We start from the raw sequence: 57,671 nt of genomic DNA, 5'->3' as shown, positions 1-57,671 counted from the left end.
AGTCTAGCGCGGGACGCACGTGCAATACCCCCGCATCGACGTGGCCGAACATGCCGTAGTCGAGGCCGTGGCCGTCGAGCAGGGCACGAAACTCCATGATGAAATCGGCGAGCGACTCAGGGGGAACGGCCGTGTCTTCGGTGAAGGCCACCGGTTTTTTACGCCCCTCGGCGTTGCCAAGCAGCCCCACCGACTTCTTGCGCATGGCGTAGATGGTTTCGATGCTCGGCAGGTGACTGCACACCTGATAGCCGATGACACCCGCCTCCCCTTGCGCCAGCAGCCCGTCGATGCGCCGGCACAATTCAGCCACCTTGGCCTGATGCTCTTGCTCGTCGGTGTCGGCAAACTCGACGATATTGAGCCCTTGCAGATCCTTGCCAGGCACGTCCTCAATGAACGCCTTGACCGAGTGCCAGATGATGTCGGCACGGGCCAGTCCCAGCACGCGGGAATCCACCGTCTCCACCGACAGGGCCTGCGCCTGCACCATAAAGGGGGCATTGCGCAGGGCCGAGGGGAAGCTGTCGTATTTGACGTTGACCAGGGTCCGGTAACGGGGGATAGGTGTGATATTGAGCCTGGCTTCGGTGATGAACCCCAGGGAGCCTTCCGAGCCGCACAGTACCCTGCTCACATCCAGGGTGTCGGTGTCGGGGGCATAGAGGTGCTTGAGATCGTAACCGGTCAGAAAACGGTTGAGCTTGGGGAAAGTGGCTTCGATGTCGGCGCGTCGCTCGCGGCCGATGCGATACAGGGTGCGGTAGATCTCCCCTTCCCGACTCTCGAGGGCCAGCTTGTCTTCAAGACGGGAGCCATTGACCGGCTCTGTGACCATGATGTCACCGTTTTCCAGCACGGCTTTCAAGCCCAGCACGTGATCCGAGGTTTTGCCGTAGACGAGCGACCCCTGCCCGGAGGCATCGGTGTTGACCATGCCGCCCAGAGTGGCGCGATTGGAGGTGGAGAGATCCGGCGAGAAGAAATAACCGTGGGGTTTCAAGTAGGCGTTGAGCTGATCCTTGACCACCCCGGCCTGAGCGCGCACCCAGCCCTCCTCCAGATTAATTTCCATGACCTGGTTCATATGGCGGGAGAGATCGACGATAATGCCGCCGCCCAGGGATTGGCCATTGGTGCCGGTACCGCCGCCGCGAGGGAAGAAACTCAAGGCTGCGTACTCGGGCCCCTGTGCCAACTTGAGCATCACTGCAATGTCATCCGCACTGCGCGGATAGAGCACCGCCTGAGGTACGACCTGATAGACGCTGTTATCCGTCGCCATCGCCAACCGGCTTGCATAAGACTTTTCGATATCACCACGAAATGCTGATCGCGCCAGCAACTCAAGAAACTGCAGGGTTGTAGGTGACAAACTGTCCTGGTAATCGAGTCTCGGGATCATGAATCCTTGTTCCCATCCTTTGCTTGATGCCGGCACTCCGGCGACAAAGACTGCCCTGGCTGCCTCTTTGCGGGTATCAGGGCCAGTCTGCTCACATGTGAGCGGGCAGTATATCAGCTAGAAAACCGCTTGCGCTTGGCAATATTCACCATTTGAAAGGAGGATTGTTATGGCTCACCACAGCCATGTTATCAGTACGTTTATTACCACAGAGAAACAGGCCTTGACCCTGTCACTGTTCGGCAGCATCGCCTTTGCCATCTTCGGGATTGGCTATGGTCTGCTGGTTGGCTCCCACGCCATCATGCTCGATGGCATCTTCAGCCTGTTCAGCATGGGCATGACAGGCCTTGGTCTGGTTACCGCCTACCTGGTTACCCGCCCCTCAGATGACCGCTTTCAGTATGGCTACGCTCACTTCGAGCCCATTGCCAACGTCATCAACGGGATCATCATTTTGCTGCTCTGTCTCGGTGCCCTCTACAGCAGCATCACCTCCCTGCTGGCCGGTGGTCGCGAGATAGATCTCGGTCACGCCCTCATCTGCGCCGCCATCTCCACCTTCTTGTGTGCACTTATCTATGTTGTCGAGGCGCGAATGGCCAAGCGGTTCAACTCGGAGCTGGTGCGCGTCGATTCCGAAGAGTGGCTGGTCGACACCATTTTAAGCGCCACCCTGCTGGTCGGTTTTCTGGTCGCCATGGGCCTCGATGCCATGGGCCATGGTCAATACAACCGCTACATAGACCCCATGCTGGTCTCTCTGCTGGCCCTGTGCGCCACCCTCATTCCCATCAAGGTGCTGAGCCGCAATCTGCGAGAAGTGTTGAAGATTGCCCCCAAGGGGGACGTATCCCAGCGGGTTGCCAGCGAAATTGAAGCCCTGCGCCAGCGCCATGGCATCGAGTGCTACAGCCATCTGGCCAAGAGCGGTCGTCGCTTCGATCTGGAGTTGAACATACTGGTGGCACCGGGGCAGGAGTGGCCTGTCGAGCGCCAGGATGCCCTGCGCCAGGAGCTCTGGTCACGCCTCGGCGATACCCTGGGGGATGCCTGGCTCTCGGTCTGCTTCACCCGCGAAAAACGCTGGTTGTAACGATCCACAGGGGGAGTGCGGCCAGGCTGCCTCCCCTGCGTCATCACATCTTCATCGCCCTGCTCTTGCCAAAGCGCCGATTCTCGCTATCATCAGGGCTCATTTTTAACCCGAGGTTTTATTGCCCATCATGGACAACCCCCGAAGTTACCTTTCGTTTCTTCCTGTCAAACTCTGTCTTTACCTGCTTCATCAGCGCCTCTGAATAACGCCATTGCCTTGCACTGCCGCGGCCACCGTTGCCGTGACTGATACCCGCTCTGTCTGTATTTATTGAGGTCATTACATGGAATTGCTGCTGGATCCCCACATCTGGGTTGGTCTGTTTACCCTGATCATTCTGGAAATCGTGCTCGGGATAGACAACCTGGTCTTCATCGCCATCCTGGTGAAAAAACTGCCCCCCGCCCAGCGGGATCGTGCCCGTATCATAGGCCTGTCACTGGCGCTGCTGATGCGCCTGGCCCTGCTCAGCGTGATGTCATGGCTGGTCACCTTGACCACCCCCATCCTTCACCTCGGTGATTTTGCCTTCTCCGGTCGGGATCTCATCCTGATGGGCGGCGGCCTGTTCCTGCTGTTCAAGGCCACCACCGAGCTCCATGAGCGGCTGGAAGCCAAACCGCCAGAAGATGGCCCTGTCGGCGTCTATGCCAGCTTTGGCGTGGTGATCACCCAGATCCTGGTGCTGGATGCCATCTTCTCGCTGGACTCCATCATCACGGCTGTGGGCATGGTGGAACATCTCTGGGTCATGATGGCGGCCGTCACCATCGCCATGGCTGTGATGGTGCTCGCGTCAAAGCCGCTGACCCGCTTCGTCAACGCCCACCCCACAGTGGTGGTGCTCTGCCTGAGCTTCCTGCTGATGATAGGCTTCAGCCTGGTAGCGGAAGGGTTCGGTTTCCATATTCCCAAGGGCTACCTCTACGCGGCCATCGGTTTCTCCGTGCTTATCGAGTTCTTCAACCAGTTGTCCCAGCGCAGCGCAGAGCGTCATGAGGCCAAGTTGCCCCTGCGCGAGCGCACCACGGCCGCCATCTTCAAACTGATGGGCAGCAAGGCGTATCAGGACAGGCCGGATGATGATCTGGATGCACCGACACCCGAGCCGCTGAGCTTCGGGGAAGAGGAGCGCTACATGGTGACCGGGGTACTGTCCCTTGCCGATCGATCCATCCGCACCATCATGACCCCTCGCTCCGACATGGCCTGGATCGACGTCAATGACTCGGTCGAAGAGATCCGTGCCGTGTTGCAGCGGGAGCCCCACAGCCTGTTCCCGGTTTGTGACGGCGATCTGGACGAAGTCATAGGCGTGCTCAAGGCACGGGATCTGCTGTTTGCTCTCAACGAGGGGCAGTCCCTGACAGAGCTGGCCAAACAGAATGACCCCATTATCGTGCCCCAGACCATCAACGTGATCCGCTTGCTGGCAGAGCTGCGCAAGGCCAAAGGCAGCCTCATTCTGGTCGCCGACGAGTTTGGCGTCATCCAGGGTCTGGTGACCACCCACGATCTGCTGGAAGCCATCGTCGGCGAGCTGCCTGATGAAGACGAGACCCCGGACATGGTGCGCGATGGCGAGAGCTGGCTCATCAATGGCAGCACCAACATCCACCATGTGGAGCAGGTGCTGGAATACGAGGGGCTGGTGAGTGACAGCGATGAATACGTGACGCTCGCGGGCATGCTGCTCTCCCACTTCGGCACACTGCCGACTCCGGGCCAGCAGCTGCAATTGCAGCAGTTGCATTTCGAGGTGATCGAAGTCAGCGAGCGTCGCATCGAACGGGTGCGCGTCACGCCGTTGATCCCCTGATCACACGAACCGCACCACCTACCAAAAAGAGGGCCAAGCGGCCCTCTTTTTTATGGCTGTTTGCCGCTTGACGCTTGATTGCTGCATCAAGTGCAATTCTTTTCTGCAATTATCCCTCTTTTTCACAAATAAAAGCAGGACTAGAGTGACCTCAATCCCACCATGAGGAACACAAAATGAGCCACGACAACCTGTTCTGCCCGCTGCGTCTGGGCCAGTTGCACCTTAACAATCGCATCGTCATGCCCCCCATGACCCGCTCCCGTGCCAGCCAGCCCGGTGACGTGGCCAACGCCATCATGGCCACTTATTACGCCCAGCGCGCCGAGGCCGGCCTCATCATCAGCGAAGGCACCCAGATAGACCCGCTGGGCAAGGGTTACGCCTGGACCCCCGGGATCCACAGCGCCGAGCAGGTAGCGGGCTGGAAGGGGGTCACCGATGCTGTCCATGCCAAGGGGGGCACCATGTTTGCCCAGCTCTGGCATGTGGGCCGGGTCACCCATCCCGACAACCTGGGTGGCGCCCAGCCCATCTCCTCGTCGGCCATCAAGGCCGTGGGCGTCAAGGTGTTCGTCGATAACGGCAGCGATGCTCCCGGTTTTGTCGAGACCACAACCCCGCGCGCCATGACCCAGAGCGACATAGATGCGGTAGTGGGCCAGTTCCGCCAGGCGGCTCGCAATGCCCTGAACGCCGGCTTTGACGGCATAGAGCTGCACGCTGCCAACGGTTACCTCATCAACCAGTTCCTCGACTCCGAGTCCAATACCCGCACCGACAACTACGGTGGCTCGCTGGAAAATCGCCTGCGTTTCCTCAAAGAGGTGACACAAGCGGTCAGTGCCGAAATCGGGGCGGACAGGGTTGGGGTGCGCCTTGCGCCGCTCACTACCCTCAACGGCACCGTTGATGCCAACCCGCAAGAGACCTATCTGGCCGCCGCTCGCTTGCTGGGTGAACTGGACGTCACCTATCTGCATATCGCCGAAGCGGACTGGGACGATGCGCCCCTGATGGCGGAAAACTTCAAGCAGGGGTTGCGGGATGCCTTCCCCAACACCCTCATCTATGCGGGCAAGTATGACGGTGAGCGGGCGCGTGCCGCCCTCAAGGCGGGCTGGGCCGACATGATTGGCTTTGGTCGTCCCTTCGTTGCCAACCCGGATCTGCCGAACCGGTTGCGCCACGGCTACCCCCTCGCCCCCCACGATCCGGCGACCCTGTTTGGCGGCGATGAGAAGGGACTGACCGACTACCCGACCTATCAGGCGCTAGCCGAGACGCAGTCAGCCTGAGACGGGCAAGCCGCCCACCTCGGTCACAAAGCCGCACAGTAAAACACGCCCGCTATTGATGCGGGCGCGTTTTTTGGGGTGTGGCGCCAGCGAGCCAGACGTCAGTAGAGAGCAACGCCGTAACAGGCGGCGTAGCTTCTTATCTCCCGGGTCAGCCGCGCCTTGTCCGCCAGGCTGAGCCAGCTCGCCTCGACGGCATTGAGCGACAAGCGGCAAAGCTGGTTCATGCTGGCGCCAAGATCATGGGCCAGGGCGTGGAAGTTGGCTGCCATGTAGCCGCCAAAATAGGCGGGATCGTCGGAGTTGATGGTGACGCACAGCCCCTGCTCCAGCAGGGTCAGCACATTGTGATGGGCCATTCGCTCAAACACCCTAAGACGGGTATTGGAAAGGGGGCAGACGGTGAGCGGCAACCGGGTATCGGCCAGATAACGCAGCAGGTCGGGGTCATCGACGCAGCGCACCCCGTGATCGATGCGGCGTACCTGCAGCTCATGGATGGCCTGCCAGATATACTCGGCCGGCCCTTCTTCGCCTGCGTGGGCCACCACCGGCAACCCCAGCTCGCGACAACGGGCAAAGACCCGGGCAAACTTGGCGGGGGGATTGCCCTTCTCCCCCGAATCGAGACCAATGCCGTGAATGCGGGTGAGAAAAGGCATGGCGTCGTCCAGGGTGGCGAACGCCGCCTCTTCACTCAGATGACGCAGAAAACTCATGATAAGCCGCCAGCTGATACCCAGCTCCCGCTCCCCCGCCTGCAGCGCCCGTTCTATGCCCCCCAGCACGGTGGCAAAGGGGATACCTCGGGCGGTGTGGGTTTGCGGGTCGAAGAAGATCTCCACATGCACCACCTTGTCGGCGGCGCAGCGCTTGAGATAGGCCCAGGTGAGATCGAAAAAATCCTGCTCTGTGATGAGTACGCTGGCGCCAAGGTAGTAGAGATCGAGGAAGGATTGCAGACAGTCAAAGTCATAGGCGGCACGCACGCTCCCCACATCGGACCAGGGTAGCGCCACCCCGTTGCGGGCGGCCAGCATACACATCAGCTCCGGCTCGAGTGACCCCTCTATATGCAGGTGCAACTCCAGCTTGGGCAAACCGGCAATAAAGTTATCCATGATGACGGCTCCATCAGCACACAGACAGCGAGACCTGCCACTTGCAGAGCGGATCCCTTCCCTCTCCCTTTTCATTGTGTACCTATCTCGCCTGGTAGGGGGAGACTTGTCATCAAACCGACTTATAATGGCGTCACAAAAACAACATAACTGATTGAAGATATTAAGAGTTGGCGTCCGCCCCGCGTTCACTCTTGTGCCCTATACAAAGGAGTTCCCATGAAAAAAAGCGTCATCTGTGACATCGACGGCGTCATTCTGCACAACAACGATCTCATCCCCGGTGCCGACCGCTTCGTCCACCGTCTGCTGGAACAGGGTACCAAGCTGTTGTTCCTCACCAACTACCCGGCACAGACCCAGAAAGATCTGCAAAACCGCTTCCGCTCCGCCGGGATCGAAGTACCGGAGGAGTGCTTCTACACCTCCGCCATGGGCACAGCCGATTTTCTCAAACGCCAGGATGGCAAGAAGGCCTATGTGATTGGTGAGGGGGCTCTGACCCACGAGCTCTACAAGGCCGGTTTCACCATCACCGACATAGACCCCGACTTCGTGGTCGTGGGCGAGACCCGCAACTACAACTGGACCATGATGCAGCTGGGGGCCAAGTTCGTGGATCAGGGGGCCCGCTTCATCGCTACCAACCCCGATACCCATGGCCCCATGATGCATCCTGCCTGCGGCGCCCTCTGCGCTCCCATAGAGCGGATGACGGGCAAGAAGCCATTTTATGTGGGCAAGCCGAGCGCCTGGATCATTCGCGCGGCATTGAACCGGATGGAGGCCCACTCCGACGACACCATCATCATCGGCGACAACCTGCGCACCGATATTCTGGCGGGCTTCCAGGCCGGTCTTGAAACCGTGCTGGTGCTGTCAGGGGTGAGCAAGGTCGCGGATATCGATCGCATGCCGTTTCGCCCGAACCACATCTTCGACTCAGTCGTGGATATCGATATCGTCTGATGTGATCACAGGAGTCATCCATGGAACCGCTCTTCATTGCCGTCGCCTTCGCCTGCGGCATGCTGGTCAACCTGGTGGGGCTGCCGCCCCTGATCGGCTTTCTCGCCGCCGGTTTTGTGCTCAACGGCCTCGGCTATCAAAGCTCCGAAGTACTGACCACGGTGGCCGAGCTGGGGGTGACCCTGATGCTGTTCACCATAGGCCTCAAGCTCAACATCAAGACCTTGCTGCGCCGGGACGTGTGGGGCACTGCCACCGTCCATATCCTGCTCTCCAGCGGCCTGTTCTGGGTGATCCTGCTCGCCTGCAAGGGGGTCGGCATGACCTTGATGCTGGATCTGGAGTGGCCCCACGCCATCATGCTGGGGTTTGCCCTCTCTTTTTCCAGTACCGTCTTTGCGGTCAAGGTGCTGGAAGATCGCAGCGACATGAATGCCCTCTATGCCAAGCTGGCCATAGGGGTGCTGATCATGCAGGACATCTTCGCGGTAGGTTTTCTGACCGCCTCCACCGGCAAATTGCCCAGTATCTGGGCGCTCTGGATACTGGCGCTGCCCTTCCTGCGGCCCCTGCTGTTCAAGCTGCTGGAGCGGGCCGGTCACGGTGAATTGCAGATGCTGATGGGGATCACCCTGGCCCTGGTGCTGGGGGCCGCCGCCTTTGAGGCTGTCGGCTTGAAGCCGGACCTGGGGGCCCTGGTGATCGGCATGTTGCTGGCTTCCCACCCGGCGGCAGCGGGGATGGCAAAATCCCTGTTCAGCCTCAAGGATCTGTTCCTCATCTGCTTTTTCCTCTCCATCGGCCTCAACGGCATGCCGACCCAGGAAACCATGTGGATGGCACTGGTGCTGATGCTGGCACTGCCGCTCAAAAGCGCCCTCTACTATCTGGTCTACAGCGGTGCCCGGCTGCGGGTGCGAACCGCGTTGCTCTCGACGCTGGCTCTCACCAACTACTCTGAGTTCGGCCTGATCGTGGCCGCCATCGCCGCCAAGGCGGGCTGGCTCTCCCACGAATGGCTGGTTGCCCTCTCGCTGGCGCTGGCGGGCAGCTTCATGCTGTCGGCCCCGCTCAATAGCTACAGTGAGTGGATCTATCAGCACATAGGCCCCTGGTTGCGCCGCCTGCAATCGGACACCCTGCACCTGGATGACAGGCCCATCGAACTGGGGGATGCAGAGGTGATCATCCTCGGCATGGGGCGTATCGGACAGGGCGCCTATCATGAGCTGGAGCGCAAATACGGCAACGTCATACTGGGGGTCGAGAACAACGGGGACAAGGCGCCCCTGCTGCGCGAACAGGGGATGAACGTGCTGGAAGGGGATGCCACCGATACCGACTTCTGGGACAAGGTGATCCTCTCCCATCAGGTTCAGCTGGTGATCCTCGCCATGCCCCACCACTCGGGCAACCTCTACGCCATCGACAAGCTGCGCAGCCACGGTTTTCACGGCAAGATAGCGGCCATAGTCCGCTTCGAGGATGACATCGCCTCCCTGCGTGAACAGGGCGTCGATGCGGTGTTCAACGTCTACGACGAGGCAGGCAGCGGCTTCGCTCGCCACGTCATCAGGCAGTTGCAGCCACTCGGCACCGAGGCCCCCCTTGTCAACGAGGGGCCTCCTCGTTTAACTTAACGTCAACATTGTTAAACAAACTAAACGAGTGCGGGGCCAGGATGGCCCCGCACCCTCAATCTCTCACTCACCATTGGCAAGGATGCACCATGAAAACCCTCAACGACTGGGTATTGCTCCACCAGCACGCCGTCTCCCCCACCCCGCTCACGCCCCCAGCCGAGCGTATCAAGGCCGGCAGCCCTGAACAAACCCTCTGGAACCACTACTCGGATCCCAGCCAGCAGTTTCATGTGGGCTTCTGGGCCTGCGAGCCGGGGCGCTGGGCCATCCACTACACGGAGCACGAGTATTGCCAGCTGCTGGAAGGGGATGTGGTGATCCACGACAGCCTGGGGGGTCAACTTGCCCTCAAACCGGGGGATCAGTTCGTTATTCCGGCCGGCTTTGTCGGGGAGTGGGAGACACTCACCCCCTGTCGCAAGGTCTATGTGATCTTCGAGCCCGCCACCACTTGACGTTGGCGTCAACTCGCCCTGTTTTTCCACTCGGCCCCTCCGCCCGTCTGCTTGACGTTTACGGCATGATTTTCTGCGGTTTTCCCGCTTGCAAAAGGTTTTTGCGCTAGGCATTGTGATTGACGAGGAATGTAAATGGAATTTCGAGCCCGTATGTGGGGGGCTCCTATAAAAATCAAGAGGATTACCGCCAATGTGTTCTATTTTCGGCATTCTGGACATCAAATCCGATGCAGCAGCCTTGCGCAAATCGGCCCTGGAGATGTCCAAGCGATTGCGTCACCGCGGTCCTGACTGGTCCGGCATCTACAGCTCAGACAAAGCCATACTGGTGCACGAGCGACTGGCCATCGTCGATCCGGGCAATGGCGCCCAGCCGCTCTACAACCCGGAGCGCACTCACGTATTGGCCGTCAACGGCGAGATCTACAACCACAAGGAACTCGAAAAGAACCTCAAGGTCGACTTCCAGTTCCAGACCCACTCCGACTGCGAGGTGCTGCTGGCACTCTACAAGGAGAAGGGCCCCGCCTTTTTGGACGATCTCAACGGCATCTTCGCCTTCATCCTCTATGACGCCGAACAGGATGCCTACCTGATTGGTCGTGATCACATGGGGATCATCCCCCTCTATACCGGTCGCGACGAGCACGGCAACTTCTATGTCGCCTCCGAGATGAAAGCCCTGGTGCCGGTTTGCAAGAGCGTCGAAACCTTCCCGCCCGGACATTACCTCTGGAGCAAGGATGGCGAGCTCAAGCAGTGGTACAAGCGCGACTGGATGGAATACGACGCGGTCGAGCACAAGGTCAGCGACAGAGCGGAACTGAAAGCCGCGCTGGAAGCGGCCGTCAAGCGTCAGCTGATGTGCGACGTGCCCTATGGTGTGCTGCTCTCCGGCGGACTGGATTCGTCCGTCATCTCCGCCATTGCCAAGATCTACGCCGCCCGCCGGGTGGAGGACGATGGCAACAGTGCTGCCTGGTGGCCGCAGCTGCACTCCTTTGCCGTGGGGCTGGAAGGCTCGCCGGATCTCGCCGCCGCCCGCAAGGTGGCCGACCATCTGGGCACGGTTCACCATCAGATCCACTTCTCGGTACAAGAGGGGCTGGATGCCCTGCGGGACGTCATCTATCACCTCGAGACCTATGACGTCACCACTATCCGCGCTTCTACCCCCATGTACCTTATGGCCCGTTATATCAAGGCGATGGGCATCAAGATGGTGCTCTCCGGTGAAGGTTCCGACGAGCTGTTCGGTGGTTACCTCTACTTCCACAAGGCGCCCAACGCCAAAGAGTTCCACGAGGAGAACGTGCGCAAGCTCGCCTCCCTGCACCTGTATGACTGCCTGCGGGCCAACAAGTCCATGGCCGCCTGGGGTGTGGAAGGCCGCGTGCCCTTCCTCGACAAGGAGTTCATGGACGTGGCGATGCGCCTCAATCCTGCCGACAAGATGTGTGGCAACGGCAAGATAGAGAAGCACATACTGCGCGAAGCCTTCGAGGAGCTGTTGCCCCACGAAGTGGCCTGGCGCCAGAAGGAGCAGTTCTCCGACGGCGTGGGTTACTCCTGGATTGACAGCCTGAAAGCCATGGTCAAGGTCGAAGTGACGGATCAGATGTTCGAGGCAGCGGCGTTCCGCTTCCCCGTCAACACACCGCTCACCAAGGAGGCCTATTTTTATCGCGCCATCTTCGACGAGCACTTCCCGCTGGAGTCCGCCGCCCGTACCGTGCCCTACGGCAAGTCGGTCGCCTGCTCCACTCCGACCGCCTTGGAGTGGGATGCCAAGTTCAAGGAGATGGCCGACCCGTCCGGTCGCGCCGTGATGGACGTCCACCAGCAGGGGTATTAACAAGTAACAGTTGGACTTTATAAACGCAGCCGAACCTACCTAATTTGTAGGTTCGGCTGAATCAGTGAAGGCCAATATACGAAAGAAGTAATCACAGACTTCATATAGTTTGTGATAATTTAAATCCAAAACATCAGAGAGTTCTCTATGACGAAAAGTTTTATGATTCAGGAGCAAAAATGATAGAGTTTGGACAACAATATGCTAAAGAGATTTTTGCATTTTTTGTTCCCTTATTCACATGGATACTAAACAACCATTTCAAAGCAAAAGCAAAACTTAATGTTGCAAGTCCTCATGGCTTTATGTTTTTAGTGCAAGAGCCAATAAAAGGCGAAGATGGCGCTATATTAAGCCAAAGTCAGACGGTTAGAACCATGTCTCATATTGTGACCAATCCTGGTCAAGACACAGCTACAAAAGTTGAGCTGGTATTTAACTGGAAACCACCCTGTATTAATATCTGGCCATCAAGACATTTCACGGAGCATGTGGAAACTGACAATCGTTACATCATGATTTTTGACTCACTTGCACCACGAGAACAGATTGCATGTGAGCTGCTCTCTGTGAATAACGAACTACCTGCATTAATCAATGTTAGAAGTGATCAGTGTACAGCAACTAATATTGCCTTATTCCCTCAACCTGTTGTTGCACCATGGAAGCAAAGGATTGCCGCGACATTAATGTTTCTAGGACTATCTCTTTCTATTTACTTAACAACTTTATTTCTTCAACTTTTACTTACTGTGACACAGTGAGCACATCTTAACCCGGTAGATTGGACTGGTTTTTCTGAGCCCAACCTACCAAGGTTATAATATCAGTCGCCCGATTTGTGTTTATGAGGCTTTAATGCAGGATGTTCTTTCTTCTTTTCCGGTGTAACTCTTTGCCGTTTATCGGGTGAACCATCTTCATTTTTTCTTTTTGGACCGGGTTTGATTCCCATCATTAACTCCTTCTAACGTTGGTTTGTGTGAAAGACGATGCTTACCCCTGCGCATCCGGCTGCTGCTCCGGGGCGGCCTTGATAAAGGCCTGCAGCTGCTCGCAGTTGGCGACGATGCGGGCAATGGTGGGGTACTCATCCAGCGTCATGTCGTAGCGGCGGGCGTTGTAGACCTGAGGCACCAGCATGCAATCGGCCAGGGTCACCTCGTTGCCGACGCAATAAACGCCGGCCGTGGTCATCAGCAAGGGTTCGAGCACCCTGAAGGTTTCGTCAATCCAGTGGCGATACCAGGCATCACGCTGCGCCTTGCCCAGCCCCAGATCCTGCTCCAGATAGGTGAGCACTCGCAGGTTGTCGAGGGGGTGCGTGTCGCAGGCGATCATGTTGACTATCTGGCGCACCCTGGCCCGCGCCTGGGCGGCCGAGGGCATCAGCGGATAGGCAGGATAGGTTTCGTCAAGGTACTCCATAATGGCAACCGACTGACCGAACTGCACATCCCCGTCGATAAGAAAGGGCACCAGCCCCTGGGGATTGACACGATGATAGGCCTTCTCGCGCTGCTCGCCCTGCCTCAAGTTGACCGGGTGATACTCATAATCGAGCCCCTTGAGCTGCATGACTATCCGTACCCGATAACTTGCCGATGAACGCCAATATCCAAACAACTGCAACATAATCTGTCCCTGTGTTGGCAGGTGCACGGGCACCTGCCGTTCACCAGTCGGCCCTGTGTCCGCACTGGCTCCTTCACGTCATCTGGCTGACATCCTGTTGCGTGACTTTTTGCAAAATGGTGCCAAACAGACTCATCCCGTTGCGATCCTGCATCGCGATGGACACTGTATCACCAAAGCACAGAAAGGGTGTAGTGGCTTGACCTGACTCGATAATTTCCAACATCCGCCGCTCGGCGAGGCAGGAGGAACCGGCACTGCGGTCATAGTTGGAGACGGTCCCCGAGCCTATGATGCAGCCAGCCCCGAGCGGCCGGGTTTTGGCGGCATGGGCAATCAGCTCGAAGAAGTTGAAGGTCATGTCCACCCCGGCATTGGGCGCGCCAAACAGCGCGCCGTTGAGGTGCGTTTCCAGCGGCAGATGCACCTTGCCATCCTGCCAGTCACTGCCCAGCTCGTCCGGCGTGATGGCCACCGGCGAGAAGGCGCTGGAGGGTTTGGACTGGAAGAAGCCAAAGCCCTTGGCCAGCTCGCCCGGGATCAGGTTGCGCAGGCTCACGTCGTTCACCAGCATCAACAGTTTGACGTGGGCGGCGGCCGCCTGCGGGCTGGTTCCCATGGGCACGTCGTCGGTAATGATGGCCACTTCCGACTCAAAATCGATACCCCAGGCCTCCGATCCCATGACGATGGGACCACGGGGGGCCAGAAAGCAGTCCGAGCCGCCCTGGTAAATCAGGGGATCGTGCCAGAAGCTTTCCGGCATCTCGGCGCCGCGGGCCTTGCGCACCAGCTCGACGTGGTTGACGTAGGCGCTGCCATCCGCCCACTGGTAGGCGCGGGGCAAGGGCGAGAGACACTCACTCTCATCAAACGGGAAGGCATCGGCACAGGTGCCATCGTTGAGGGTCTGATAGACGGCGGCAAGGTGCGGGGCCGTTTGTGCCCACTCATCCAGCGCCGCCTGCAGGGTGGGGGCGATGGATGGCACCCGCACCGCACGGCTCAAGTCGCGGCTGACCACCACCAGGGCGCCATCGCGCTTGCCATTGTTCAAGGTTGCAAGTTTCATAAAAATCCTTATTTGCCAGTGGCAGTCGAAAGTTCAGGGCGCTGCCAGCTGCTGACATAGCGCGGGTTTTCTATCCCCTCACACAGGCTGCCGACGTTCAGCGCATCACGGGTATCCAGCATCACGGCCACCTCGTCGGTGAACTTCTTGGCATAGGCCTGCCCTGCCGCAAACGCCTTGGGATGGGGGCCGTGGGTAAAGCCGGCGGGATGGAAGGTAACCATGCCCCGCTCGATATTGTCCCGGCTGAAGAAGTCCCCGGCATGGTAGAAGAGCACTTCGTCGTAGTCGTCGTTGCTGTGGTAGAAGGGCACCTTGAGGGCGCCGGGGTCACTCTCTATGGGGCGCGGCACGAAGGTACAGATGACGAACCGGCTCGCCACGAAGGTGGAGTGGGCCGAGGGCGGCAAGTGGTAGCGGTGGCTCATCAGCGGGCGAATGTCGCGCCAGTTGAGGCGCACCACGCACAAGTCCCCGTGCCAGCCCTGGGCATCCAGCGGATTGAAGGGCCAGGTGATGACCGACACCTGATTGTGGCGCTTGACCTGCAACGACCATGGATTTTCATCCTGCTGGGCCAGAAAGCGTTCATTGATGGCGGGCACATCCAGCGCCGCCGGGTCAAAGATGGCGTGATTGCCCACCAGCCCCTTGTCCGGCAGCTGATAGCTGTCATTGGTCGCCTCTATCATCAGGATGAACATGGGCGCCGTGGGCTCGATGCGCCACATGGTGCCACGGGGGATCACCACATAGTCACCGTCCCGCAGGGTCAGGTGGCCGTAGTCGCAGTAGAAATCGCCACTGCCCTCGTGGATGAACAGCAGCTCGTCGCCGTCCGCGTTGCGCACCAGAAACGGCATAGGCTCGTGCAAACGCCACATCCGGTAGCGGCAGTGAGCATTGTGCAGAATATCCGGCATCACCCAGGGGGAGAGGGAACTCACCTCCTCCTGCAGACCGTTCAAGTCAAACGCCCTCGGCCGCAGCGGCCCCTCCCAGTTGGTCCAGTCAGTGGGAGCATGCTTGTGGTGCATGTGGGTGGCGGGGCCGAAGAAACCGGCCCGCCCCAGTTCGCGCTCATAGATGGCCTGCTCTGGCAGGTCGGCATGAGCCTGACGGGAATGAGTTCCCTCTCGATGGGGAAAGCTTATCCAGTTACGCATCGCTGGGTTCTCCATGCAGCACACCGCGGCGGATCTGGTCCAGTTCAATGGATTCGAACAGTGCCTGGAAATTGCCCTCGCCAAACCCTTCATTGCCCTTGCGCTGAATGATCTCGAAGAAGACCGGGCCTATGACGGTGTCGGTAAAGATCTGCAGCAGTATGCCGTCCTTGGTGGGAGAACCATCGATGAGGATCTGCAGATCCTTGAGGGAGGCCAGATCTTCCTGATGGCCCTCGACCCGGCTGTTGACCTTCTCGTAGTAGGTGTCCGGGGTCGGCATAAAACCGGTACCACGGCCACGCAGGGTGCGTATGGTCTGGTAGATGTCGCTGGAGGCGAGCGCTATGTGCTGGATCCCCTCCCCCTTGTACTGACGCAGGTACTCCTCAATCTGGGACTTGTCATCGGAGGATTCGTTGATGGGGATGCGGATTTTGCCGCAGGGGGCCGTCATGGCACGAGAGTGCAGGCCGGTCAGCTTGCCCTCTATGTCGAAGTAGCGAATTTCCCGGAAATTGCCGATCCGCTCATAGAAGTTCGACCAGACATCCATGTTGCCACGCTGGACGTTGTGGGTCAGGTGATCGATCTCGTAGAGCCCCGCATCCACCTCGGCCATGCGCGCCTGCCAATCGGGGTAAAACACAAAATCCACATCATAGATGGAGCCTTTGTCGCCGTAGCGGTCGACAAACGACAGTGTGCTCTCGCCTATGCCATAAATGGCGGGAATATTGAGCTCCATGGGCCCTATCTTGCCGACGAAGGGCTTGGCCCCCTTGGTGATGGCGTATTGCTGGGCCTTGCCCGCATCCGCCACCCGAAATGCCATGCCGCACACGCTGGGCCCGTGCAGGCTGGCGAACTGCTCCGCCTGGGAGTGGGGCTCGGCGTTGACCACGAAGTTGATGTCACCCTGACGATAGAGCCAGCACTGCTTGTGCTTGTGCTTTGCCACTTCGGCAAAACCCAGTGAAACGAACAACGCCTTGAGGGCGGCAATGCCCTTGGCATCCGGCGCCGTGTACTCGACGAATTCGAAGCCATCCGAGCCGAGGGGATTGATGGTGTGGGAACGGGAAGAGGAGGAAGTGGTCGTCATGATGCGCTCCTTGCAATGTGCTGATGACTGAAAGTGGTTAAAGCGGATTGACCTGGGGCGACGGCATGACCATCGCTCCCGTCAAACAAGCTTTGTTAACAACTTGTTTCATTAGATGCAGGTGCGCGGCAGAAGAGAAGAGACGGGTTTCAGATAGTTTCTCGGGGTCCTCCACCAAAAGATGTAAATAGATTGTGACATTCAAGCCGCAGCCTTGCGGATCGCCCCATGGCGACCCGCAGGGCTGTCAGCTTTGCCTTACAGTCGCCAGCGTTTGGTCATGATGTGGGGCAAACAGGCCTGCGCCTTTTGCAGACGAAGCGGGGTGGGATTGATGAGCCAGGCCTCTGCGCCCTGCGCCAGCAGCGGCAGATCGTGCAGACTGTCACTCAGGGCCAGCGTCACAGTGAGGGCGCGGACCTCGGGCAGTATCTTGTGCTGACCGTGGCAGTAAAAGCGCGGCATCAAGCCGCCCAAGCGGTAGTGCATCCGCGAGCCCAGGGTGCGATGGGGCAGCTTGCCAGGCAACTGTTGATGGAGTTGCCCGCGCACCAGAGCGCGAGGGCTGGCGGAGATCACCCAGCAGCGATCACCGTCTTTCATCAGCAAGGCGCGCGCCTCGCGAAACAGCCCAGGCCGGGTGCGGCAATAGGCCCGCACCAGTTTGCGCCAGCCCAGTGGCGAAAGCCCCAGTGTGATGGCCCACCAGATCAGCGAAATCCCCTGCCTGCGCCGGCTTGGCACTAGGTAAACCAGGCCACCCAGTGCGATCACCGGCAGCAGCAAGAGTGGCCAGAGGCGACGGCGCAACATATAGCGCAGCAAGCCGGCGTGGCTGTCGCCTGGGGCCAGGGTGTCGTCAAAGTCAGCCAGGATCCAGTCTGTACGCATAGTGTCTTGTTCTCCCCTCACTCGCTCAATCCGGCGATGGCGACATGGAGCTCAGGGGTGAGAAACATGGCCCCCTCACCGGGAGGGCAGATAAAATCGAATGCTTCGTCTGCCAGGGTGAAACTCAGGCGCCAGGCATGCAGGTAGCCGCGGTCGGCCGCCGTGCCGCCGTAACGCTCATCCCCCAGAATGGGTGCCCCTATGCTTTTCAAGGCAACCCGGATCTGGTGGGTCTTGCCGGTCTGGGGCTTGATGCGATAGAGCCGCAGACCCTCGCGCACCGGCACAGAGTCAAACCAGCTGATGGCGGGGTTGTCCAGGCTGCGCGCCAGCATCCAGCTGCCACCCCGCCCTTTTTGCATGTCCCCTTTTACCCAGCCCTGCTTCTTTTTGGGCTTGCGATCGGAGAGGGCCAGATACTGCTTGCTCACCTGTCGCTCCGCAAATGCCATGCTGAGTGCCCGGTTCGCCGCAGTGGTACGCGCCAGCAACACCAGACCTGAGGTCATCTTGTCGAGCCGATGAACAGGATAAAGCACCTGCCCTGTGTCGGCCTTGACGCGACTGACCAATCCCGGATTGACCAGCCCCGACTCACCGGCTTCGTCATGCATGCCAAGGCCCGGCCCTTTGTTGATCAACATAAAATCTTTGTGCTGCGCTAGTATCCGGTACATCTATAACCTTTTAGAATGTGTTTCATTACAAGAATATGACTCCATCAAGGGGTCGCCCCCCCCCATGAATACTCAGAACAAGAATCGCACGGATGAAGAGATACTTGCTTTGGTTACTGCTGATTGGCGCCAGTTATATCGGGCCCCTCCTGGCCAATGAATCCTCCCTTGAAGCCCCGGAGCGGGTGGTGCTCCAGTTGCGCTGGCTGCACCAGCCCCAGTTTGTGGGCTATCACATGGCCAAGGCCAAGGGCTTCTATGCCAAAGCCGGACTGGACGTGGAGATAAGGCCCGGTGGCAAGGGAATAAGCACGGTGGACGAGGTGCAAAGCGGTCGTGCCGACTTTGGCGTCGGCAACACAGAGGTGCTGACCGCCTATGCCAATGGCAAGCCACTGCTGGCGCTTGCCTGCGTCTTTCAGCACTCGCCGTCCATCTTCCTGGCCCGTCGTGACAGCGGCATTCTCACTGTTGATGGCATGCGTGGCAAACGGATCATGATGTTTTCCGCCCATCAGGATGCCGAGTTGCTGGCGACACTTTTCTATCAAGGTCTCAATGAAAGCCAACTTACCCCGATCCAGACCTCGGTCAATATCGCTGATCTCATCGAGGGCAAGGTCGATATCTTCAACGCCTATCTCAGCAACGAGCCTTTCTATCTGGAAGAGCGCGGCATTCCCGTCTCTGTCATCAACCCGCGCAATTACGGCATCGACTTTTACAGCGACATACTCTTCACCACTCAGGCGCAGGAGCAGGCCCATCCGGGCAGGGTAGAGCGGTTTCGGACCGCCAGCCTTGAAGGGTGGCGCTATGCCCTCGCCCATCCCCAGGAGGCCATCGCCCTGCTGCGCAAGGAGTATGGCGTCAACCGCAGTCCGGCCCACATGGAGTACGAGCTGCAGGTAAGCAAGGAGATGATACAACCGCTCTATGTGGAGATCGGGTATATGAACCCGGATCGCGTCACCCACATCATGGAGCAGCTGACCGAAATCGGGCTCATCAAGCGACCCGTGCCGCTGACTGACTTTCTCTATCAGGCCCCCTCCGAGCAGTGGGTATTCTGGCGGCCCTGGTTTTTGCTGAGTCTGGCTGCCTGCGTGCTCATATTGCTGCTGGCGGTCTACCTGCTGGTGTGCAACAAACGGCTCAATCGCGAGATTGCCCTGCGCCAGCAGCGGGAAGAGGAGATATTGCAGCTGGCAAGGCAGGACCCGCTCACCGGCCTGCCCAACCGCCTGAGCCTGATGGAGCGGCTGGAGGCACAGATAAGCAGCCCCAACCCCGGCTGCCTGCTGTTTTGCGATCTCAACAACTTCAAACAGGTCAACGACGGCTTTGGCCACAGCCATGGTGATGCCATCCTCTGCCAGCTGGCGGAGCGGATCACCCGCAGCCTCAACCACCAGCGCTTCTTCGCCAGACTGGCCGGTGACGAGTTCGTGCTCTTGCTCCCCGATCACGACCTGCTCGATGCCGAGGCCATTGCCGAGGTGATCAGAATGGCCATGGCCCAGCCATTTCAGGTCAAGGACCATCAACTCGAGGTTGGCATCAGCGTCGGGGTCAGCCAATACCAGCCGGGCTGGCGTGCCGAGCAGTGGCTTATCCACGCCGATCGCGCCATGTACAACGACAAGGGGATCGAGCTGGCGGCAGCGCCCCCCTAAGCCCTTCATCCGGACCCGGTCAGCCTGGCTTGCACCTCACAACATCACGCTGGCAGCACCAAGGCGCAGGGCAGTACAAGGCAACAAGGCCACCGCTATGGGTGGCCTTGTTGCTTTTGGTGGGAGCGCGGGAGCATCAGCCGAAGGTCTGCCCCAAGGATTTGAGCTGTCTGGCCTTGGTCAGCAGTATCTCGCTCGACTCATCCACATCCTGCATCTTGTTGCTGTTGGCGTGGGAGTGCTGGGAGATGAGGTTGACGTTCTGGCTGATGTTTTCGACTACCGCCTGTTGCTGCTCCGCCGCCGCCGAGATCTGGGCAGAGAAATCCATCACCAGCTCAATCTCGGCCAGTACCTGATGCAGGCTGCCGGAACCCTGACGGGTCATCTCAACGCAAGACTGCGTCTGTTGCAGGTTGTTTTGCATCATCCCCTTCCAGCCGTTCAGGGTGCGCTGGATCTGACCTATGCTGCTCTGGATCTGCTCGGTCGCCTTGTGGGTCCGGGTTGACAGGGTACGCACCTCGTCCGCCACCACAGCAAACCCCCGCCCCTGCTCTCCCGCTCTGGCCGCTTCGATGGCGGCGTTGAGCGCCAGCAGGTTGGTCTGATCGGCGATGCCCTGAATTTCGCCCATCAAGACCCCGATACGATCCGATTCGCTGGCCAGCGCTACCGCAGAAGCAAACGCATGCTCCGCCTCCGTCGCGAGCTCGGTTATCTTGCGCTCCGTGTCGAGCAACTGCTTGTCCGTGTGCTGGCAGTGAGCCTTGGCCTGAGCAACCTGGCTGTTGGTGTCCTGAATGTTGCGGGCAATCTCCTGCGCCGTGCTCGCCATCTCGGTAATGGCCGCCGCCATCTGCTGGGTCTGGGCATCCTGCTCGGCAATGTCCGAGCTGACCTCACTGGAGGCACTCTTCAGGTGTACGGCCAGATCCTGCAGGGCGTGGGTGGCATCGTCCACCCGCCCCAGTACGGTCCGGATGCGGGCCTGCAGCAACTTGATGTGAAAATCGGCGATGGCGCTGGGCTCCTGACCCGAATAGATAAGCCGGGTCAGACTGTCATATTCATCGGCCAGCTGCCGCAAATAGCGCGGAGTCGTGATGAGCTCGTGGCGGTAGAGACCTCCCAGCAGCAGGAGTGGCAAAGCCATATAGAGCGGAGCCCAGGATCCCAGCTGCACGGCACCCAGCCAGGCCAGCGCCAGCAATCCTGCACCGGCAACCAGATGGCGCAGCCGTGACAGGGAAATACGGGGCTTGCGCCCTCCCTGCTCGGCAGCGCGCAGGCGGGCATAAGTCCTGGCGGCAATCTCCTTCATCTGCGGATCGGCACGGCAACGCACCGACTGATAGCCACTTATCTTGCCCTGCTCGAAGATGGGGGTGACATAGGCATCGACCCAGTAGTAGCGACCATCCTGGCAACGGTTTTTCACCATGCCGCGCCATGGCTGCCACTGCTTGAGCTTGCCCCACAGATCGGCAAAGGCGGCCTTGGGCATGTCGGGATGGCGCACCATGTTGTGGTGCTGGCCTATCAGTTCGGCACGGCTGTAACCGGCAACTCGGCAGAAATGATCGTTGGCATAAGTGATGACGCCACGCAGATCCGTGGTGGATACCAGCTGTTCATCGGCAGGGAAATCAACTTCCTGATCAAAGAGTTGAACCATTTGTTCACGTTGTTCACGCATGTCTCGCTCCATTCTGAGCCATTACTCAACAGAGTGTTGGTAAGCGGCCGGAGCCTGTAAAGGAGGACATGGAGAGAATGTCAAAAATGATAGCTGAACACGGTTTTGCAATCGGTGGGGTGACTCAAGCCAGCCGCAGCAGCCTGGATCCGGATATGAGCTCGTATCGCAAATAGCACAAAGCCCAGACAACAAGGTTGTCTGGGCTTTTTTGAAGATGGCGGAGGAGGTGGGATTTGAACCCACGGATGGTCGCCCATCGCCGGTTTTCAAGACCGGTGCATTCAGCCGCTCTGCCACCCCTCCGAACGGCGTGCATACTACGTCAAGCCCATGTTCATATGCAATACATATTTGTTCTGGGATAGTAGGGGGGAACAGGCTGAGGTGGCGCTTGAAATCAGCGCTCGTCATCCCAACATTGAGTGCATACAATGCGATAACGAAGCGGAATGTACCGCCTCAACCCGGAAATCAAGAGGACACCCAAGATGGATACCCGTTCTATCTATACCGGCACCCAGAGTGCCGCGCGTGATACCAACAAGGTGCTGCGCAACACCTATATGCTGCTCTCCCTCACTCTTGGCTTCTCTGCCGTTGTGGCCGGGGTCGCCACCGTGATGAACATGCCGCCCCTGCACTGGGCCGTGTTCCTCATCGGTGTGTATGGCCTGATGTTCCTGACCCAGAAGAACCAGGACAATGGCATGGGCCTGGTGTTCACCTTCGCCCTGACCGGCCTGCTCGGCTACAGCCTGGGCCCCATCATCAACATGTACATGAACAATGGTGGTGGCGAGATAGTGATGACGGCGCTCGGCGGCACAGCCTTGACCTTCTTCGGTCTGTCCGCTTATGCCCTGACCACCAAGCGTGACCTCTCCTTTATCGGTGGCATGCTGTTCGTCGGTTTCTGGGTGCTGCTGGTGGCCATGGTCGCCAACATCTTCCTGCAGATGAGCGCCCTGAGCCTGGCCCTGTCCGCCATGTTCATGTTGTTCTCCTCCGGCGCCATATTGCTGACCACCCAGCAGATCATCCGTGGCGGCGAGACCAACTACATCTCTGCCACCGTGACCCTGTATGTCTCCATCTACAACATCTTCCTGAGCCTGCTGAGCCTGCTCGGCGGCAACCGCAACTAATGAAAGACCCCGCTTCGGCGGGGTTTTTATTGGTGCCTGTTTCTGTCAGGATAAGTTGTAAATCAAGGATATGAAGCTAAGCGGCCCTGATCCAAATCAGGGCCGCTTCGCGCTTGGCGGGTTAGTATCCCGTTCTCGTTTCATTCAAGGGTTGCTCTTGTCTCATGCCGATGGATTTCTCTGGCCTGCTGCGCCGACTGCTGACTGACAGTCACATCTACTTCGCCCTCAAGGTCTTGCTGGCCATGGTGGGGCTGCTCGCCTTCACCCTGGCGACCGGTGATATCCAGCTCACAGTGCTGCTCTCCCTCGGGGTGGTGGCCGGTGCCATCGCCGAAACCGACGACAGCCTGTGGGGCCGGGTCAAGAACCTCGCCATGACGCTGCTCTGCTTCCTGTTTGCCTCCCTGTGTGTGCAGTACCTCTTCCCAACCCCCTGGCTGTTTGCCATCGGGCTGGCGGGGTCGACCTTTCTCTTCGTGATGGTGGGGGCGCTCGGTCAGCGCTACGCCACCATCAGCTTCGGCTCCCTGCTTATCGCCATCTACACCATGCTGGGGGCTGCCAAGGCGCCGGATCTCTTCTACCAGCCGCTCGCATTGTGCGCCGGTGCACTCTGGTATGGTCTGGTCTCCCTCATTTGGCTCTGGCTGCTGCCCTACAAGACACTGCATGAGCAGCTGGCACAGAGTTACTTTGCCCTCGGCCGCTATCTGCTCGAAAAATCTCGCTTTTTCCCGGCCGACGAGCATGGCGCCCAGGCCATTCGCCACAATCTGGCCCAGCTCAACATTAATCTGGTCAATGCGCTGACCCTGACCAAATCGGCGCTCAACGCCCGCCTCAGCACCCGCCATCAGGCGGCGCCCGAGCTTGCCAGCCTGCTGCGCCTCTACCTGCTGGCGCTGGAAATCCAGGAACGTGCCACCTCCAGCCACTATCCCTACAGCAGGCTGGAAGCCGAGCTCAAGCAGGGTATCGTCCTTGACGGGTTTCAGGAGGTATTTTTGCAGCTCTCCGAGGCGTGCCAGCGGCTCGGTTACGCCATCCTGGTGCACAAGCCCTACGCCCACAACAAGCGCATCCACTGGACCCTGGAGGCTCTCGGCGATCAGCTGGAGTTCACCCACCTCAAGCAGCACTACCCCAAGACATTGCTGACGCCGATGAAGTTCCTGCGCCGCAATCTGGCCAGCATCAACCAGCTGCTGGGCAGTGCAGAGGAGCTGCAAAACCCGACCCAGGCACAGGCAAGCCTGCCGGCCCTGGCACGCCCTGTTCGCCTTCCATTGCTGGCTCAGCTCAAGCAGCACCTCAGCCCCGACTCCATGGTGTTTCGCCATGCCCTGCGCCTGTCGCTTGGGTTGGTGGTAGGTTACGGCATCTTGCAGACCTTCAGCCTTGATAAGGGTTACTGGATCCTGCTGACGGTGCTGTTTGTCTGCCAACCCAGCTACAGCGCCACCCGCCGCCGGCTGGTACAGCGGATGCTCGGTACCTTCGCCGGCCTGCTGGTGGGCGTCCCCGTGCTCTGGCTGTTCCCCGAATTGCATGTTCAACTGGTGGTAATGGGGCTCGCCGCCTTCCTGTTCTTCACCCAGGTACGCAGCAACTACAGCGCCGCCGTCTGCTTCATCACCCTCTATGTACTGATGGCCTTCAACCTGCTGGACGGCATCGGCTTTGCCATTCTGGGGCCGCGCCTGCTCGACACCTTCCTCGGCTGCCTGCTCTCCTACGCCCTGGTGGCCTGGCTCTGGCCGGACTGGCAGTACAAACGGCTGCCGACGCTTATCGCCAACTCCCTGTCAGCCAACGCCCGCTACCTGGCGGCCGTGCTCGCCAGCCTGCAACAGCAAAGGGATGAATCCATCGACTACCGGGTAGCCCGCAAGAGCGCCCATCTGGCCGATAGCGAGCTGGCCATGGCCTGGCAGAGCATGCTGGTGGAGCCGCAAAAGCGCCGCCGCTTCCTCGATCTCTGCTTCACCCTCACCTGGCGCAACCACGCCCTGCTCTCCTACATCTCGGCGCTGGGTGCCCATCGCGACAAGCTGGAGGCCATCGGCGAACTCGACGAGATCAGCCGCCACCTGAGCCACACCCTGGAGCGGGCCGCAGGCCATCTGGCGGGCGAGATACCTGCACAGATCGAAGGACAGTGCCCCGTCATCACGCCGGACAGCAGCGAGGAGCAGCTGATGCTGACCCAGCAGCTCACCCTGATCAGCCAGCTGGCGGACGAGTTGCTCACCCTGGCCAACGAGAGCCGGTTGCTCACCGGGGGCCAAGGCGCTACCATGCCCGCCCAATCCTGATAGCCCTATTTGCGAGGAGCCCTCTTATGGCTGAGCATCAGCTGGAATTCAACGGACAAACCATCGAAACCGATGCCAAGGGCTATCTGCTGAACAGCAGTGACTGGAGCGAGGAGCTGGCACAGGTGCTGGCCGAGCAGGAAAGCATAGTGATGGAAGAGCCTCACTGGGAGGTGGTGCGTTTCGTGCGAGCTTTCTATCTGGAGTTCAACACCTCCCCTGCCATCCGTGCTCTGGTCAAGGCGATGGAAAAACAGTACGGCCCGGAAAAAGGCAACAGCCGCTACCTCTACAAGCTGTTTCCTGAGGGGCCAGCCAAACAGGCTACCAAGATAGGCGGCCTGCCAAAACCGGTGAAATGCATCTAAAAAAATACCGCGCCCATCTGTGAAATGAAGCGCGGTATTTTTTTATCTCGTTGAACTATCAGGGTTTATAGGCCACAACGGATCCACTGAGTCCTGTCATCTGACCAATCCGGCCCTGCATTCCCTGCAGCTTGGCCTTGGAAACATCCGGCCCGATGAAGACCCGGTTGAGCTGACCCTGCACCGGCGTACGCGGCGAAGTCTGGGCCGAATAGCCCGCCGCCCGCAACTTGCTCACCAGCGCATTGACGCTGTCCACGTTCTTGAAGGCGCCAAGCTGCAAGATCCAGCTGCCCTGCGACGAGGCGGCAGGCGCCTGTGACTGCGGCGCCATCTTGCTCGCGATGAGGTCATCCATCGACTTGATCTGGCCTACCTGTGGCTTGGTTTCCACCGGCTTTTTCACTTCCACCGGTTTGGGAGCTACCGGCTTTGGCTTGGGTGGCTCCACCGGCTTCTTGGCGATCACTTCGGGCTTGGGCTTGACCACTGGCTGAGCAACGGGCTTGGTAGCTGGCTGCTGTGCCTGCGCCGCCGATGGGTTCTTGTTGGTGGCGAGCGTCACGGGATCCGAGACCTCTTCGACCTGCCACTGCTCGGCGGCAGAGGCCTGCTGCTGGCTGGCCAGGTGTTCCGCCGGCAAGGTACTGGCGGCCGAGACCTGCAATACCGGCTTGGCGGGTTCAAGCTCGGGACGCAGCGGGATCTTGGCAAACGCCTCGTCTTTTTGCTCCAGCTTGTTGCCATCCATCAGATCCGGCAGAAAAATGACAACCAGGGCCACCAGGATGACGGTGCCTACCAATCTGTTTTGAAACTTCGAAGCCAAGTTAATCCCCACCCATGTTACTTAGAATTAATTGCAATTTTGCAGACATCAATGATGGACGGTCCCTTCAAGCCACTCTGTGTTGAGACTTCGAAGCCAAGTCAACGCCTATACCCATGTTGCTTGGCCGATGGCGCGCCGAAGAAGATTTGGCCCGGCAAAACCAGCCTGAAGCCGTGCCGTTCAACCGGCCCTGTGCCGATCAGGACGCAGTGCCCGCCAGAATGTCGGCGACAGTGTAAAACGAACCAAACACAATGACCATATCATCAGGACTCGATGCGGCCAACGCAGCCTGATAGGCGGCGCTGACATCATCAAAGCGCTGAGCCTGTCCCTTGCCCTCCCCCAGGGCAGCGGCGAGCTGCTCGGCGGTAGCGGCGCGCGGACCGGTGAGACTGGCCAGAAACCATGCGTCGATCAGACCATCAAGCTCGGCGAGCGAACCCGCCATGTCCTTGTCTTTGAGCATGCCGACCACGGCGCAGCGCTTGCCCTTGCAGGGGATCTGGCGCAACTGGCTGGCAAGGTAGGCCGCCGAATGGGGATTGTGGGCCACATCGACGATGACCAGAGGCTCGCTTTGCAGCCGCTGCATCCGCCCCGCCAGCCGGGCATTGGCCAGCCCGTCACGGATTGCAGACTCAGGTAGCGGCAAGCCGAGGGATTCCAGCGCCGCCAGCACGGTTACAGCGTTCATCAGCGGCAGTGCTGGTTTGGGCAGATCCCGCCACTGGTGCAGACCCAGGTAATCCCAGCTGGTCTCATGCTCTTTGCCAGAGAAGTCGACACCGACCTGACGCAGGCAGGCACCTATGCACTGCGCCTCGCTGGCGATAGTGGCAGGAGGCTTGGGTTCACCGCTGATGGCGGGTTTGCCGGCGCGATACACTCCGGCCTTCTCCACTGCCACCGCTTCGCGGGTATCCCCCAGCCAGTCGCAGTGATCAAGCGCAATGGAGGTGATCATGGCCACATCGGACTCCACCACATTGGTGGCGTCGAGCCGACCACCCAGCCCCACTTCCAGCAGCAGCACATCCGGCGCGGCGCGGCGAAAGAGCCAGAGGCCCGCCAGGGTGGCAAACTCGAAGAAGGTGAGCGCTATCTCGCCCCGAGCAGCTTCCACCTCGGCAAAGGCAGCGCGATGATAGTCGTCGGCCAGCTCTTGTCCATTGATGCGTACCCGCTCGGTAAAGCGCAGCAGATGGGGAGAGGAGTAGACACCGACCTTGTAGCCCGCCGCCATCAGAATGCTGGCCGCCATGGCGCAGCTGGAGCCCTTGCCGTTGGTGCCCGCCACTGTAATCACCTTGAACGGTAGCTGGGTAAGCCCCATACGCCGGGCGACAGCACCGACCCGATCCAGCCCCATGTCGATGTTGACGGGGTGGATCTGCTCCAAATAAGAAAGCCAGTCGACCAGCGACCGGCTTTGGGATTGTTGCATGTTTGAACTCATCTTCACTCTTCGATGACGTGAGTATTCAGCATTTTGGCGAACAGGCTGGCCAAACGGTTACGCATCTCGCGGCGATCTATGATGAGATCGATGGCGCCCTTCTCCAGCAGAAACTCGGAGCGCTGGAAGCCTTCCGGCAGCTTCTCGCGCACTGTCTGCTCGATGACGCGGGGACCAGCAAAGCCGATCAGCGCCTTGGGCTCGCCCACATTGATATCACCCAGCATGGCCAGACTGGCAGAGACACCACCCATGGTAGGGTCGGTCAGCACAGAGATATAGGGCAGGCCCGCCTTGGTGAGCCTGTCCAGCGCAGCACTGGTCTTGGCCATCTGCATCAGGGAGAAGAGCGCTTCCTGCATGCGAGCACCGCCTGACGCGGAGAAGCAGACCAGACCGCGACCTTCCTTGATGCACTCCTCGACGGCGCGTACGAAACGGGCACCGACCACGGAGGACATGGAGCCACCGATGAAGGAGAACTCGAATGAACAGGCGACGACCGGTACCCCCTTGAGGGTCCCCTTCATCACCACCAGCGCATCTTTCTCTCCCGTCGCTTTCTGAGCGGCGGACAAACGATCCTTGTAGCGCTTGGAATCCTTGAATTTCAAGATATCCTGCGGCTCCAGCTCGGCACCGACTTCGGTACGGCCCTGCTCATCGAGAAAACTCTCGAGACGGGCACGGGCGCTGATGCGCATATGATGATCACACTTGGGGCACACTTCGAGGTTGCGCTCCAACTCTGCCCGGTAGAGCACCTGTTCACAAGCACTGCACTTGGTCCACACCCCTTCCGGAATGTTGTGACGACGAGGTGTAGTTATCTTGCTCTTGGGAAGGATCTTCTCAAGCCAGCTCATGGAATTCCTTAATGCTTTTGTGCCTGACAAAACGCATCGAGCCTAGATTGTTCAATGACTTAATAGCTCGATGGCAATAAATGACGGATCATTAAACCACAAATTTTCGGGGCCAGTTACTAAAAACTGGTCGTACCCGGTGCCGAGTCCGGCAGCCAGAGCGGGCCGAGCGGCAGCTGTGGCAACGCCAGTTCTGCCGGGTAATCCACGTCAACCAGATAGAGTCCACCGGCCTTGGCGGTCGGCCCGGCCTGGTTGCGATCCTTGGCGGCCAGCAGCTCGGCAATCCACGCCACCGGCTTTAACCCCTGCCCCACCAGCAGCAGGGAACCTGTGATGTTGCGCACCATATGGTGCAAGAAGGCGTTGGCCTTGATGTCGAGCACGATGTAGGGGCCGGAGCGGCTGACGCACAGGTGCGTCACATTGCGCCACGGTGTCTTGGACTGGCAACCTATGGCCCGAAACGAGGTAAAGTCCTGCTCCCCCAGCAGGCATTGACCCGCCTGGTGCATCAACCCTGCATCTATGGTCTCGTGATAATGACTGACACCGCTGCCAAGAATGGCAGGGCGGTAGTTGTGGTTGTAGATGACATAACGGTAGCGACGGGCGGTGGCGCTGAAACGGGCGTGGAACGTCTCGTCCACCTCCTTGACCCAACGCACGGCGATATCCGGCGGCAGATTGGAGTTGAGTCCCAGGGTCCAGGCCGATTCGCTGCGGATGGCGTGGGTATCGAAATGGATCACCTGACCGGTGGCATGCACACCGGCATCGGTGCGACCTGCGCACTGAATGGAAACCGGGTGGTTGGCGATCCGGCTGAGGGCTTTCTCCAGCTCAGCCTGCACGCTGATCACTTCTCGCTGACGCTGCCAGCCGAAATACCGGCTGCCGTCATATTCAATACCTAGGGCGATTCGCATGGGTAACACTTGTCTTATGGTGAAAAGAGGCGATGAAAGAAACGGGGCGGATTATACGCGCTCGGGGTGAAAAGTCCCAAAAACCGCAAGCCCGCGCGCACAGTCCCCAATAGAGAAGGGCAGCCCGCAGGCTGCCCTTCTCAAGGTCCTAACGCCAGAGGGGCGGTTATCCCAGGCGCTTGAGCAACTTCTCCGCCTCGGCACGCTGGTGATCACTTCCCTGCTCTGCCGCCTCTTGCAACAGTTCGCGAGCACTGTCTTTGTCGTCGATCTCGAGGTAGGCCCGGGCCAGATCCAGCTTGGCACCCACACCGCCGTCGTCGGCATCCACGTCAAAGCCTGTGGACTCCGGCAGCACCTCGGGGAAGCCGTCCAGTCCCACATCCAGCGAGAAGCCCTGATAGGGTTCCTGCTCCGTGGTGGTGGCATCGGCTTCGGCCAGCAGCTTGTCGATCTCGACATAACCACTCTCGTTGGCCTGTTCACGGGGTTTTACATCGCCCTCATGGGATTCCACCTCGGCGAAGGCATCCTCAAAATCGGAGAGTGCCAGCTCGTTGGGATCCAACGCGAGATCCTGTTCCACCGCCTCGGTCGGCGCCAGGCCCAGCTCCGCCAGCATCTCGTCGGCGCTGGTATCGGCGGCGCTCTGTTTCGCACTTTCCTGGTCAGCTTCAGCCTCGGCAAAAGCGCTCTCAAAGTCGCTCAAATCAAAAGCGGCAAGTTCTTCGTCACTGATGGGGGCTTCGGCATCCGGCTGGCCATCATCGTCGGCATCCAGATCCAGATCGGCGGTCAGGTCGGCATCCAGCTCGGCAAACAGCGCCGCCTGCAGTTCCTCTTCACTCATGACCTCATTGCCAGCCTTGGCGGGCGGGTTGAACTCGTTGGCAAGATCAAGGTCCGGCTCAACATCGAGTGCAATGGCTTCATCGTCGGCCAGATCCAGGTCTGGCACCAGATCCGGATCACGACCGGCCGCTTTGGGTGCAGGTTCCGCCTCAAAACCGGCCAGCTCCATCTCGCCGTCATCGCTGAACACTATGTCAGCAGGGGCCGCCGGCTCTTCCACCGCCATGTAACCATCCGGGGTGTTGAGATCCGGCATGGGGCGAACCGGCTCATCATCGGTGATATCGGCGCTGAACAGATCATCAAACTCGCTGTGTTCCTGATCCATCACCATGGAGGTCGATTCGGAGAGGCTCTTCTCCTGCTCTTCCAGCTCGCGGCGGGCACGGGCACGCAGCCAGAGCGTCACCAGCGCCAACACCAGCAACACAGGCAGCAGTATGATCATGGCGAGGTTGAGCGGTGAGGAGAGCAAATCCATCAGCCAGTGCTGCTTGGGTTCAGGCGTCGCCGCGACCGGCGGAACAGGTTTGGTCTTGAGCTCGGCAATTTCTTTTTGCAGCGCTGTCTGCTCCAGCAACTGGGCCTTGAGGGTTTCCACCTCTTCGGTCAGGGATTGCAACCGCAGCTTGAGCCTGTGGTTCATCTCAGTGACCTGACCGAGCTGGGCATTGGCATCTTCCAGCGCCAGTGCCATTTCGGTAGAGGGCTGGCCGACCGGCTTGCCAAGATCAGCAGGCAGCGGTGCAGGGGCGCTGGTAGCGGGTGCCTGGCTTGGTACCGGCTCGGCAACCTTGGCAATCTCTTTCACTTCGGTTGCAGGTTGAGGCGCAGCCACCTTGGGTGCCGGCGCAGGAATGGGCGCCGCTTTGGGTACGGGTGCCTTGGCGGGCGTGGCAGCAACCTTGGGCGCGGCCGGTTTGGCTGGCTGAGTTTGCTTGCTGGCCAGATATTTCGGGCTCAGCCCTTTCCAGCTGGCGTTGTCGCTATTGAAACGCTGGCGGGCCTGGGCATCGGTGATGACACTCGCTTCCGCGGCGGTAGGCAGCAGAATGCGGGATCCCACCAGTATGTGGTTGATGTTGCCATCGGCGAAGCTGCGGGGGTTTTTCTCGTAAATCGCCACCATGGTCTGGTAGACGCTGACGCGATTGGAGGGGCGATGTTTGCTCGCCAGGCTCCAGAGGGTATCAGTAGGACGGACAGGGCCATAACTGCCGGCATTGCTCGCGACCTGCCGCACAATCGGCTGGGCAGTGGGACGGCTGGGCTGGGACGTGGCGCGGGGAGCGGCGACTGGTTGTGCCAACGGCTGGGAATTGACGGCAGGCGGAGCCGGTTCATCCGGGCCTTTGAGCTCAACAAAAAAAGGCTCCCGCGCCGGATCTTCAGCCTGAGCGGTGCCCAGCAGACCCAATGCGAGTAGCATTGCCAATGTTATGCGGGAATGTCCCATATTCGTTCCTTCGTATGACGGCCCTATCACATTGAAAAATCTGGATAGTTACCCCAAAACAGTCGGTTCAATATAAATCAGGCTCAGGTTGCAAGCCAGCAGTCCGACACATTTAGCACCCAACTTGTTCCTGAGTGTAGGAAAAAACTTAATCAGTTGATATCACGAAAAATTCTCGGGGCCATAGAGTGCGGCCCCGGTCACACCCACACCGCACGCGGGTGGCAAGGGACAGGCCCGATGGAACTTGTCCCCCACCGGGCCGGCAGATCCGCAGATCAGAGGTAATCGCGCACCAGCAGTTCGGCAATCTGCACACTGTTGGTCGCGGCGCCCTTACGAACGTTATCGGCCACGATCCACATATTGATACCGCTGGGGTGAGAAATATCCTGACGGACACGGCCAACCAGCACCTCATCCTTGCCGGTGGCGTCACGCACCGGGGTCGGATAGTCCGTTTCGTCATCGAACAGGGTCACGCCCGGGGCATTGCGCAGCAGCTCCTTGACCTGATCCGCATCGAGCGGTTGATGCAGCTCGACGTGCACCGCTTCGGCATGACCATAGAAGACGGGCACCCGCACGCAGGTGGGGTTCACGGCTATGCTGGCATCCCCCAGGATCTTCTGGGTTTCCCACACCATCTTCATCTCTTCACGGGTGTAGCCGTTGTCGGTGAAGCTGTCGATCTGCGGAATGAGATTGAAGGCGATCTGCTGCGGGTAGAGGGTCGGCTCCACCGGACGACCGTTGAGCAGCTGCGCGGTCTGGCCGGCCAGCTCGCTTACCCCTTCCTTGCCAGAGCCGGAGACGGACTGGTAGGTCGCCACGTTGATGCGGGCGATCCCGACCTCGTCGTGCAAGGGCTTGAGCGCAACCAGCATCTGGATGGTGGAGCAGTTCGGGTTGGCGATGATGTTGCGATTGCGAAAATCCGCCAACGCGCCCGGATTGACTTCCGGGATCACCAAGGGGATATCTTCGTCGTAACGGAAGCAGGAGGTGTTGTCGATGACGATGCAGCCGTGCTCGGCGGCGATCGGCGCCCATTTGGCAGAAACCTCGGCACCGGCGGAGAAGAGCGCAATCTGCACCTGACTCCAGTCAAACTCTTCCACATCCTTGATTTCAAGATTCTTGCCACAAAAGCGCACCGTATCACCGGCGCTGCGGCTGGATGCCAGCGGATAGAGGGTACCGACCGGGAAGGCGCGCTCCTCCAGAATTTCAATCATGGCCTGACCCACGGCGCCGCTGGCGCCCAATACCGCTACGTTGAATTGCTGACTCACTGATGTTCTCTCCTGTGGTATTGCAAATAGTGCCGGCAACGCACGCTGGCATCACCGTTGGCAGGCGAACCTGCCTGATAGAGGGCTCGGCATGACACCAAGCCAGAGACGGGCAGGGCTGGCGTCGAAGCCGCTTACCCCAGCCGTTTGGATCTGTTGAATCTGGTTTAGCCGGGTTGGACGGTGAAACCGAGCCGGGCCAGGGTATCGCTGGCGAAGGGGCCATTGACGTGCAAAGAGGATAGCTCGCGCCGCTCCGGATAGTGCTTGCGCTGTTCATCGAAACTGCCGGGCAGCTCAATCCGGTTGCGAAAACGGGCATCGTCGCGGCGCACATCATAAATAAGGTGCACCAGCTGTTTGATAAGTGCCTGATCCGCCGGTTGACCCGGAGTCAGTGCGCACACCTCGGGGGCTGGCAGCAAGGATTGCAGATCCTGGCGCGCCGCACGGCCCGACTGCTGACAAAGCGCCTGATAGAGCATCCAGGTGCCGCGCGCCTTGCCCTCCAGGCTGTAGCCTGCGATGTGAGGGGTCGCTATCTCGGTATGGGGCACCAGGGCACGCAGGGGCTCTGGCTCCCCTTCCCACACATCCATCACCAGCCGCAGGGGCTCAAGCCCTTGCTGGCGAGCGAGCAGCGCCTGGTTGTCCCACACCTCGCCACGGGAGGCGTTGACGAGGATCTGCCCGGCAGGGCGCGCGGCGATCACCTGCTCATCCAGCAGGTGGAAAGTAGCATCCGGCCCCTCGCGGGTGATGGGCACGTGGAAACTGACGATGTCGGCACCGAGTGCCGTCTGGTAGTCGACAAACGCCCCCGCCTGCGCGGCGGCCCGGGCGCGCGGCGGATCGCAGCGCAGCACCCGCATGCCGAGGGCCTCGGCCTTGCACGCCACGCATTCACCGGTATTGCCCGCCCCTATGACAGCGAGGCTCATCTCGCGCAAGTTGAGCTCATGACGCTCGGCCAGCACCAGCAGGGCAGAGAGCACATAATCGCCGACCGAATACTTGTTGCAGCCGGGCGCGCTGAAGAAGGTGATGTTGCGCGCCGCCAGCAGCGCCTTGTCGACGTGATCGGTACCTATGGTGGCGGTGCCGACGAATCTGAGCCGCGGGCTGGTGGCGAGGAGCTCGGCATCGACCCGGGTCACGGAGCGCACCAGCAGCACGTCGGCATCTTGCAGGTCCGCCGCCTGCATCTGCCGTCCTGGCAAGGGGATCACCTCGCCAAATTCGGCAAACAGCTCAAGGGCGTGGGGCATATTTTCATCAACGACGATCTTCATCGGGCTCTCTCACTTCGCAACCGGCCACAGGCGCGCCATTCTAGCCCAAACCAGCAGAACTTTCAGATGCTTATTCGCCCATGACCTTTCAGCACAATCACACCACCCGGCCAGCCCAAACCGGCCAGATGTTCAGATGCCTGTTCGCCGACTCCCTTTCACCACCATCGCACCACAGTGCCTGGGCAAACCGCCAAGATGCGCAGATGATGATGGTGACCCCACGCCCGTATTGCCATGTCGGCCCGGGTGACACTCATTTGTAAGCCCATGTTACAGCCAGACCAGCGAGACTTGACCGACCCGCCGAGGCTGGCACAATGACGCCTCTTTTTTCCTGCCCGTTTAACGCGCACCTGTTACGAGCCTTGTTATGCCGACTCATGCCTCTTCGCTGCCGCGCCGTCAGGTGCTTGGTTTCAGCGCCGCCCTGATCCTGCCGCTGCTGTTGCTGGCCTGCCTGCCCTGGCAACCCTTTATGAGCCAGGCCCTGCAATCGGGCTGGTTGTGGTGGCCCTACGCCCTCACCCGCATGGTGGATGTGCCCGGCATTGCCATCAGCATTGCCGCCCTCTTGCTGCTGACCCGACACAAGCTGACGCTGAGCCTGCCCGCCATGCTGGCACTGGTCTGCGCCCTGTTTGCCATGCTCGCTGGCGACTGGGCCATCAAAAGCATCATCAAGCACCTGACCCAGGAGCCGCGCCCTTATTTGCTCTGGCTGGAGGGCCAGAGTCTGATCCCCGCCATCCAGCAGTTCTACTCAGGCAGTGTCGAGGTACGCAGCGAACAGGTGCATGCGGCGAGCCTCTTGCTGGCACTGCCCGAATGGCTCACTGACCACTGGCAGGCAGAAGTGAACTATGCCTTTCCCTCCGGCCACAGTATCGCCGCCATGAGTCTCGCCCAGTTCTTCGGCCTGATCTGGCTGGCCCGCGCCCCTTCAGGGGTCTGGCTGCTGCCACTGTGGGCACTGGGCATAGGCCTGTCGCGCATGCTGATCGGCATGCACTGGCCGATGGACGTGCTGGCGAGCGCCCTGCTCGGCAGCCTGACCGCCCTGTTTGCCGCCCGCTGGTGGCTGCGCCGCTACTGACGTCTGTGACCATGCCAACAAAAACGGGCACCTTCTGGTGCCCGTTTTTGTTGGTGCGATAACGTCACATACCGATAGCCATGCTCAGTTGCTGGCACTCTGCCCCTGCCAGCCCTCGGGATACTTGTAACCCACGAAGCGCTTGGCGGCATAGGCCTTGAACTCGGGGGAGTTGTAGGCCGCCGCCACATCCTTGGCAAATGGCTGATCGGCATCGGCGCTTTTCACTACCACCCAGTTGATGAAGTTGTAGCTGCGCTCGAGGAACAGACCCTCGCTGAACGCAATGCCGCTGGAGGCGGCGAAGTTGCCGTTGATGACGGAGAAGTCCACATCCTCCCGCGAACGCGGCAGTTGCGCAGCTTCCAGCTGGATCAGCTTGATATTGTGCGGATTTTTCGCCACATCAAACTCGCTTGCCTTGAGCGGGTTGATCCCCTCCTTGAGGGTGAGCCAACCCAGATCCTGCAGCATCAGCAGAGCACGCGCCTGATTGGTCGGGTCGTTGGGGATGGCGACCGTGCTCCCCTCTTTCAACGCCTTCAGCTCGCCCAGCTTGCCAGCGTAGAGACCCATGGGACCGGTCGGCACCTGGGTGATGGGAGCCAGTGACAGGCCCCTGTCTTTTGAAAAACTCTCCAGATAGGGTTTGTGCTGGAAGCAGTTCACATCGAGCGAGCCATCGGCCAGCGCAATATTGGGGGTCACGTAATCGGTGAACTCCACCAGTTTGACCTTGTAGCCCTTGGCCTCCAGCTGCGGCTTGATGGAGTCGGTCACCATGTCGGCAAAGTCCCCGACTGTCGTGCCAATCACTATCTCTTTTTTGACCGGATCGGCGGCAAGAACGGAAAACGGCAGGCTGCTGGCCAGCAGTGCCAGCGCTGAGAGGGTAAAAAAGGAACGACGCTGCATAAGGGACTCCCTGTCAAAATAATCATCAAAAGGTGGCAGGATGACGGCGACGACCACAATGGGCTTCTCGCCATAACCATCTAGCCATCCAAACGGCTAATGCATGCAACCATAACAGAGCGTCTTCCCGTCGCCAAGCGACAAAAAAGGCAAGCTTAACCAGGCAACAGCCAAACCCACACTTCATGCATTGCTGGCCTTGATGCAGAAAATCTTTGATAAACCACACAGTATTGCTTTTGCCCCCTCCCCGAACCGGCCTCAACTGGCTTATTGTGATCATCAGTCGGGTCTGGGTGGCCAGAGCCCTTTGTCAGGCTCACCTTGCTGAAGAAGGCGCTCACTGGCAGCGTCATTCAGGGGCGGTAGCGTCTATCTTGGCAACAGAGCCCTGATAGCTCGCATAGCAGGAGATAGTCTTATTCAATCAGTCGAGGAGTGGCCGTGATCGATCACGTTGAAATCAAGACAGTGCATTTTGACGACTGCAAGCGCTTCTACCAAACCGTACTCCATCCACTGCATGTGGAACTCAAGTGGGCAGATGACGCTGCTGCCGGTTTTGGCCTGTTCGGCCGTGACAAGGTGAGCTTTTTGATCGAAAGGGGCGAGCGACATACACACTGCCATCTTGCCTTCAGCGCCACGACTCAGGCACAAGTCGATGCTTTTCACCTGGCGGGTATCCAAGCAGGCTTTCGCTGCAACGGACAACCCGGCCTTCGTGCTCACTATGCTCCTGATTATTACGCCGCATTCTTGCTTGATCCTGATGGAAACAATGTAGAGGCAGTGGCATATATTTAATGATGATACATGTCGATGTTGAGCAGTCCTAAATGCCTGAACAAGAAACTAACGTTACAAACAGGGACAAGGAATATGTCAAAAGCGATTCAAGGATTCGAATATTCAATTAAAGATGCTGAAGAGCTGCTAGCTCATTTTGATAGTATTAACGCCAACCCACCACCACCCAGCAGTGAAGTTTTAAAAAGAGCCGGACTGGTAATGGCGCTCACCGCTTGGGAAACTTATGTGGAAGATAGATTGGTTGAGGAAATGCATAAAAAACTAGCCATAGTGCAGGGTAGTTACCTGGGGGACTTCATCCTGAAGAAATTGCATACAGATTTAAAATCCTTTCATAATCCAAGCTCAGATAAAACGAAAAAAATATTCATGGATTATCTTGGCTTTGATGTGACCGAGGGGTGGCGCTGGCCGAACTACGAACCAGAGAAAGCCCGCTCAACACTCAATCAATGGATTAAAAAACGCGGTGATGCAGCACATCGTTCAAAGCCAATCAGCACTGGCGTACCGGCTCCTCATCTTATAAAGCGTGATGAACTAGAAAAAGTGATCAGATTTATCAGAGATCTGGTCAAGTCTACCGACTGTTATATCAATGAAAAGATTGATCTGCACCACACAACTGTTTTTGAACGTCATAACCAGCTTTCAACTTGATTGAGGAATATACGAATGGAATGGTTGGTTGCAATAATTATTTTTGCCGTGATAGGTATTTTTTTTGGAAAGCCATCATCTTGCAGTATGTGTGGACAGTCTATAAAGAAGACATATTATAAATGGACAATCGATGGAAAGAAGCAAACGCTTTGTCCAAAATGCAACTCTCAGATGGAGAGAAAAGTTAGCAAGGAGGCATTTAACCGTCGCTTTGGTTGATGTAACACGCTGATTATTCTCTGGCTAACAGGTCGAGATTGAGTACTTCAACCGGCGTTCTAGAATTTTTCTGGCTGTTACTGAATTTACAATTTGAATTACTTTATTTTTGACTGATGCTGGCATTGCCGGTAGTTTTATAAGCCTCATCGACAGGGTGCCATGCCTCATATTTTATACGTCACCATGTCAATAGCGAACAACATGGAAGGCGCGCTAAATCACGAGCAGGGAGCAAGACCACACCCTATTCAAGGAGTATTCATGAGCCCCAAACAACAGCTGATCGCCAAAGGCATCTTCATCGCTTCGACGCTTTTTTCTTTGGCCCTGATAGGGTTTGTTGCATGGTCGGTAGTCATGGTCAGCCCGCTGCACCCGGCCGGATCAGCCCCCTCACAGGGGGTCAGCATCGGCCTCGCACTGGCCATTGGGTTGTTTGTCATGGCATTCAACTATGTAGCTTATCGCGGGCTCACAGAGCCGGTGAAGGGCTTCAAGGTTGTCTTCTGGTGCTTTATTGCGCTGCATCTGTTCGCCTTGCCGATCGGTACCGCCATCGCGCTGACCCTCATCTATTTGTGGAACCAGTCGCGTACATCTGTCATCCGTCCACTGGGCGCCACACTCTGACCTGATCCAAGGAGCCATCATGCTGACCGCCTCTACCACAGGCCTGCTGGTCGTCGATATTCAGGGCAAGCTGGCACGGCTCGTCGAGGAAAGCCCAGCCCTGATTGCCAATAGCGCAAGGCTGGTACAAGGGGCCCAGGCGCTGGGCTTGCCGGTTGTCTGGCTGGAACAGAATCCGGACAAGCTGGGGCCAACGGTGCCCGAGTTGCAGCCGCTGCAGAGCGGTGCCCCCGTGCTGACCAAATTCAGCTTCGGCGCGCTGGGGGAGCCGGCAGTGGCAGCCGCCCTCGCCCGGACCGGCAGACGTCACTGGCTGGTGTGCGGCATAGAGGCTCATATCTGCGTCTACCAAACTGTGCTGGGGCTGCTCGGCAGCGGCGCCGATGTCTCCCTGGTGGTGGATGCGGTGTCGTCCCGCAGCGCCGCCAACCGCGACTTGGCCATCACTCAGCTGGCCACCCGCGGCGCGCGGCTCACCTCGGTGGAAATGTGCCTCTATGAGCTACTGGGGGATTGCCGCCATCCGGCGTTTCGCCCGATCCTGGCCTTGATCAAATAGCGGCTGACCACTCTCGGTCAGCACCTCACACAAACGCGGCGCCACTGGCGCCGTTTTTATTGTCACTTGAGCACAAAACCCGCTGTCGGTATGGCAGGCTTGCCTGCCACATAACGCCAGCTTGGGGATGAGCCATATCAGATCAGGGCCTACTCAAAGCGGCAGCCTCGGCACGACCGCAGCCAGGGTGAATGATGGATTAATAACACGTTGATCTATAAAGATAAATATCAACAACCATCAACTGAGAAAAATTCTCAATACAGCACATAAAGGGATTCGCAGGAACCCCCATATGGTTTGAAACAGATTTGTGATGGGATTTTTTTGAGCCTTATCCCAGAACTGAAATGAGCGCTTTTTGGCTCTGTTTTTCCCGTGTATAGATGCCAGTCGCACCCAGGACGGTGCGATATAAGATGGAGTTTATCAATGAGAAAAACATCGTTGGCGTTGGCAATCTCGGCCCTGATCTCGGCCCTGCCTATCGCTTCAGTTCAGGCTAATGAGAGTTGCACCCCACTCACCGGCAAAGAGGCCGGACTCGATACCGGCCGCAGCAGCGCAGTCCGTTGTCTGCCCGGCATCAATCCCCTGCAGGACCAGCAGTGGCACCTGCTCAACAGCGGCCAGAATGCCTTCAGCACCCGTGGCGGCGTGGCGGGCAATGATCTCAACCTCTGGTGGGCACACCGCACCGAAGTATTGGGTCAGGGCATCAATGTGGCCGTGGTGGACGATGGCCTGGCCATAGCGCACCCGGATCTGGCCGACAATGTGCGCCCGGGTTCACGTAACGTAGTGACCGGCAGCGACGATCCGACTCCGACCGATCCCGACAGTGCCCACGGCACTTCGGTATCCGGCATCATAGCCGCGGTGGACAACAGCATAGGCACCCTGGGGGTAGCCCCTCGCGCCCAGTTGCAGGGCTTCAACCTGCTCGATGACAACAGCCAGCAGTTGCAAAAAGATTGGCTCTACGCCCTTGGCGGCAACGCCGTCACCGCAGACAACCGGGTCTTCAACCAGAGTTACGGCATGAGCCTGGTCGATCCTGAAGGGGCCAACGGGCTGGATCAGGTGCAGCTCGATCGCCTGTTCGAACAGCGGACCCAGCAGGCGCAGGGGGCGGCCTATATCAAGGCGGCGGGCAACGGCTTCAACCGGATTGCCTCCGGCAACTATGTGCTCAACCGCACCGGCAACCTGCCCAAGCTGCCGTTCGAGAACAGCAATATAGATCCCTCCAACAGCAACTTCTGGAACCTGGTGGTGAGCGCCATCAACGCGGACGGGGTGCGTTCTTCCTACTCCAGCGTCGGCAGCAACGTCTTCCTGAGCGCCCCCGGCGGGGAATACGGCACGGATGCGCCCGCCATGGTGACCACGGATCTGCCCGGCTGCGACATGGGTTACAACCGGGTGGACGATCCCAGTACCAACCGGCTGCACAACAACCCGCAACTTGATGCCAGCTGCGACTACAACGGCGTGATGAACGGCACCTCCTCGGCGACTCCGAACACCACAGGCGCCATGGCGCTGCTGATGTCCGCCTACCCGGACTTGTCGGTGCGGGATCTGCGCGACCTGCTGGCCCGCAACGCCACCCGACTCGACGCCAATCAGGTGCCTGTGCAGATAAGCTACACGGCCGCCAACGGCCAGCGCCGCCAGGTGACGGGTCTGGAGGGGTGGGAACGCAACGCGGCCGGCCTCTGGTACAGCCCGACCTATGGTTTCGGCCTGGTGGATGTGAACAAGACCCTGGCCAGCGCTGCCAGCCACGAACCGCTGCCACCACTGGTGCAGTTGCCCTGGCAAAAGGTAACGATACGGGATCGCGCCGTCGGCGCCATCCCGGATGTGGGCAGCAGCCCGACCCGCTCCAGCACTGTGGTCGATCAGTCATTGACGGTCGAGGCCGTGCAGGTGATGGTGAGCCTGGATCACCAGCGGCTGCCCGACTTGCTGATCGAACTGGTCTCGCCATCCGGCACCCGCAGCGTGTTGCTCAACCCCAACAACAGCCTGGTGGGACAATCCCTCGACCGGCAGCAGCTGGGCTATGTGCGCACCAAGGGGCTGCGTGACATGCGCATGCTCTCCCACAAGTTCTACGGCGAACCGGCCCTGGGCGAGTGGCGCCTGGAGGTGACCGACGTGGCCAATGGCACCCGCAAGGTCTCGCTGCTCGATCGCAGAACCAACACCCGCAGCACCCTGACCGAACGCAACAACAGCCAGCCGGGTCAACTGCTCGACTGGTCCCTGCGGATACTCGGTCACGACGCAGCCCGTTCCTGATCACAGAGGAGTCATAACATGAAACACAGCTTACTCAGCCTTGCCCTGGCAAGCCTGCTGGCCTCGGTCTGCGTGCACGCAACGGCCGACGAATCGGTGGTGATCGATGGCAAGCAGTACAACACCATAGAGGTGAATGGCAAGACCTACCTGACGCAGGATAACGGCAGCAAGAAACGGGTCGCCCGCAGTCTGGATGGCAAGGTGCCACAACAGACCCTGCGCAGCGGCGACGTCCTGCTGCAAGGGGTCGCCAGCCCTGAGCTGACCGTCAGCGGTACCCTGCTGGTAGAGGCCGATGACAATCAGGCCAAGACGCTGGCGAGTCGCCACGGCCTGCAGTTCAAGCAGAGCAGCGGCGGTATCGCCCTGCTGGAGGCCAAGCCAGGCACGGATCTGAACGCCATCGCCACCCAGCTCAAGCAACAAGGAGTCAGGGTGCAGATCGAACTGGCCGGTGCACTGAAACAGCCAAAGTGAGCAAGCCCTTGCGCTGACAAGCGCGAGGTATCTTGCACACGCCGAGGGGGCGCTGGCCCCCTCTCTTCTGCCCGAGCACCTGTACCCTGCACCATGCACCTCACCGCAAATCGCAACCCAAGCCGGACCGCCCTGTTGCTGCCATCCTCAATGGTGGGCCATCCAGCCTCCCCTTTCCCCTCCCTGCCGCGCAGCCTGTGATGCGACCACTGTCACAACTTGGCACCCTTGCTCCCAACTGCACATTTCTCGCTCCGCCAAGGCAAGGCGGCATGATGCCGACTTGCTAACCTGCCTGCGGCTTCGGCCATGGTTGCACCATCGCACGTGCCCCCTGGTCCACCCGAGGCCGTCATCGATATCCATGGGAACCCGCCATCAGAGCGGCCGCCCGGCCCGATCACTTGCCGGTGTCGATATCGCACTTGCCCTTTTTATTCAGACAGTTACGAGGAAGTCTTCATGCCTATCACGACAAAAATGAAAGCGGTTTCACTCGGCGTCAGCCTGGCGCTGGCCGGGCTGCTGGTTGGCTGCAACCAGAACGACTCGGATCCCCTGATAAAAGACGATGCCTACTACCGCGGCCAGGCCGAAGCCATGGTGGCCAGGCTCACCCTGGACGAGAAGCTGAGCCTGCTCTCCGGCCCCGGCTATGGCAGCGCCAACGGCGCCATCAACCTCAAGCAGGATGTCGCCGGGGTGGCGGGCTACATCAACGGAGTGGCGCGCAGTGCCGACGGCATCGACATTCCGGCCCTGAAACTGGCAGATGGTCCGGCGGGCCTGCGGATCAGCGCCAACCGCGACGGCGACAGCGCCACCTATTACGCCACCGCCTGGCCCATCGGCTCCCTGCTCGCCTCCAGCTGGGACGTCAACCTGGTCAAATCCGTCGGGGAAGCCATGGGGGATGAGGTGCGCCAGTACGGGGTCGACATCCTGCTGGCCCCCGGCATGAACATTCAGCGCAACCCGCTCAATGGCCGCAACTTCGAGTACTACTCGGAAGACCCGCTGCTCACCGGCAAAATCGGTGCCGCCATGGTCAACGGGGTGGAGAGCAACGGGGTAGGCACCACCATCAAGCACTACTTTGGCAACAACTCGGAGACCAACCGCAACCAGATCAACGACATCGGCGAGCCGAGAACCTTCCGTGAAATTTACCTGCGCGGCTTCCAGATCGCGGTGGAGGAAGCCCAGCCCTGGGCCGTGATGACCTCCTACAACAAGTTCAACGGCACTTATGTCAACGAGCGCAAGGATGCCATAACCGATGTGCTGCGCGGTGAGTGGCAATTCGACGGCCTGGTGATGTCAGACTGGTTCGCAGGCGACGTGGCCAACAACGCCTACAAGCAGGTGCTGGCAGGGCAGGATTTGATTGAACCTGGCAACGTCAAGGAGCAGTTGCAGCAATCCATCGAGCAGGGCGATCTCAACGAGGCCAAAGTGACCGAGGCCGCCATCCATATCCTGACCCAGGCGATGAAGAGCCCCTCCTACAATCAGCTGGCCATCAGCAACAGCCCGGATCTGGCCGCCCATGCCAAACTGGCTCGCCAGGCCGGTGCCGAAAGCATGGTGCTGCTGCGCAACGAAGCCGCCGCCCTGCCCATCGCCGTGACCAGCAAGGTGGCCAGCTTTGGCATCAACCAGATCAACACCTACAAGGGTGGCACCGGCAGCGGGGACGTGAACGCCGCCAGCACCACCACCATAGCCCGGGGGCTGGCCAGCCGTTTCCCGGTCAACGACACGCTGCAAACTTACTACGGCGATTTTTATGAGGCCAACAAGGTCTATCACGAGGGGCAATTCGGCGCCAAAGGCTACTACATCTGCGATGAGGCCACCGTCAGCCCCGAACTCGCCAGTTTGATCACTACGGCTGCCGGTGAGCAGGATGTGGCCGTCATCAGCATAGGCCGTCAGGCCGGTGAAGGGGCGGATCGCACCGACAGCAAGGGCGACTACCTGCTCGGCGATGACGAGACCGCCCTTATCGATGCGGTGAGCACCGCCTTCCACGCCCAGGGCAAGAAGGTGGTGGTAGTGCTCAACGTCAACGGCGTCATCGACACAGCCCAGTGGGGCCACAAGGTGGACGCCATACTGCTGGCCTACATGGCGGGTCAGGAAACCGGCCATGCGGTGGCCGACGTGCTGTCGGGGGCGGTCAACCCCAGTGGCAAGCTGGCCCAGAGTTTCCCGCTCAGCTACGCCAGCGTGCCCTCCGCCGGCACCTTCCCGGGTGAGGATACCGACGGTGACGGCGAGCCGGACGATCTCTACTACAACGAGGGGATCTATGTGGGCTACCGCTACTACAGCACCTTCGACAAGGCGGTTTCCTACCCGTTCGGCTTTGGCCTCTCCTACACCAGCTTCGGCTACACCAGCCCCGCGATCGCCAGCAATACCCTGGCCGAGGGCACGGCCGGCAGCCTGGTGCTGACGGCAACCATCACCAACACGGGCACCGTTGCGGGCAAGGAGGCGGCCCAGGTCTATGTCACCGCCCCCGAGGTCAAACTGCAAAAACCGACCATAGAGCTCAAGGCCTTCGCCAAGACCAAGCAGCTGGCACCGGGCGCCGCCGAGCAGCTGAGCTTCACCATTCCGGCCAGCATACTCGCCAGCTTCGATGAGGCCAGCAACCATTGGATAGTGGAGCCGGGCAGTTACAGCGCCTACATCAGCCCCTCTTCGGATGTCTCCGCCACCACGCCGGTCACCTTCACAGTGAGCAAGGAGATAGTGGTGAGCAGCACGACCCCGGGCACCCTGGCCCTGCCGGAAGGCGTGGACCCTGCCACAGTGACCACTGTCACCAAATAAGCCGGCGACAGTGACAGCATAAAATAATGGGAGCGGCGTGTTAGCGTGCGCTCCCATATTCTCTGTACCGTGAAACACTTGACGAGACCAGCGCCGTTATTATTGGCGAGTATTTCGGTAAGCCAGCGGCGTCATATTGGTATTGGCCTTGAAGAAACGATTGAAGGCACTCTGGGAGGAAAAACCTACCAGGTCGCTGATATTTTGCAGTGGCTGGTCCCCATCCCCCAATAAACGGCACGCCTCCATCATCTTGACCTGTTTCAAAATAGCCGAGAAGCTGCAGCCCTCCCCCTGCAATTTCCGGTTCAGGGTCCAGCGGCTGATATTCATGGCCGAGCAGACATCCTTGAGTAAATTGTCATCGCACTCCATGACACCGCTGCGAATGTTATGGCGGATCATGTCAGCCACCAGATTGGCAAAGGGCACCCGCTCATCAATGTCGAGGCAGATATGCTCAAGCTGGCTTGTCTGCAAACGGCAAAGGGGCCCGTTATAACCATCGGCTCGGCTATCCAGCAGGGCATTGCTTATGGTCAGGGTGTTGCCAGGCTGATCCCAGCGACAGTGGGTTCCAAAGAAGTGATCCAGCTGGCGGTGAGAGCCCAGCGACTTGCCAATGAGCCCCACCGACACCGTCAGGTTTGGCACATAGACCCGCAGGATCCGGTAGAGGATGACAAAATTGGGGATGGCCTGGCTGGCGCCCAGGGCGGCAGGCCCTTGATTGATATATTCATATCGGGTGTGAGACGCCCCCTCCCTCACCTGAAAATCGTCGCAGTTGCCGATGACGGTGCGATAGGCCAGCAGGGCTTTGATGGCGGCGCGAGGGGACGGCTGGTTCAGGCATAGACTGATGAGTGCCGGGTAGTGCTGGTAGAGCTCGGCGATATCGTAAGACAGTATGCCCTCGTGAACGCCATTCAGATGCCGCTGCATCAGGCCCAGCATGCGGTAATGGCTGTGGGCCTGGATCCGGCCATGCTCACGGTGGATATCGAATGGCGTCAGACCGGCAGCCATCAGGATGGCATCCGTATCTCCCCCTTGCTGCTGACAGGCTGCCAGCATTCTTCTGATCACTTGATTTGATACGCTCTGTGACATTTGCCTGCCCTGGCCACATTAATAACAAGAAACATATTTATTGATGGGTCGAGTACAACTGGAACCTATATTTTCAACCTGACCCGACATGACGTGAATATGGTGATCCGCCAGTCTGTCCATGACATGGCAGGGTTATTATGGCGTGGTAAGGGAATGAACCTATGTAACGGAGTGTAAGATCAGGATCTGGCGCGCTTATTTTGGCAGAGAAGTAAAAATATGGCGTAAAAATAATACCGAACAGTCATTAAAAGATAAAAACGGCGCCCTGTCAGGGCGCCGTTTTTATTATCGCAGTTGTTAATCAACACAGACTCAGCGAGCCTTGTGTTGCTCCGCCAGATAGAGCCAGGTATCGACCACTGTATCCGGGTTGAGGGACACAGAGTCTATGCCCTGCTCTACCAGCCAGGCGGCAAAGTCAGGATGATCCGAGGGGCCCTGACCGCAGATGCCGACATACTTGCCCGCCTTGCGCGCAGCCTGGATGGCCATCGACAACAACGCCTTGACCGCCTCGTTGCGTTCGTCGAACAGGTGGGCGATGAGGCCCGAATCCCTGTCCAGTCCGAGTGTAAGCTGGGTCATGTCGTTGGAGCCGATGGAGAAGCCATCCACGTGCTGCAGGAACTGATCCGCCAGCAGGGCGTTGGAGGGGATCTCGCACATCATGATCACCTTCAATCCTCGCTCGCCACGGCGCAGCCCGTTCTCGGCCAGGATGTCGATCACCTGGGCGGCCTCACCCACTGTGCGCACGAAGGGGATCATCACTTCGACGTTGGTCAACCCCATGACGTCGCGCACCCGCTTGATGGCTTCACACTCCAGCGCAAAGCAGGGGCGGAAACTGTCGGCGATGTAACGTGCCGCGCCACGGAACCCTATCATGGGGTTCTCTTCATGGGGCTCATAGTCACGCCCGCCGACCAGGTTGGCGTACTCGTTGGACTTGAAGTCCGACATCCGTACTATGACCCGCTCCGGCCAGAAGGCCGCACCCAGGGTGGCGATCCCCTCGGTCAGCTTGGCGACATAGTATTCCCTCGGGTTGTCGTAGCCTGCGATCATCTTAGCGATGGTAGCCTGAAGTTCCGGGCTCTGCTGGTCGAATTCCAGCAAGGCCTTGGGATGCACACCAATCATGCGATTGATGATGAACTCGAGCCGCGCCAGACCCACACCGGCATTGGGCAACTGGGCGAAATCAAACGCCCTGTCCGGATTGCCGACGTTCATCATGATCTTGATGGGCAAGGGTGGCATGTTGCCCACTTCGGTCACAGCCACATCGAAATCGAGCTCGCCGTCATAGATGAAGCCGGTATCCCCTTCCGCGCAGGAGACAGTGATGAGCTGACCCGGGGCAATATGATCGGTGGCGTTGCCGCAACCCACCACGGCCGGAATACCCAGCTCCCGGGCTATGATGGCGGCGTGACAGGTACGCCCGCCACGGTTGGTGACGATGGCGGAGGCCCGCTTCATGATGGGCTCCCAGTCCGGATCCGTCATGTCGGTGACCAGCACATCACCGGGCTGCACCTCGTCCATCTGGCTGATGGAGGAGATGACCCGCGCCGGGCCCGCACCAATCTTGTGGCCGATGGCACGCCCTTCGATCAGCACCTTGCCCGCCTGTTTAAGGGCAAAACGCTCTAGGGTGTTGGCCTCCTGGCGGCTGCGTACCGTCTCGGGACGCGCCTGCACTATGTAGAGCTGGCCATCCTGTCCATCCTTGGCCCACTCGATATCCATGGGGCGACCATAGTGCTGCTCTATGATGAGGGCCTGCTTGGCCAGCTCCATCACCTCGGCATCCGTGATACAGAAGCGGTTGCGCTCGGTCTCGCTGGTGTCGACGATCTTCACCTGACGGCCATGACCGGCATCGTCCGAGTAGGTCATCTTGATAAGTTTGGAGCCGAGGGTCTTGCGCACCACGGCAGGGCGCCCGCCCCTGAGGGTTGGCTTGTGCACATAAAACTCATCCGGGTTGACTGCACCCTGCACCACCATCTCGCCCAGGCCCTGAGCGCCTGTAATAAAGACCACGTCATTAAAACCGGATTCGGTATCCAGGGTGAACATGACGCCGGAGGCGGCGAGATCCGAGCGCACCATGCGCTGCACCCCGGCCGAAAGCGCCACGCCCTTGTGGTCATAACCCTGGTGCACCCGATAGGAGATGGCGCGGTCGTTGAACAGTGAAGCAAACACATGCTTGACGGCAATCATGACGGCATCGATGCCGCGTACGTTGAGGAAGGTCTCCTGCTGACCGGCAAAGGAAGCGTCCGGCATATCCTCGGCGGTGGCGGAGGAGCGCACCGCGAAAGAGGCATCCAGACCCGCACTCAGCTTGTCGTAGGCAGCGCAGATGGCTTGTTCCAGTGCAGGCTGGAACGGGGCTTCGATCACCCAGTCGCGGATCTGCTGACCGGCCCGGTTGAGGGCGCCTATGTCGTCCACATCCAGGTTATCGAGCAGATCATGGATCTTGCCGTTGAGGCCGCTTGACTCCAGAAACTCGTTAAACGCAAAGGCCGTGGTCGCAAAGCCACCCGGCACGGATACACCGGCACCAGAGAGGTTGCTGATCATCTCGCCAAGGGATGCGTTCTTGCCGCCAACTCGTTCTACATCTTGCATTCCGAGTTGTTCGTACCAGAGTACGTACTGTTGCACTTGCATGTCTCCAGGTTGGTGGGCTCGGGTGCCATGGCACCTTCTGCGCCAAATTAGGTGCGTGAGTTATATGCGTTATTGTCCGTTTCTACTGTTGCCAACGACCATGAAAACGTTTTCTACTTATTGTCAAAAAAATCCCCGAGCAAGATTTGGGGATGGTCGAATGACACAGACATTCTACAATGCCAACACAAAAAGGTAACGACTCAGGTTTGCAAGCCACTTCACAACTTGGGCACAGCAGATCAGTTGACAAAATAGATATGGTTTCGAGAGATACTGACTGCTCGCAACCTCGCCAGCCCGCATCACAGGAGCGCATCGTGCACACCGTATTCTATGTTTCCGACGGCACTGCCATCACGGCCGAAGTATTCGGACACGCCGTGTTGAGCCAGTTTCCACTGGTGTTCGAACAAGTCACCATCCCCTTCGTAGAGACCCTGGAGAAAGCCAGGCAGGTGCGGGCGCGTATCGACGAGCAGTTCCGCCAGACCGGGCTGCGGCCCATACTGTTTCACACCATAGTCGACCCCCTGGTACGGGAAGAGGTGCTCAAGGCCCAGGCGAGCGGCCACGACTTTCTCAACACCTTCGTCAGCCCGCTGGAGCAGGAGCTGGGGGTCAAGGCCGAGCCGAGACTGCATCGCACCCACGGCATGGAGAACCGCAAGCTCTATGACGATCGCATCGAGGCGGTCAACTTCGCACTGGCCAACGACGACGGCATCACCACCAAGGAGTATGAGGAGGCGGACATCATCCTCATCGGGGTCTCCCGCTGTGGCAAGACGCCAACCAGCCTCTATCTGGCGCTGCAATTTGGCATTCGCGCCGCCAACTATCCCTTTATCGAACAGGACATGGGCACCCTGGTGCTGCCCACCGCCCTCAAGGCCAATCGCCACAAGCTGTTCGGCCTCACCATAACGCCCCAGCGGTTGCACGAGATCCGCAATCAGCGCCGCGCCAACAGCCGCTACTCTTCGCTGGAGCAGTGCGAGCAGGAGCTGGCAAGCGTGGAGCGGCTGTTTCGCCAGGAGGCGATCCGCTTCCTCGACACCAGCTCTCATTCGGTGGAGGAGATAAGCGCGAAAATTCTGGAGGCTACCGGCATGCGCCGTCAGCTCTACTGAAAGGGGAAAATATCTTGGAGATCAACGCACTGCCGACTTCATCCCGGGTGGCAAGTTGACGGGACAGATAAGCAGAAATGAAAACGGAGCCCAATGCTGTAGCATATGACTCCGTTTTTGTGGCACAGCTAGCGGGGACGAGAGCCAGTGCTGTTCAACTCCTTGTTGTTCATCAGCATGGCGTAAAAGTTGAGCATGCCATAGCGCCTGCGTACCCGTTCGGTCAACCAGAGCGCCGGCAACAAACCAACAGCGCCAGCTGTCAGCAGCACGGTTCGAAAGTGCATCACCAGATAGTCGTCATCCTGCACAGCCCAAACCAGCATGCATCCCGCCACCATGGCAAGCAACAGGGGCGAGAGCCAGACCGTCAACCAGAGCGCGACAGCCAACAGGCTGCCAATAATACGTTGCATGAAGCCTATCCTTTTCACGGAGGAGGCTTTATCAAACAGGAATCACTGAAAGAGTCAACTGAACAGCATTCGATTGCTCGCAATGCAACCAACCACTCTTCTTTTTGTATTTAGAGTCCTGAAAAACCTGCTTGATGCCGAAAAAACCAACGAATGATAAGGAAAACAGGTGCGCTGACGGCTGATTATCACTATTCTGCTTCCGTTGGTAGCCGCCACAAAAAACAAAGAGCGGCCTGCCGTAACGAAATAAATACGGATTTCGTCACGTTTCAAGCACGCCTTGCCGTGCAAGGTCACATGGAGTGACTCGACGGGCGAGATGACAGACGAGTGACATCAGAGACGTAAGGAAGGAAGAATGGATCTTCAACAAGACGGTGAGGAGCTGAAGCGCGGCCTGAAAAACCGCCATATCCAGCTCATCGCATTGGGCGGTGCCATAGGTACCGGCCTGTTTCTCGGGATTGCCCAGACCATCAAGATGGCGGGCCCCTCAGTGCTGCTCGGCTATGCCATCGGCGGCTTTATCGCCTTTCTCATCATGCGCCAGCTGGGCGAGATGGTGGTGGAAGAGCCGGTGGCGGGCTCGTTCAGCCACTTTGCCTACAAGTACTGGGGTGACTTCGCCGGTTTCGCCTCCGGCTGGAACTACTGGGTACTCTACGTGCTGGTGAGCATGGCCGAGCTGACGGCGGTCGGCATCTATGTCCAGTACTGGTGGCCCGAGATCCCGACCTGGATGTCGGCTGCCGTCTTCTTCGTGCTGATCAACGCCATCAACCTCTCCAACGTCAAGGCGTTCGGCGAGATGGAGTTCTGGTTTGCCATCATCAAGGTGGTCGCCATCGTCGGCATGATTGGTTTTGGCGGCTACCTGCTCGCCAGCGGCAACGGCGGACCGGATGCCAGCATTACCAACCTGTGGGACCAAGGCGGTTTCTTCCCCAACGGCATCAATGGTCTGGTGATGGCAATGGCGGTGATCATGTTCTCGTTCGGCGGTCTTGAGCTGGTGGGGATCACGGCCGCAGAGGCGGATGACCCCGAGAAGAGCATTCCCAAGGCCACAAATCAGGTTATCTACCGCATCCTCATTTTCTACATTGGCGCCCTGGCCGTGCTGATGTCCCTCTACCCCTGGGGCAAGGTCGTGGAAGGTGGCAGCCCCTTCGTGATGATCTTCCACGCGCTGGACAGCAACCTGGTGGCGACCGTGCTCAACATGGTGGTGCTAACCGCCGCCTTGTCGGTCTACAACAGCTGCGTCTACTGCAACAGCCGCATGCTGTTCGGTCTGGCCAAGCAGGGCAACGGCCCGCGCAGCCTGCTCAAGACCAACAAGAGCGGTGTGCCTGTGGTGGCCATCTCCGTCTCCGCCGCAGCAACCCTCTTGTGCGTGCTGATCAACTACCTGATGCCGGGCAAGGCGTTCGAGCTGCTGATGGCGCTGGTGGTCTCGGCCCTGGTCATCAACTGGGCCATGATAAGCCTTGCGCACCTGAAGTTTCGCAACAGCAAACAGGCCGAAGGGGTTGAGCCCAAGTTCAAGGCATTCTGGTACCCGTTCGGTAACTACCTCTGCCTTGCCTTCATGGCAGGTATCCTGGTCATCATGTACCTGACTCCGGGTATCCAGATCTCGGTGCTGCTCATCCCGGTCTGGATCGTCGTGCTGGCCATCGGTTATCAACTCAAGCTGAAACGTCAGGGACCTCTTGCCGCCGACCTTGGCTGATTTTTCCGACGCTCGTTATTCAAATGCCGGTCACTGACCGGCATTTTTCTATCCCTCTTCTACCTGCTGCCAGACGCTCAGTACAGGGATGCAAGCCATCAAGCCTGCCCCCTTGCCTGTCATCAAGCCTGCAAGAATGGGAGCCTGCTGCCCGCCAGGCGATATCACTTGCTCGCTGATCCGCACAAACAACTGCCGTAAAAACAACAAGCCCGAGGGGTGAGCCTCGGGCTTGGGGCAGGTGAGGGACAGGGCCGGAGGCCATCCCCTTACTCCAGCAGGAAGACGGCTTCCACGTTGTCCGTGATGCTGATCTGCTGCTGTTGATAACTGTTTTCCATCATATCGGCGGCAGGTGCCATGGCGGCGGCCTTGAGTGCACGGCTATAGATGGGCATGGGGGTGTTGTTGCGGTACTCCACGCTGTAAACCTTGCCGAGCTTCATACCAAACGCCTTGGCCAGGGACTCCGCCTTGTTCTTGGCATCCTCGACCGCACCAATACGAGCCTGCTCCTTGATGATCTGCGGCGACTTGAGACCGTACTCAATCTGGGAGACTGACTCCAGACCCGCCTTGAGCGCGGTATCCATCAGCCCGCTCAGTTTGTCGAGCTGATAGAGTTTGACCGCGAGTTGACGCTGGGCACGGTATCCCACCAGTTCCGGTTTCTTGTTCTGCGGATACTGATACTCGGGGGAGATCACCAGGTTGCCCGCTTCTACATCGCTGCGCTTGATACCCAGCCCTTCCAGCTGACCAAAGAAGGCTGCAACCTTGCTATCGACCTGCTGCTTGGCCTTGATGCCCTGCTTTTCCAACGCAGTGACCGCAACATTGAGGGTCAGCATATCGGGTTCGGCCTTTTGCTCGGCATAACCACTTACCACCAGATGTGGGGCTTGCGGTACTTCGAGCGCGAATAACGGAGCACTGACAACCAGAGCGGAAAGGGTAAGAATGGAACGCCACATATAAAAAAACCTCAATCAATTAGAGTGAGGTCATTATGCCCGTGGCTGAATGGGATTCATATATCGTGCAATGGCGGTATCTGATCCAGTACCTGATTGGTCATATCGATACTGATGCTGATCTCATTGCCCATCGGCTCAGGATGACTCGAGGCAACAGGTGCGACACTGCGGGAAGTGATCAGGTCTTCATCATCAAAATGGAACGAATCCCACGACAGAACATGTCCCTGTACCTGGCTAATGGGGTCTGCCAGCGTGGATGTGGTCAGTGGAGCACAGTCGATACTGTCGGAGTGAATGAGCAGATCCTGCAAGCAGGCATGGCTCAAACTCTGCAGCGAATACTCCTGCTGCCCCTCATCATGCCCGACCAGCACCACCCTGTGAGGTGGCTCAGCATCCATTACCGGATTAAATGCGATGGTGGCCGCCGCGAAGTCCACATTGAGAGAACCCGCCACGTCGCCATCTTCGCTTTCAAGATCCAGCCCGTCAATCCGGTCACCCGCCATGGTTGCCTGATAGCCAAACTGGCCGGTGCAGGTAATGCTGCCCTGCCCGTCCCAGCTATAGCGAATGCCATCAATATCGACCCAATTAAATGACTGCATGGTGACCCTCTCCTCTACTGCCGCTATCTTAGCCGCCCCCTCAGTCAAAAAACAGGGGCCAGGCACAGCCCGGCCCCGTTACCTGATTACGGATCAACCTTGAGGTTACCATCATCCAGCAGTTGCTTGATGATATCCTGGTTAGAACCCAGGGAGGCAAGATCAAGGGAGTTCTGGAACTGAATCGTCAGCTCAGAACCACCGACCACACCATCAGGGTCTATCGTCAACGTCTTGGTGGCGGTATCAAACTGCAAGTAACTGTCCAACGCCGCCGCCAAATCATCGTTGCTGCCGCCAGTGGGAACCCCAACCAGCAAATCAGACAGATCCAGCACATCCCCCCCACTGGCCATATTCCCCAGGGTAAAGTCCGTGATGTTGTCCGTACTGCCATCTGCATCGCCAGCAAGCCACTTGAAGGTATCGCTGCCTAGGCCGCCGATCAGAATGTCATCACCCAGGCCACCGATCAAAGTGTCGTTGCCCGCCCCTCCTTCCAGACGGTCATTGCCATCATTGCCATTCAGGACATCATCACCATCGTGGCCGAGCAATACATCATCTCCGCTGGTGCCTACGAGGGTATCATTGGCACTGGTACCTTCCATTACTGTCGGGACAGTGGTCGCACTGGAAGCAATATTGATGGTCAGCTGAGCTGTATCCTGGTCTCCATCACTTTGTGCCAGCTGATAGTTGAACACATCCGCCTTACCCACATTGTTGAGATCCGGGTTCGGTGTATAGGTGTAGGTACCATCACTGTAGACTTCGAGTGAGCCATAAAGCCCAACTACTGTTTGGCTCGTGGTAACTGCGGTATAGCTGCTGCCATTCCAGATCTTGAGCACAGTGCTCTCCGCTCCGATGGCATCAACACTTCCCCAAGGATCGCCACTCATCATGTCGTGGTTGGGGTCGGTTAACAGATTGCCATGTGCAGCCGTCAATGCGATAGCAACCGTTGCAGCAGCAGTCACGTTGAGTTTGATATTGTCCAGCTCCAGACGTGAATCATTGTTGCCGCCGCCATCATTCACCGAGAAGTGGACGCGATAACGCGTGGCTGCCTCAAGATTACCAGTGGTGAGGGTTGTTGTTGACCCAGGATCCGTCGACAGAAAACCGCTATAACCCGCGCCGGCTTGCTGCACCCAGTTGGCACCGTCAAATTTATACAGGCTCCAGGTCACGATATCGTTACTATGCACATTGGCCCTATCGTAATCGAAGCTTAAGGTGGTGGTTCCGGTTGCGCTGGTAACGAACTCCGGCGTCAACATCTGGACCCCGCCCGATGATGAGCCATTGTTATCGACTAGACGCAGTTCAGAACCAGACACAGTGCCATCCAGGTTAGAAAGGCCAGATCCGTTCTGAGTGCTCACTATCCACTTGTCACCATTAGTCACTATGGCGCTGGCGATCGTACTCCCCCCCAGATCAATCACACTGGTATTGCCACCTGAAGTGTCATAGACCCAAGGGTTATACCCAGCACCGCTCCCGTTGGTCGTAGTCTGAAAGTCGGCCAGCATGGTACTGGAAGTGACACCCGGCACAGGGATCTCGTACACCAACGCTTCGTTGCCATTGTCATAGGCAACAACGTCACTGGAATCCGTAGTGATCATGTTGAGTACGCCGGTCTTCACATCCCCATCTGCATCTCTGATGGTGTAGCGGAAGGTCTCTGTATAGTCATTTGCCACATCCAACGACAAGCTATAGCTATACGCCCCGGTCAACAGATTGACTGAGAAAGTTCCTCCACCATGGGTAGGAATTGTCAGTACATGGGTTATTGCGTTGTAGCCGGAATAAGCTGTGGTATACACCACATCCGGGGTTGCGGGATTACCATCTGCATCATGAGAGATGCTGGTGATGGGCAAGGCCGCCGGACCATCTGCCCCAAATTCGACCCCCGCATCCGTCAGCAGATTCCCTATCGTTGGAACTTGTACAGTTCCGGACAGGGTCGACGCCAATTGGCTCAAGTCTGTGACAATGATGGCTGGTTGCTGTTGGCCAGTGCTTCCGTTGTAAGCTATCGGCGCCAGCGCACCAGCCGTTGCCCCCGTCCCCATGCCCAGAGCATAAGCATTGATATCGTTGCTATTGAGGAAGGCTTCCCAAGCGGCTTGTTCCGCCGTATTGATGCCTGAACTTCCCGTACCACTTACATCAGGCCAATTGGTACTTTCGGTTGGCTGGCCATCGGAGAGGAAATACAGCACACTCTGACCACCGATGATTTTTCCTGCCGAGTCGTAAGCTGACATAGCCTTGATCAGAGCATCGTCATAGTCCGTCCCACCGTTGCCCAAGTAGTCGGTAATACCATTGATGACATTCAAAGCCTGAGTGGCTGTCAGCCAGACATCGCCAGATCCCAGGAAGTTAGTGGTTGCCGAGCTGGCAAAACCAACCAGACGCACCATTACGTCCCCTACATCGTCATAATCACCAATGAGCTGCAAAATGGATGCCTTGGCAATGGCCATTCGAGTAGCAAATCCAGCCACTCCTGAGGCGTAATCCATGCTGCCTGATGTATCCAAAATGATCATCAGATTGGTGCCTGGATTCGAAAACTCCTCGACACGGGTATTAAGATCGACAGGCTGCAAGGGCTCATCGTCTTCAATGACAACAGTGACCTGTTTGGTATCACTCAAATCACCGTCGCTGACCGACAGGTTGAATGTAAATGTCTCCAGCCCTTCCTGATTGTCTCCAAACTCATGATCAATGGGGCCAAGCAGGTCGACCGTGTATTTGCCAGTCGGATCCACAGATACCTGTATGACCGGGTTCCCACCCACAGAGCCAACCAGGATCGCAGAGCCGATACCGCTCCACACAACAGGCTGCCCACCGGAGCTCAAGCTGGATGGTGCTGAGAGAGTGAAGGTAAAGGCACTGCTGTCGATGTCCGTCACACCTGCCGTGGCATTGGCTGATGTGCTGTCAGTGGTATCGCCCGGATTGGGTGAATTATCCGGATTGGCCCCAAGCAACCCCTCTTCAGAGATACGCAGATCCGAGACGGTCAGCATGGGGGCATCGTTGGTCGCCGTGACCGTCACGGTGAAGTCCTGATTGGCAGCACCCCCCTCGTCCGTGGTCCCCGCTACATTGCCATTCACTACCCCGCTCCAGTCCGCCGGCAAGGTAAAGCCCGGCACACCCGCCACGCTCGCACCGCTCCAGCTGTAACTGCCCACCGCGCCAGCCACCCAGCCAGCCCCCATCACCGCACCTTCCGGCACATTGCTCAGGGTCACCGTCACGCCGGTCACCTCTTCCGAGCTATCCGTATCCGTCGCATTGACACTCAACTGCGCCGCCAGCGACACCGCCACCGGCGCATCCGTTTCACCCAGCACCAGGCTGGTCGCACTGACACTGATGTCCCCTTCCACGTTGATGGTCACAGTCCCGCTGCTGTTGGCACTGCCCTCGTTGGTGGTCGCCACCACCGTGTAGCCTATCGGCGCTCCGCTGTTGGTCGCGCTGCCCGCTACCCCGGTCGTGGAGTAGTCCGCCGGGAACACCAGCCCAAACGCACCCGGCAAGGCCCCGCCGGTGACCGTCACCGTCAGCACGTTACCCACCAGGGTGCCTCCCACCGCCGTGGTCCCCGCCGGCAGGTTGTCAAAGGTGTACACCAGACTGGTCCAGCTCTCGGAGCCATCGCTGTCACTGAGGGTCACTGTGTTGGTCAACGCCACCTGCAGCCCAGCATCAGTCTCGGTACTCACCACGTTCAGTGCCTGCGCATTGAAGTCGATGTCATGGCCGGCCGTGACCGTCACGGTGAAGTCCTGATTGGCAGCACCCCCCTCGTCCGTGGTCCCCGCTACATTGCCATTCACTACCCCGCTCCAGTCCGCCGGCAAGGTAAAGCCCGGCACGCCCGCCACGCTCGCACCGCTCCAGCTGTAACTGCCCACCGCGCCAGCCACCCAGCCAGCCCCCATCACCGCACCTTCCGGCACATTGCTCAGGGTCACCGTCACGCCGGTCACCTCTTCCGAGCCAT

The 57,671-nt window shown here is 58.8% G+C and carries 46 protein-coding genes and 1 tRNA gene (1 of these 47 running past the window's edge); 22 read left to right on the top strand and 25 right to left on the bottom strand.

Features of this window, described 5'->3' with window-relative positions:
- Window positions 1–1,405 carry the beginning of an FAD-binding and (Fe-S)-binding domain-containing protein gene (locus tag GWQ31_RS04330; RefSeq protein WP_275908731.1) on the bottom strand. The gene continues 1,673 nt to the left of window position 1, outside the view, so the window shows 1,405 of its 3,078 coding nt (coding positions 1–1,405); its start codon is at window positions 1,403–1,405; its stop codon lies off the left edge, out of view.
- Between the two features lie 169 nt (window positions 1,406–1,574).
- On the opposite strand from GWQ31_RS04330, the gene GWQ31_RS04325 reads away from it, so the two are divergent.
- The 3 genes from GWQ31_RS04325 to GWQ31_RS04315 all read left to right on the top strand — a co-directional run bounded on the left by GWQ31_RS04325 (window position 1,575) and on the right by GWQ31_RS04315 (window position 5,621).
- Window positions 1,575–2,501, top strand: coding sequence for a cation diffusion facilitator family transporter (locus GWQ31_RS04325; protein WP_275908730.1), 927 nt, complete (start codon window positions 1,575–1,577; stop codon window positions 2,499–2,501).
- A 286-nt stretch (window positions 2,502–2,787) separates the two neighbouring features.
- Entirely contained in the window at window positions 2,788–4,323 is a 1,536-nt protein-coding gene (locus GWQ31_RS04320) for a TerC family protein (protein WP_275908729.1), read from the top strand.
- A 176-nt stretch (window positions 4,324–4,499) separates the two neighbouring features.
- Entirely contained in the window at window positions 4,500–5,621 is a 1,122-nt protein-coding gene (locus tag GWQ31_RS04315) for an alkene reductase (protein WP_275908728.1), read from the top strand.
- Between the two features lie 101 nt (window positions 5,622–5,722).
- On the opposite strand, the gene GWQ31_RS04310 is transcribed toward GWQ31_RS04315, so the two are convergent.
- Window positions 5,723–6,742, bottom strand: a complete 1,020-nt coding sequence (locus GWQ31_RS04310) for an adenosine deaminase (protein WP_021140411.1) — start codon at window positions 6,740–6,742, stop codon at window positions 5,723–5,725.
- A gap of 219 nt (window positions 6,743–6,961) precedes the next feature.
- Between GWQ31_RS04310 and GWQ31_RS04305 the strand changes: the two genes are divergently transcribed.
- The 5 genes from GWQ31_RS04305 (at window position 6,962) to GWQ31_RS04285 (ending at window position 12,431) form a co-directional block, all read left to right on the top strand.
- Entirely contained in the window at window positions 6,962–7,711 is a 750-nt protein-coding gene (locus GWQ31_RS04305; RefSeq protein WP_058395458.1) for an HAD-IIA family hydrolase, read from the top strand.
- Window positions 7,712–7,731: 20 nt separating this feature from the next.
- On the top strand, window positions 7,732–9,351 hold the full coding sequence (locus GWQ31_RS04300; protein WP_219598794.1) for a cation:proton antiporter family protein: 1,620 nt from the start codon (window positions 7,732–7,734) through the stop codon (window positions 9,349–9,351).
- Window positions 9,352–9,440: 89 nt separating this feature from the next.
- Window positions 9,441–9,809, top strand: coding sequence for a cupin domain-containing protein (locus GWQ31_RS04295; RefSeq protein WP_275908727.1), 369 nt, complete (start codon window positions 9,441–9,443; stop codon window positions 9,807–9,809).
- 193 nt (window positions 9,810–10,002) lie between these two features.
- Window positions 10,003–11,667, top strand: coding sequence for an asparagine synthase B (asnB, locus tag GWQ31_RS04290; protein WP_275908726.1), 1,665 nt, complete (start codon window positions 10,003–10,005; stop codon window positions 11,665–11,667).
- A 179-nt stretch (window positions 11,668–11,846) separates the two neighbouring features.
- Window positions 11,847–12,431, top strand: coding sequence for a hypothetical protein (locus tag GWQ31_RS04285; protein ID WP_275908725.1), 585 nt, complete (start codon window positions 11,847–11,849; stop codon window positions 12,429–12,431).
- Between the two features lie 62 nt (window positions 12,432–12,493).
- Here the strand turns inward: GWQ31_RS04285 and GWQ31_RS04280 are convergent, their stop codons facing one another.
- The 7 genes from GWQ31_RS04280 to GWQ31_RS04250 all read right to left on the bottom strand — a co-directional run bounded on the left by GWQ31_RS04280 (window position 12,494) and on the right by GWQ31_RS04250 (window position 18,213).
- Window positions 12,494–12,622, bottom strand: a complete 129-nt coding sequence (locus tag GWQ31_RS04280; RefSeq protein ID WP_275908724.1) for a hypothetical protein — start codon at window positions 12,620–12,622, stop codon at window positions 12,494–12,496.
- 41 nt (window positions 12,623–12,663) lie between these two features.
- Window positions 12,664–13,302 (bottom strand): maleylacetoacetate isomerase, encoded by a 639-nt coding sequence (gene maiA / locus GWQ31_RS04275; protein WP_192896110.1) that lies wholly within the window; start codon window positions 13,300–13,302, stop codon window positions 12,664–12,666.
- A gap of 73 nt (window positions 13,303–13,375) precedes the next feature.
- Window positions 13,376–14,374 (bottom strand): fumarylacetoacetate hydrolase family protein, encoded by a 999-nt coding sequence (locus tag GWQ31_RS04270; protein WP_275908723.1) that lies wholly within the window; start codon window positions 14,372–14,374, stop codon window positions 13,376–13,378.
- Window positions 14,375–14,382: 8 nt separating this feature from the next.
- Window positions 14,383–15,540 (bottom strand): homogentisate 1,2-dioxygenase, encoded by a 1,158-nt coding sequence (locus GWQ31_RS04265; protein ID WP_169045896.1) that lies wholly within the window; start codon window positions 15,538–15,540, stop codon window positions 14,383–14,385.
- A complete protein-coding gene (gene hppD / locus GWQ31_RS04260; RefSeq protein ID WP_058395467.1) occupies window positions 15,533–16,645 on the bottom strand; it encodes a 4-hydroxyphenylpyruvate dioxygenase in 1,113 nt (370 codons plus the stop codon). The genes GWQ31_RS04265 and hppD overlap by 8 nt, the downstream gene beginning before the upstream one ends.
- Window positions 16,646–16,903: 258 nt before the next feature.
- On the bottom strand, window positions 16,904–17,536 hold the full coding sequence (locus GWQ31_RS04255; RefSeq protein ID WP_275908722.1) for an HAD family hydrolase: 633 nt from the start codon (window positions 17,534–17,536) through the stop codon (window positions 16,904–16,906).
- Window positions 17,537–17,553: 17 nt separating this feature from the next.
- Window positions 17,554–18,213, bottom strand: coding sequence for a TIGR01621 family pseudouridine synthase (locus GWQ31_RS04250; protein ID WP_265462815.1), 660 nt, complete (start codon window positions 18,211–18,213; stop codon window positions 17,554–17,556).
- A gap of 92 nt (window positions 18,214–18,305) precedes the next feature.
- Between GWQ31_RS04250 and GWQ31_RS04245 the strand changes: the two genes are divergently transcribed.
- Window positions 18,306–19,889, top strand: a complete 1,584-nt coding sequence (locus GWQ31_RS04245) for a GGDEF domain-containing protein (RefSeq protein WP_275908721.1) — start codon at window positions 18,306–18,308, stop codon at window positions 19,887–19,889.
- Between the two features lie 136 nt (window positions 19,890–20,025).
- On the opposite strand, the gene GWQ31_RS04240 is transcribed toward GWQ31_RS04245, so the two are convergent.
- The gene (locus tag GWQ31_RS04240) at window positions 20,026–21,588 is read right to left on the bottom strand and encodes a PAS domain-containing methyl-accepting chemotaxis protein (RefSeq protein ID WP_275908720.1); all 1,563 of its coding nucleotides are present in this window, start codon (window positions 21,586–21,588) and stop codon (window positions 20,026–20,028) included.
- Window positions 21,589–21,806: 218 nt separating this feature from the next.
- A tRNA-Ser gene (locus GWQ31_RS04235) sits at window positions 21,807–21,894 on the bottom strand.
- A gap of 185 nt (window positions 21,895–22,079) precedes the next feature.
- On the opposite strand from GWQ31_RS04235, the gene GWQ31_RS04230 reads away from it, so the two are divergent.
- The 3 genes from GWQ31_RS04230 (at window position 22,080) to GWQ31_RS04220 (ending at window position 25,422) form a co-directional block, all read left to right on the top strand.
- Window positions 22,080–22,736 (top strand): Bax inhibitor-1/YccA family protein, encoded by a 657-nt coding sequence (locus GWQ31_RS04230; protein ID WP_159166169.1) that lies wholly within the window; start codon window positions 22,080–22,082, stop codon window positions 22,734–22,736.
- 164 nt (window positions 22,737–22,900) lie between these two features.
- A complete protein-coding gene (gene yccS, locus GWQ31_RS04225; RefSeq protein WP_265453111.1) occupies window positions 22,901–25,054 on the top strand; it encodes a YccS family putative transporter in 2,154 nt (717 codons plus the stop codon).
- 26 nt (window positions 25,055–25,080) lie between these two features.
- Entirely contained in the window at window positions 25,081–25,422 is a 342-nt protein-coding gene (locus GWQ31_RS04220; protein ID WP_275908719.1) for a TusE/DsrC/DsvC family sulfur relay protein, read from the top strand.
- Between the two features lie 58 nt (window positions 25,423–25,480).
- Here the strand turns inward: GWQ31_RS04220 and dedD are convergent, their stop codons facing one another.
- From dedD to GWQ31_RS04185, 7 genes are all read right to left on the bottom strand, one after another.
- Entirely contained in the window at window positions 25,481–26,251 is a 771-nt protein-coding gene (gene dedD, locus GWQ31_RS04215) for a cell division protein DedD (protein ID WP_275908718.1), read from the bottom strand.
- 202 nt (window positions 26,252–26,453) lie between these two features.
- On the bottom strand, window positions 26,454–27,713 hold the full coding sequence (folC, locus tag GWQ31_RS04210) for a bifunctional tetrahydrofolate synthase/dihydrofolate synthase (protein WP_275908717.1): 1,260 nt from the start codon (window positions 27,711–27,713) through the stop codon (window positions 26,454–26,456).
- A 2-nt stretch (window positions 27,714–27,715) separates the two neighbouring features.
- Window positions 27,716–28,579 carry an acetyl-CoA carboxylase, carboxyltransferase subunit beta gene (accD, locus tag GWQ31_RS04205; RefSeq protein ID WP_275908716.1) on the bottom strand — a complete coding sequence of 288 codons (864 nt, stop codon included), beginning with the start codon at window positions 28,577–28,579 and terminating at the stop codon, window positions 27,716–27,718.
- A 119-nt stretch (window positions 28,580–28,698) separates the two neighbouring features.
- Window positions 28,699–29,508 (bottom strand): tRNA pseudouridine(38-40) synthase TruA, encoded by an 810-nt coding sequence (gene truA / locus GWQ31_RS04200; protein ID WP_275908715.1) that lies wholly within the window; start codon window positions 29,506–29,508, stop codon window positions 28,699–28,701.
- A 166-nt stretch (window positions 29,509–29,674) separates the two neighbouring features.
- On the bottom strand, window positions 29,675–31,816 hold the full coding sequence (locus GWQ31_RS04195; protein ID WP_275908714.1) for a FimV/HubP family polar landmark protein: 2,142 nt from the start codon (window positions 31,814–31,816) through the stop codon (window positions 29,675–29,677).
- A 278-nt stretch (window positions 31,817–32,094) separates the two neighbouring features.
- Complete coding sequence (locus tag GWQ31_RS04190; RefSeq protein ID WP_275908113.1) at window positions 32,095–33,111, bottom strand: aspartate-semialdehyde dehydrogenase; 1,017 nt, start codon at window positions 33,109–33,111, stop codon at window positions 32,095–32,097.
- Between the two features lie 167 nt (window positions 33,112–33,278).
- A complete protein-coding gene (locus tag GWQ31_RS04185) occupies window positions 33,279–34,403 on the bottom strand; it encodes a 4-phosphoerythronate dehydrogenase (protein ID WP_275908713.1) in 1,125 nt (374 codons plus the stop codon).
- Window positions 34,404–34,776: 373 nt separating this feature from the next.
- Between GWQ31_RS04185 and GWQ31_RS04180 the strand changes: the two genes are divergently transcribed.
- On the top strand, window positions 34,777–35,499 hold the full coding sequence (locus GWQ31_RS04180; RefSeq protein ID WP_017412529.1) for a phosphatase PAP2 family protein: 723 nt from the start codon (window positions 34,777–34,779) through the stop codon (window positions 35,497–35,499).
- An 84-nt stretch (window positions 35,500–35,583) separates the two neighbouring features.
- Here the strand turns inward: GWQ31_RS04180 and GWQ31_RS04175 are convergent, their stop codons facing one another.
- Window positions 35,584–36,414: a MetQ/NlpA family ABC transporter substrate-binding protein gene (locus tag GWQ31_RS04175; RefSeq protein ID WP_059112171.1), complete on the bottom strand. Its 831-nt coding sequence runs from the start codon at window positions 36,412–36,414 to the stop codon at window positions 35,584–35,586.
- Between the two features lie 444 nt (window positions 36,415–36,858).
- On the opposite strand from GWQ31_RS04175, the gene GWQ31_RS04170 reads away from it, so the two are divergent.
- The 7 genes from GWQ31_RS04170 (at window position 36,859) to GWQ31_RS04140 (ending at window position 44,935) form a co-directional block, all read left to right on the top strand.
- Entirely contained in the window at window positions 36,859–37,221 is a 363-nt protein-coding gene (locus GWQ31_RS04170; RefSeq protein WP_271774708.1) for a VOC family protein, read from the top strand.
- A gap of 75 nt (window positions 37,222–37,296) precedes the next feature.
- Entirely contained in the window at window positions 37,297–37,887 is a 591-nt protein-coding gene (locus tag GWQ31_RS04165) for a HEPN domain-containing protein (protein ID WP_271774707.1), read from the top strand.
- Between the two features lie 486 nt (window positions 37,888–38,373).
- Window positions 38,374–38,742, top strand: a complete 369-nt coding sequence (locus GWQ31_RS04160) for a hypothetical protein (RefSeq protein ID WP_275908712.1) — start codon at window positions 38,374–38,376, stop codon at window positions 38,740–38,742.
- 19 nt (window positions 38,743–38,761) lie between these two features.
- Window positions 38,762–39,301 (top strand): hydrolase, encoded by a 540-nt coding sequence (locus tag GWQ31_RS04155; protein WP_275908110.1) that lies wholly within the window; start codon window positions 38,762–38,764, stop codon window positions 39,299–39,301.
- 432 nt (window positions 39,302–39,733) lie between these two features.
- A complete protein-coding gene (locus GWQ31_RS04150) occupies window positions 39,734–41,611 on the top strand; it encodes a S8 family serine peptidase (protein ID WP_275908711.1) in 1,878 nt (625 codons plus the stop codon).
- 18 nt (window positions 41,612–41,629) lie between these two features.
- A complete protein-coding gene (locus GWQ31_RS04145; RefSeq protein ID WP_275908710.1) occupies window positions 41,630–42,091 on the top strand; it encodes a hypothetical protein in 462 nt (153 codons plus the stop codon).
- A 462-nt stretch (window positions 42,092–42,553) separates the two neighbouring features.
- The gene (locus tag GWQ31_RS04140) at window positions 42,554–44,935 is read left to right on the top strand and encodes a glycoside hydrolase family 3 C-terminal domain-containing protein (RefSeq protein WP_275908709.1); all 2,382 of its coding nucleotides are present in this window, start codon (window positions 42,554–42,556) and stop codon (window positions 44,933–44,935) included.
- A 99-nt stretch (window positions 44,936–45,034) separates the two neighbouring features.
- On the opposite strand, the gene GWQ31_RS04135 is transcribed toward GWQ31_RS04140, so the two are convergent.
- Together GWQ31_RS04135 and ppsA are read right to left on the bottom strand one after the other, a co-directional pair.
- Window positions 45,035–46,012, bottom strand: a complete 978-nt coding sequence (locus tag GWQ31_RS04135; protein WP_275908708.1) for an AraC family transcriptional regulator — start codon at window positions 46,010–46,012, stop codon at window positions 45,035–45,037.
- A 354-nt stretch (window positions 46,013–46,366) separates the two neighbouring features.
- Window positions 46,367–48,745 (bottom strand): phosphoenolpyruvate synthase, encoded by a 2,379-nt coding sequence (gene ppsA / locus GWQ31_RS04130; RefSeq protein WP_275908707.1) that lies wholly within the window; start codon window positions 48,743–48,745, stop codon window positions 46,367–46,369.
- A 320-nt stretch (window positions 48,746–49,065) separates the two neighbouring features.
- On the opposite strand from ppsA, the gene GWQ31_RS04125 reads away from it, so the two are divergent.
- Window positions 49,066–49,878: a pyruvate, water dikinase regulatory protein gene (locus tag GWQ31_RS04125; RefSeq protein ID WP_021140498.1), complete on the top strand. Its 813-nt coding sequence runs from the start codon at window positions 49,066–49,068 to the stop codon at window positions 49,876–49,878.
- A gap of 128 nt (window positions 49,879–50,006) precedes the next feature.
- Here the strand turns inward: GWQ31_RS04125 and GWQ31_RS04120 are convergent, their stop codons facing one another.
- Window positions 50,007–50,294, bottom strand: coding sequence for a hypothetical protein (locus GWQ31_RS04120; protein ID WP_275908706.1), 288 nt, complete (start codon window positions 50,292–50,294; stop codon window positions 50,007–50,009).
- A 361-nt stretch (window positions 50,295–50,655) separates the two neighbouring features.
- On the opposite strand from GWQ31_RS04120, the gene GWQ31_RS04115 reads away from it, so the two are divergent.
- Window positions 50,656–52,032, top strand: coding sequence for an amino acid permease (locus GWQ31_RS04115; protein ID WP_275908705.1), 1,377 nt, complete (start codon window positions 50,656–50,658; stop codon window positions 52,030–52,032).
- A gap of 269 nt (window positions 52,033–52,301) precedes the next feature.
- On the opposite strand, the gene GWQ31_RS04110 is transcribed toward GWQ31_RS04115, so the two are convergent.
- The 3 genes from GWQ31_RS04110 to GWQ31_RS04100 form a co-directional block, all read right to left on the bottom strand.
- Window positions 52,302–53,006, bottom strand: coding sequence for an SIMPL domain-containing protein (locus GWQ31_RS04110; protein ID WP_275908704.1), 705 nt, complete (start codon window positions 53,004–53,006; stop codon window positions 52,302–52,304).
- Window positions 53,007–53,062: 56 nt separating this feature from the next.
- Window positions 53,063–53,620, bottom strand: coding sequence for a hypothetical protein (locus GWQ31_RS04105; RefSeq protein WP_219598770.1), 558 nt, complete (start codon window positions 53,618–53,620; stop codon window positions 53,063–53,065).
- 86 nt (window positions 53,621–53,706) lie between these two features.
- On the bottom strand, window positions 53,707–57,648 hold the full coding sequence (locus GWQ31_RS04100; protein WP_275908703.1) for a type I secretion C-terminal target domain-containing protein: 3,942 nt from the start codon (window positions 57,646–57,648) through the stop codon (window positions 53,707–53,709).
- Between the last annotated feature and the right edge of the window lie 23 nt (window positions 57,649–57,671).

Origin of the sequence: Aeromonas sp. 2MA4 (genome assembly GCF_029237305.1) — a bacterium.
Classification (GTDB): Bacteria; Pseudomonadota; Gammaproteobacteria; order Enterobacterales; family Aeromonadaceae; genus Aeromonas; species Aeromonas salmonicida.
Note: the sequence above shows the minus strand (reverse complement) of the source record. Positions and strands in the feature narration are given on the sequence as shown.

Bases quoted from the DNA above. Each gene is read 5' to 3' on its own strand.
- GWQ31_RS04325 (WP_275908730.1), top strand. From the start codon at position 1,575: ATGGCTCACCACAGCCATGTTATCAGTACGTTTATTACCACAGAGAAA.
- GWQ31_RS04320 (WP_275908729.1), top strand. From the start codon at position 2,788: ATGGAATTGCTGCTGGATCCCCACATCTGGGTTGGTCTGTTTACCCTG.
- GWQ31_RS04315 (WP_275908728.1), top strand. From the start codon at position 4,500: ATGAGCCACGACAACCTGTTCTGCCCGCTGCGTCTGGGCCAGTTGCAC.
- GWQ31_RS04310 (WP_021140411.1), bottom strand. From the start codon at position 6,742: ATGGATAACTTTATTGCCGGTTTGCCCAAGCTGGAGTTGCACCTGCAT.
- GWQ31_RS04305 (WP_058395458.1), top strand. From the start codon at position 6,962: ATGAAAAAAAGCGTCATCTGTGACATCGACGGCGTCATTCTGCACAAC.
- GWQ31_RS04300 (WP_219598794.1), top strand. From the start codon at position 7,732: ATGGAACCGCTCTTCATTGCCGTCGCCTTCGCCTGCGGCATGCTGGTC.
- GWQ31_RS04295 (WP_275908727.1), top strand. From the start codon at position 9,441: ATGAAAACCCTCAACGACTGGGTATTGCTCCACCAGCACGCCGTCTCC.
- asnB (WP_275908726.1), top strand. From the start codon at position 10,003: ATGTGTTCTATTTTCGGCATTCTGGACATCAAATCCGATGCAGCAGCC.
- GWQ31_RS04285 (WP_275908725.1), top strand. From the start codon at position 11,847: ATGATAGAGTTTGGACAACAATATGCTAAAGAGATTTTTGCATTTTTT.
- GWQ31_RS04280 (WP_275908724.1), bottom strand. From the start codon at position 12,622: ATGGGAATCAAACCCGGTCCAAAAAGAAAAAATGAAGATGGTTCACCC.
- maiA (WP_192896110.1), bottom strand. From the start codon at position 13,302: ATGTTGCAGTTGTTTGGATATTGGCGTTCATCGGCAAGTTATCGGGTA.
- GWQ31_RS04270 (WP_275908723.1), bottom strand. From the start codon at position 14,374: ATGAAACTTGCAACCTTGAACAATGGCAAGCGCGATGGCGCCCTGGTG.
- GWQ31_RS04265 (WP_169045896.1), bottom strand. From the start codon at position 15,540: ATGCGTAACTGGATAAGCTTTCCCCATCGAGAGGGAACTCATTCCCGT.
- hppD (WP_058395467.1), bottom strand. From the start codon at position 16,645: ATGACGACCACTTCCTCCTCTTCCCGTTCCCACACCATCAATCCCCTC.
- GWQ31_RS04255 (WP_275908722.1), bottom strand. From the start codon at position 17,536: ATGCGTACAGACTGGATCCTGGCTGACTTTGACGACACCCTGGCCCCA.
- GWQ31_RS04250 (WP_265462815.1), bottom strand. From the start codon at position 18,213: ATGTACCGGATACTAGCGCAGCACAAAGATTTTATGTTGATCAACAAA.
- GWQ31_RS04245 (WP_275908721.1), top strand. From the start codon at position 18,306: ATGAAGAGATACTTGCTTTGGTTACTGCTGATTGGCGCCAGTTATATC.
- GWQ31_RS04240 (WP_275908720.1), bottom strand. From the start codon at position 21,588: ATGCGTGAACAACGTGAACAAATGGTTCAACTCTTTGATCAGGAAGTT.
- GWQ31_RS04230 (WP_159166169.1), top strand. From the start codon at position 22,080: ATGGATACCCGTTCTATCTATACCGGCACCCAGAGTGCCGCGCGTGAT.
- yccS (WP_265453111.1), top strand. From the start codon at position 22,901: ATGCCGATGGATTTCTCTGGCCTGCTGCGCCGACTGCTGACTGACAGT.
- GWQ31_RS04220 (WP_275908719.1), top strand. From the start codon at position 25,081: ATGGCTGAGCATCAGCTGGAATTCAACGGACAAACCATCGAAACCGAT.
- folC (WP_275908717.1), bottom strand. From the start codon at position 27,713: ATGAGTTCAAACATGCAACAATCCCAAAGCCGGTCGCTGGTCGACTGG.
- accD (WP_275908716.1), bottom strand. From the start codon at position 28,579: ATGAGCTGGCTTGAGAAGATCCTTCCCAAGAGCAAGATAACTACACCT.
- truA (WP_275908715.1), bottom strand. From the start codon at position 29,508: ATGCGAATCGCCCTAGGTATTGAATATGACGGCAGCCGGTATTTCGGC.
- GWQ31_RS04195 (WP_275908714.1), bottom strand. From the start codon at position 31,816: ATGGGACATTCCCGCATAACATTGGCAATGCTACTCGCATTGGGTCTG.
- GWQ31_RS04185 (WP_275908713.1), bottom strand. From the start codon at position 34,403: ATGAAGATCGTCGTTGATGAAAATATGCCCCACGCCCTTGAGCTGTTT.
- GWQ31_RS04180 (WP_017412529.1), top strand. From the start codon at position 34,777: ATGCCGACTCATGCCTCTTCGCTGCCGCGCCGTCAGGTGCTTGGTTTC.
- GWQ31_RS04175 (WP_059112171.1), bottom strand. From the start codon at position 36,414: ATGCAGCGTCGTTCCTTTTTTACCCTCTCAGCGCTGGCACTGCTGGCC.
- GWQ31_RS04165 (WP_271774707.1), top strand. From the start codon at position 37,297: ATGTCAAAAGCGATTCAAGGATTCGAATATTCAATTAAAGATGCTGAA.
- GWQ31_RS04160 (WP_275908712.1), top strand. From the start codon at position 38,374: ATGAGCCCCAAACAACAGCTGATCGCCAAAGGCATCTTCATCGCTTCG.
- GWQ31_RS04155 (WP_275908110.1), top strand. From the start codon at position 38,762: ATGCTGACCGCCTCTACCACAGGCCTGCTGGTCGTCGATATTCAGGGC.
- GWQ31_RS04150 (WP_275908711.1), top strand. From the start codon at position 39,734: ATGAGAAAAACATCGTTGGCGTTGGCAATCTCGGCCCTGATCTCGGCC.
- GWQ31_RS04145 (WP_275908710.1), top strand. From the start codon at position 41,630: ATGAAACACAGCTTACTCAGCCTTGCCCTGGCAAGCCTGCTGGCCTCG.
- GWQ31_RS04140 (WP_275908709.1), top strand. From the start codon at position 42,554: ATGCCTATCACGACAAAAATGAAAGCGGTTTCACTCGGCGTCAGCCTG.
- GWQ31_RS04135 (WP_275908708.1), bottom strand. From the start codon at position 46,012: ATGCTGGCAGCCTGTCAGCAGCAAGGGGGAGATACGGATGCCATCCTG.
- ppsA (WP_275908707.1), bottom strand. From the start codon at position 48,745: ATGCAAGTGCAACAGTACGTACTCTGGTACGAACAACTCGGAATGCAA.
- GWQ31_RS04120 (WP_275908706.1), bottom strand. From the start codon at position 50,294: ATGCAACGTATTATTGGCAGCCTGTTGGCTGTCGCGCTCTGGTTGACG.
- GWQ31_RS04115 (WP_275908705.1), top strand. From the start codon at position 50,656: ATGGATCTTCAACAAGACGGTGAGGAGCTGAAGCGCGGCCTGAAAAAC.
- GWQ31_RS04110 (WP_275908704.1), bottom strand. From the start codon at position 53,006: ATGTGGCGTTCCATTCTTACCCTTTCCGCTCTGGTTGTCAGTGCTCCG.
- GWQ31_RS04105 (WP_219598770.1), bottom strand. From the start codon at position 53,620: ATGCAGTCATTTAATTGGGTCGATATTGATGGCATTCGCTATAGCTGG.